The organism is uncultured Nostoc sp., assembly GCF_937863485.1.
In the GTDB taxonomy this organism is placed as follows: Bacteria; Cyanobacteriota; Cyanobacteriia; order Cyanobacteriales; family Nostocaceae; genus Nostoc.
This window is the reverse complement of sequence record NZ_CALMFY010000164.1, coordinates 1-53,513: the sequence shown is the minus strand read 5'-3', so window position 1 is coordinate 53,513 and position 53,513 is coordinate 1. Positions and strand designations below refer to the sequence as shown.

The following is a 53,513-nucleotide window of genomic DNA, read 5'->3' as shown; positions in this document are numbered from 1 at the left end:
GAGGGATTTAGGGTGAGGGCAAAAACTACGGTTCTCAACATAGATGAGGTTTATTTATATTTTTAGTGAGATATTTTTGCAGTATACATAAGTATGTTGTAAGGAAGTTTAAGCCAAAATTAAGGGCCTTACAAAATTAAAAGATGATTCAGCAATGCCCTTAATTTAATTTATTAAGCCTCGACAATCCAAAGTTTAGCTACACAATTATGGTTGAGATTAGATCAGTAAATAAGGCAAAAGGTATGAAATTAGATGGGGCTTTGACTACTGAACAAATCACTAATTAAGTAAAGGCAAAAATTTGCGAATTAATCCAATTGTCACTGCTGGCAATTCTAACTGCGGTGTTAACCCCACATCTTCCAACTGTTGAAAAAATCGGATCGCTTGGGGATTAATTTCGGCAAGGCGGCGACCAATTGAGGGGCGTGTAAATTCCGATCTTTGTCCCCAAATAATGGCGGTGGGAGTGATTAACTGTTGAATGTAAAGGGATAAATCAAAGCATAAATCGCCACGGACAAAGGACAGTGCTGCATACTCAGCATTAGGCTGTTGGGCGGATTGTAAATAAGCATCTACAATTTCTTGGTACACTCGATTAGACTGAGCAAATTGCCGTTGCTCTAAGAAGCTGCGAATACCCCCACTGGTGGCTATTCCAGTGCTGTAAAGTAAACGGTCAACAAGGGGAACGCTGACTAACTGGGCAAAAAAACTATTGGAGTAGTCTTCGCCAAAGTCGGAAAGTCCTGAGGGGGTAGTGAGAATTAAAGACTTGAATAAATCCGGATGAACTGCTGCTACTCGAATTGTAAATCCTGCGGTCAAAGAAGAAGCGATCGCTGTTACTGGGCCAGTACAAGTCTGCTCGAAAAACTCCCGAATTGTGGTCAAATAATCCTCAATATTATAACTCCGTGCCGGATGCTCAGACCTACCCCAACCGATTAAATCTGGCGCAATGATCCGATATTCAGTGGCAAAAGCCGGATAAACTTTCGACCACTCATAAGCAGAAGATCCACCACCAAAGCCGTGCAGGAACACCAAAGTTTCCCGATCATCTTTGGCAGTTACATTGTCCTGCCAAGGTGACCCAGCGGCAGTATAATATACCATTCTACCTAGTGAGGTATTTATGGAGCGTTGTTCAAATCCTAGTGGTTGAAACATAAGTATTTTTTGTTTAATGTAGTGATTATTGGCATAAGTAACATATATAATATCTGTAGGTTGGGTTAAGGAACGAAACCCAACATTAACAAGAAGTAAATGTTGGGTTTCACTGGCGTTCAACCCAACCTACATTGATAGATTTTATTATAAGTAATCACCCGAACTTGATATTACAACCTATTCAGGGCTAACAGTCTTAATGGGAGCGCCTAAAAGCGGATTTTTAGAAGCTACTTTCTTGCGTCCGCTTAAGGACTTCTAGTTAAAAAAACATCCCATCTCCGGGGCGCAAGACCAAGATCCCCTACAAATGTACAAATAATTTTGGATAATTTATTTTTTGTCAGTCCCTTAACTCGGTTAACGCTGTCACTAGTTCGCAACGGCTAGTGCTTTTTGCCGACGATCGCGATCGCCAACTCTTCGATCAAACTCCACTACCAAGCGCTAATCTTGCCAAGTCAGACTCGGTAATTTCCCCCAATACCTGATTATCCATAACTGTGAATAACATTTGTAGCGTTACCTTCTGTGCTTTTGATGGTCAATTCACCCTTGATAACTTTCGTTTTTGTCTTTAAATTAGTAAAATTCACGCATTCAAAATTTAAAAAGCCTTTACGCCCTTGCTCTAAGGCATTTAAAATGTTATCTTGATTTCCGCCGTCCTGTACTAGTCTACTATCCGTCCATGAAAACCGGGCATCTTGTGGTTTGGGGCTTCACCCTTTCTTCATCCTTAGTAAAACTTATACAATAGGTAATTTTGTAATCAAGTAGGTAAACACTGTGGCACAGGCTTCGTCTTCTTGGCAGCAATTGATCAACCAGATCCCCATCTGGAACTGGTCGCTGACAAAGTTCAAGACAAAAGGAGCTAGAAAGCAGCAAACATTTAAGCGCTTCTCTGGGCCTGGGGGCTTTCTTGGGTTTCTGACAATCGTCGTTGCGATGTTGTTATGGAACTGGAAACTGCTATTGGCTCTCTTAATCGGCGTTGGGGTAATGGTATTGGTTTACTCAATGCAGAATTGGGACTGGCAATTGCACTGGTCTAAGATCCGTAAGTTCTTAAACAGTTCAAATCGTCGGTTAGCCTTAGCAGTCGTCAGTGGTGGTCTTGCTACTGTCAGCACTTACATGGCAGCTGCAATTTGGGTTGACTCTCACAGTCCCTGGATTGCCGCTGGTGCTATTGTACAAGGCGTGGGAACCCTGTTAACTTTAATTTTATTGGTATGGCAAATTGTCAACTTCTATGAAAATCGAGAAGAAGACCACCTTGATCAGTTGTTGGTGAATTTAACAGAAAAAGATCCATTGAAGCGGTTGATTGCCCTACGTCAACTAACTAAAATCATCAGCCGTAAGCGAGTTGATCCTTCAGTGCAGCAAGATGTTGTCGAATGCTTGCAACTCCTACTCAGTCGAGAGGAGGAAGTTGTGATCCGAGAGGCAGCTTTTAAGAGTTTACAAGCCTGCGATGACCTCCGGTCGGTCGGAGACCATCGCCTACAAGTCCTAGCACCCAAAACAGCAACAACTTTCGTACCCGTATCAGCAAAAGTCAAGCACCACGTTTATTAGTTATTTGCCCAATTTCCCATACCCAATGCTTATTTTCGAGACAGCCGTCCATTGCGAACTTGCACTATCCGATGATTGCATCGCCGCACCAACTGTTCATCGTGGGTGGTAACAATTACTGTAGCCCCAAAGGAATTTAACTTCTGAAGAATCTGGATCACTTGCCAAGAATTATCTGGATCGAGATTTCCAGTAGGCTCATCCGCCAACAGCAGCGGTGGTGTACCAACGATCGCACGGGCAATACTCACCCGCTGTTGCTCTCCCCCAGACAGTTGATCTGGAAAGCAGTCAGCTTTACTCAGTAAACCCACCAGCTTCAAGGTTGGTTCTAGGCGTCGTTGAATTTCTTTACGGGTATACCCTTGAGCTTGCAGCACAAAAGTTACATTTTCCGCTACTGTTCGTTGGCTAATCAATTTGTAGTCTTGAAACACAATGCCAATCCGTCGCCGCAATAATGACAAGCGATCGCCCCGTAAACCTGCTACATTACATTCGTCAACAATTACTTCTCCCTGTGTGGGTAACTCCTGGCCATACAGCAGTTTCAAGAGCGTTGATTTACCTGAACCACTTGGCCCGGTGATAAACAGAAATTCTCCCTTTTTTACCTCAAGGTTCGCATTCAACAAGGCGTGAGTGCCGTTAGTATAAGTTTTGGTTACAGATTGCAATTGCCACCTTTGCAGTAGTATTACTACCGTGCTGTTGAGTTTCACTGTCCTTTCTATGAAAAGATTTGTCTTTCTTAACTTGAGTTGTTAATACTGGCATTGTTAAATTTTCCTCATACCCACAACCAAATAGTTTGCCGGCTTAGATGTGACATTCCTCTCAAAATAAGGATTCCCAGGTTTCGCCTGGGAATTTAAAATTCAACAAAGAAAATTTAAAATTTTTTAAAGACTTTAATACTAACTAAGTAATAACACTCAGTACAGATGCGATTAATCGCGTCTCTCCCCTCTTAACTAATTGCACCCCTTGCTGTCAAACGATAAACAAACGCTTTCACAGCAAACGCTGGCAAAGCCAACATCCGCCGCCAGCGCCAAGGTTCTTGATAAAGCCGATACAACCATTCCAAATTATTATTTCCTAACCAGGCAGGAGCACGAGTTTTAGTTCCCGACCAAATATCAAAACTGCCACCGACGCCAATCCAAATTGCTTGAGGACACAAATGGCGGTTTTCGGCAATCCATAACTCTTGACGTGGCACTCCCAAACCGACAAAAATCACTTGTGGCTGCAATTGAGCAAGAGTTTGTTGCAATTGTGCTTCTTCTTCTGAGGAATGGTAGCCTGAGTAAGTGCCTACTATACGCAAATCTGGAATTTGCTGCTGCCAAAAATCTGCCGCAATTGAGGCCACTCCAGGCGCTGCTCCATAGAAAAATACCTTTGCCCCTGTCTTCTGTTGCCCAAGTTCTTGCAAAAGTTTTTCTGCTAGTTCAATCCCTGGAAAACGCTGCACTTTTTGCCATAACAGCCACCGCAAATACAGAACAACCCCGGCTCCATCTGGAATCACTAATTCAGCATTTTTAATCACCTGAGCTAAGAAATGATTTCGCTCTGCCTGCATAATCATTTCTGCATTGAGCGTTACTATATGAGTTCCTCTGCCTGCGTGCAGGCATTCTAACAACCAGCCTAGATAGTTAGCCATCACATGAACTGGTATTCCCAACACTGAAAATGCTTGATTGCCGTTAGACATAGCCTATTCTTGAGTAATTCTCACACCAGATTTCCTTGAATGTTAAGTTTATCAAATTTTTTATATTAGAACTTAGGCAGGAGAGATTCCCCCTTGCCCTGCAACAATAGAAAGCATAATTAAACTAATTAGTCTTGGGCGCTTGTAGTTGGGCTGAACCAGTCCAAATTTTCTTGTTAAGGTGTAATATTCACTCAGTATAAAACGCTCAACTCTCAACTCTGGTTCTGGGAACAGAAGCCCCCACTATACTGCTAGCAGTTAGTGTGGGAGTATGTCACGAAACTCGACTTTATGGTTAAGGTAGTGTAACGGGCTGAAGTTGGCTATGAGTAAAATTCGTATCGCTCTGATTGAAGATCATGATCTAACTCGTGTAGGTATTCGGACAGCATTACTGCAAAAGGATGAAATTGAAGTTGTAGGTGAAGCTGCCAATGCTGCTGAGGGACTAAAAATGTTAAAAATGGTACAACCAGATATTGCCATTGTAGATATTGGTTTACCAGATAAGGATGGCATTGAGCTGACACGGGAGGTAAAATCTACTGCTAATGGGCAGCAGCTAGTCACAAAGGTGTTAATTTTGACGCTGCGGGATAACAAAGAAGCTGTGTTGGCAGCTTTTGCTGCTGGTGCAGACTCTTATTGTATGAAAGATATCAAATTCGATAATTTGCTGGAAGCAATACGAGTAACTTACAATGGCAACGCCTGGATCGATCCAGCGATCGCTCGGATTGTATTACAACAAGCGCAACAAAATCCTCAAAAGTTGGAATCGGCTTTTGTAGATATCAAAACTATTGCCTCTAACCCTGATGATGTCGAGAATCTGGAAGGAATTCAACCTTACAGCCTGACAGAAAGGGAATTAGAAGTGTTACAGTTGATAGTCGAAGGTTGTAGTAATGCTGTAATTGCGGAAAGACTTTACATCACTGTTGGGACTGTTAAAACTCACGTTCGCAATATTTTGAATAAGCTATGTGCCGATGACCGTACCCAAGCAGCAGTCCGCGCCTTGCGTTCTGGGTTAGTTGGATAAAGTTAATTTTGGTGTGGAACAATTGAGGATGATCAAGGGAAACTCACAACTTTGAGAAAGTTATTTCAAAGTGAATGGCTTCTCTGATTTTCTATTATTTATCAGGTGGGATAAACATCACACTATCTCGCTATTCAAATATGTGAAAACTAAAGTCAAATATGGCTGAGATCGGGTTGGAGAAACTTAAACTCATGGTGGTAGATGATGAGCCAGATAACTTAGATTTACTCTACCGCACTTTTAGGCGAGATTATCAAGTATATAAAGCCAATCATGCCTTTGGTGCTTTGGAAATCTTGGATCAATTTGGCGAAATGGCGGTGATTATTTCTGACCAAAGAATGCCAGAAATGAGTGGTACGGAATTTTTTAGTCGCACTGTAGAGCACTTTCCGGACACGATTCGGATTTTATTAACTGGTTTTACTGATGTCGAAGATTTGGTGGATGCGATTAACTCTGGTCAAGTCTTCAAGTACATTACCAAACCCTGGAATCCAGATAAACTCAGGGCATTAGTTGAGCAAGCCGCTGATACATATCGCCTAGTTAAGAAGCGCACGCAAGAGTTGCGTCGGTCCCTACGGCGAGAATCTTTGTTTAATGCGGTAACAACAGCAATTCGGGAATCTTTAGACTACGACAGTATGCTGCAAAAGATTGTAGCAACTATTGGACAAAGATTTGAAGCTACCAGTTGCTTGCTCAGACCAGTAGAGGGCGATCGCCTGACACAAGACCAGTTCTTATACCGCGATCCTCAATCCCGTGTATCAGATTTCTTCTTCGATTCGAGTGTTTTAATTGAAAAAGTGCTGGAAACCCGTCATTATCAACTTGCTCAAGAAATATACGACGGCAACCCTTGTCACCACCTGGTTGTACCACTTAGCTACCAGCAGCATTTGTTGGCTGTGCTAGCCCTCCACCAATGGGGAAGCGATCGCCCCTGGCAAGACGAAGACATCCAACTGATTGCAGGTGTTGCCGAACAAGCAGCCTTAGCCCTCTCTCAAGCAAAACTCTACCAACGTCTCCAAGAAAAGCAACAGCAGATTCATAATGAGTTGGAAGTAGCTCGCCAAATTCAATACAACTTGCTACGCCAAAGTTTACCTGACATCAAAGGTGTAAAGGTGCAAGCCTGCTGTTACCCAGCGCGAGAAGTAGGAGGCGATTTTTTTGAAGTTTTTGTTCATCCCAAAGGTGATTTGTGGTTAGCAGTGGGTGATGTCTCTGGCAAGGGCGTCCCAGCTGCTTTATTTATGGCTAGTATTATTTCAGTTTTGCGCCGGGAATTATCTCAAGAAGCACCAGCCGAGCCGAATGTGGTCATGCAAAACCTCAACCACGCTCTCAGTGAAGATTTAGTTAGCAACAATTATTTCATCACTCTTGTGTTAGCATGTTATACCCCTACCACTAAGGAACTCGTCTACACTAATGCTGGTCATATATATCCACTGTTATGGTCACGCCAAGGCGTTTTAGCCGACAATCCCAATTACCTCAAAGTCCGTAGCGTTCCTTTAGGGATCTTACCCAAGTGGCAGGCACAGTCTGGTCGCTTGGTTCTAGCTGCTGGAGACACATTGTTACTAGCCAGCGATGGAATTACAGAAGCAATGGTATCAACTAATTGTGATCCATCAGTAGAAACTGGGTCTAGCGTTGAGTCAGTTAATCGTTCTATGCTGAATCAAGATGGTCTTTGGCAACTGTTACAACAAGAGCAACAACCACTTTCTCTTAACCATTTACTAGCTCGCATCCAGGCAGATAACCACATTCAAGAAGACGATCAAACTATACTTTCGCTGGAGATTTTGTAAGTAATGAAAAGTGAGCTTCATGTACCAAGTGACTTGAATTTTCTGAATATTGTCGAAAACTGGTTGCTGGGATGTTTGAAAATCCAGTTAGGAGATTCTGTGGATTGGTCGCGGCAATCAAGTCGTTTGAGACTGGCTTTGGTGGAAGCCTACTCAAATGCAGTCCGTCACGCCCACAAGGACAAACCAAATTTACCGATTTTATTGCGTTTGGAAGTCAAAGATCGGGATCTTGCCCTAGAAATTTGGGACTACGGCGAAGGCTTTGATATGTCTACCTACTACGCTCCAAACCCTATGGAAAAACAAGAAGGTGGTTATGGTTGGCTAATTATGAATCGTCTCATGGATAAAGTAGATTATCAGTTGCAGATTAATGGTGCCAACTGTCTCAAGTTAGAAGCTACTTTACCCGAATTAGTCCAATAGACAAAACTTACTATTTTTCAAGTAATCTGATTTATACGAATTTTCAATGCCGAGATTTTGTTTTGGGTATAAGCACACCTTTTAAGTAATTATATTTACTTATTAATTTTCCCGACGTAAAGAAAGTAACTCTTGGGGAGAAGCTAAAAGTTTGATTCTAGTATAGAAAATTTGCCCTTGTTGATTGAGGATAAATAGCCACAAGACATTTACACTACACCATGAGGTTTGTGCTTTGCCTGTTATTTGAACTTGGATATCACCATTTTCTAAAGTCTCAGCTATTCCTGTGTTGGGATAAGCTTTAATGTTTTGGCCTTCTTGTTTTAAGTAGGCTGCGATCGCATCTGTCCCCACAATATCAGATTCAAATGGTGGACGCATCACACCATCTACCGCAAATAAGGCAGCAGTTGCCTCAAATTCTCCAGCATTTAAGGTTTCAAAATAACGTAGTACACTTGTTTCTGTAATTCCCTCAATCTGGAATTCTTCTTTCAACTGCGCTGACGATATAGATTCAGCAGAGGTCATAGAATTACCTGTATTATCCTAGCTAAATATTAATTTCAATACAAAAATCGGTAAAAAGAAAGCTGCTATTGAGATAGATTGCCATACATATACAAATCTTTCTCACGATAGAAGTTTTGATCAGACAAATCTCAAATAATATCTTCTGAATAATTAGTTACCAGGATATAATAAAATTATGTAGATAAAGCAACAAATCTTAATAAAAGGTATTGACTACGTAATGTATGATTTACATGCCTTTGGTTAGGCAAAATCCAAATAAAAAAATGAATCAGTATTCCGTAACAAGCAGCAGTGTAGTAAAAGAGAAAGCCAGCGAGTTGGGCTTTCATAAAGTTGGAATTGCTGCTGTCGATAGGGTAGATGCCACAGAAGCGCAGAGGTTACAAGCATGGATTGAACTGGGTTATCACGCCGATATGAAATGGATGGCTAACCCAAAACGTCAAAATATCAGCTTAGTGATGCCAGAAGCGCGATCGCTAGTGTGTGTGACGCTGAATTACTATACACCACATCAACGTCCCAAAGGCGAGGAATACGCCAAAATTTCCCGTTATGGCTGGGGAAGGGATTATCACAAGGTGATGCATAAAAAACTCAAGCAGCTATCTACATGGCTAGAATCACTTGATCAAGGTGTACGAACTCGTTATTATGCAGATACTGGCCCGGTGCAAGAAAAAGTGTTGGCTCAACTTGCCGGAATTGGTTGGATTGCCAAAAATGGTAATGTGATTACACCGGAATTTGGCTCTTGGGTATTTTTGGGAGAAGTGTTGACAAATTTGGAATTAGAGAGCGATCGCCCTCATACAGAACACTGCGGTAGCTGTACTCGTTGTCTTCAGGCTTGTCCTACGGGTGCAATTACTCAGCCTTTTGTCGTGGATGCTAATCGCTGCATTGCTTATCATACGATTGAAAATCGGGCAGAGGAATTGCCACAGACACTCACACCTCATTTGCAAGGCTGGGTTGCTGGTTGTGATATTTGCCAAGATGTTTGTCCTTGGAATCAACGTTTTGCCAGCACAACTGATATTGAAGACTTTCAGCCTTATCCTGGGAATATAGCTCCCCAACTGCTAGAATTAGCCCAAATCTCAGATCAGGAGTGGGATAAACGATTTCCAGCATCTGCCTTGCGGCGGATTAAGCCAGAAATGTTACGACGCAACGCCCTAGCTAATCTTGACGCATCCAGGCGAAAGAATGACCCCGAAAGTAATTATTTTTGATTTTGATGGCACAATTGCTGATACAGTAGATGCCCTTGTAAGTATTGCTAATCGTCTAGCTGTAGACTTTGGTTATAGACACATAAGTCCAGAGCAATTAGCCCTCCTTAAAAACTTAACATCTAGGGAAATTATTAAGTACTCAGGAGTTTCTCTATTTAAGATCCCTTTTCTAGTTAAAAAAGTTAAAGGGGAATTAAAAAACAAAATCCCAGAATTAAAGCCCATTCCGGGAATTAAAGAAGCATTAATGGAACTCCAAAATCAAGGATATAAACTGGGCATTATCACTTCTAATTCTAAAGAAAATGTTACGCAATTCCTGACAATTAATGATTTAAATCACTTATTTGATTTTATCTACTCAGGAATTACAATTTTTGGCAAAACAACCATAATCAATAATGTATTGAGGCAAAATCAACTCAAACCTCAAGAAGTTATTTATGTCGGAGATGAAACCAGAGATATAGAAGCATCAAGAAAAGCAAATATCCAAGTGATTGCAGTGACTTGGGGCTTTAATTCACCAGAAATACTAGCCAAGCAAAATCCAGATTATTTAATTCAGCGACCTAGCGAACTACTCGAAGTGATGAATAGTCGCTAATTGATCAATAATCAAAAGTCGATAGTAAAAATCTTAACTGTTGGCGATTGACCAAAACAGTAAAGAGGGCAATATCTACCAATGCCAAAAACTTCAATTTTAATATTTGTGACATTGCCCACCCAACAAAATAGCAAGATATCAGAAAAACTTAATTTTTCCGTTCACCCTTTTCCAAAGCTTGTTCTACTAGATCATCACTAACATTGCTTACACTCTCAGTCGGTGAATTCCCAACTTCCTTCGCTAACTCTAGAAAATCATCAGGATTACCAGTTGACTGCGCCTGAGTTTTTGTCTCTTGTGGCTGAGAGGTTTTCTGGTTAGGTGCAGTGGCTGCTTCGGCTGCTGCTGCACCTTTGCCTGTGCGGTCAACTTCACTCACGCTGAATTGTTGTGCAGCTGCATAATCAGCATCAAAATCCACCGTTGGCGCTTTTTCTTCACCACTAGCTATGCTATCGGCAGCTAATTGTGCATCCTGGGTGGAAGCTTCTAAATTGGGCTTCACTTCTTCATCAGGCATAATTAAAACCTTTAGGTAAATTTTTTATTGCTGTAGCGATTATAGCAAAGTAAGGTGCTGCTTTCTTGCTTCTTGCGGGAGACTTTTACCTCTATTAAAAGGTAGATTAAAGCTGCAATTTTAAATTTTTTTAAATCTTTCTATAGGTAGTAGAATTTGACGCTCAAACTTTGGTAAGCCTTAATTTGGCGGGTAAAATTTCTTTGGAAACAAATTTATGACTGCAAGTTACGATAAAAATATTTCTCAAGCCCAGAGTAATGAAACTCAAAACTTGGTGGATGCGTTTAATGCCTTAGATACCGATGCAAAATTAGCTTGGTTCTATTTGGTTTATAAAAAAATGGGTGACTCGATCACCCCAGCTGCTCCTGCTGCTGCTGAACCAGACTTAGCACCACTTCTGCTAGGAGACTATTTTGAGTTATCAGATGAGCAGCAACTAGATATCATGCGGGATATAGTTAACCGCAAAGATACAGAATATTCTCGTGCTTATGGGGCAATCAAAGAAAACAACCAACTGTTAGTTTGGTATGCTTGGGCGGTAGCTATGGGGGATACGGTAGTTGATTTGCCAAGCAGCTACCAGCCAGCTAAAGAAATTAATGATTTGGTTTCGCAAATTGAAGGATTAGAATTTGAAGAACAAATGTCGGTGTTTCGGACAATAGCTGGTGAAGTGGGTTACACGGATGTTAAGCCGATCGCAACGCAAGCAGAAACTGGCAAAACGTCAAGTTTGTAATTAGACTAAATCCATATCCATAACCGTGAAAACAAGATCCCCGACTTATTAAAGAAGTCGGGGATCTGGGGCTTTCAATTATTAAAAATTAAATAGGCTTGCTATTTAGCTATCTGTTAATGATGTATTCACTAACCATTTACCGATTATCTGCTCCAGACAAGTTTCTCTTTCGGTAAAGCCAAGTTTTTTGTAAAATTGGATAGAATCATCTGTAAACAAACAGACATACTGACCTTGCAATTTGTCTAATAAGGTTCGCATCATTGTGCTAGCAATTCCTTGGTGACGATAAGGTGTAAATGTCCAAATATCAACTATGTAAGCATTACAAATACCATCAGATAGTCCGCGAGCAGTGCCGATAATATGATCGCCTGCATAAGCAATACAAGTGGCATAACTGTTGGTAAACGATGCTTTGAGTTGTTCAGCACTTCTACCGTTGTCGAATTTATCTTGACTGAGTGTAGCTTTCATCTCCTCCCAATCAACATTTTCGAGATCGTGTTTGTATGTCACCATTGCAGCACAGAATTTGATAGATGTTACAGTCAGCAAACTAAGAATTTATAACACAGCAAGCTGACTCAAGTCAGATGGTGTGAGATTAGAGTGTACTACTTGACCATCACGGAACCAAACGATGCGCTGGGTTTGACGAGCAACTTCTGGTTCATGAGTTACCATGACAACGGTGATTCCACTGGCATTGAGTTCGCTAAAGATATCTAATACTTCTTCGGTTGTGCGCGAATCAAGTGCGCCTGTGGGTTCATCGGCTAGGAGTACTACGGGACGATTGACAATGGCCCGAGCGATCGCTACTCGTTGTTGTTGCCCACCAGATAGCTGAGTTGGTTTGTTGTTGAGGCGATTTGCTAAACCGACTCTTGTCAGTGCAACTGTTGCGCGATCGCTTCTTTCTTTTGGGTTGATATTAGCATACACCATCGGCAACATCACATTTTCTAAAGCTGTTAGTTGGGGCAATAGGTGGAATTGTTGGAACACAAACCCCAGTTTTTTATTACGGATGTGTGCCAATGAGCGATCGTCCATTTGAGCTACATCGAGGTTATCTAAGTAATAACGTCCGCCTGTGGGACGGTCTAAACAACCGATAATATTCATGGCTGTGGATTTACCAGAACCTGAAGGTCCCATGATTGCACAATATTCGCCCTGTTCCACAATTAGGTTGACATCATTCAGCGCTCGTACTTCTGTTTCGCCACTACCATAAATCTTGAAAATATTTTCTAGTCGAATGATTGCTGGTTTCGGTACAGGATTAGGAACCAGGGAATCGGTAATTGAAATAGTGTTTCTCATAAGGAAATAGGTAATCTTGGACTGGAAAGAGAGTAGCTTACCAGTTGTCACTATAGTAACCACTGTCGCTCTGAATATAAACGCTTACCATTTTCTGACGACTACCCTATCAGAGAAATTGCTCATGAAAGTTGCTGGAGAGAATCAGGTATTGACGACGATGCAGATACTTTTCTCTTATGGTGAAAGTCGCACGCACGGTTTCGGATGGGACGGGGAGATTAGCAATAACTTCTCTCGACCCTACCAATCCCCCTAATTTAATTGGGGGGAGTATGTCAAAATACTTTATAGTCTAAATCCTAAGAAGGGATCTTAAACAAACACGACTTACGCAAAATCATGAAAAAACGAACCGCAAAGTACGCATAGACGCGGAGCGGCTTCCCGCAGGGTAGGACACGAAGGAATAAGGTTTCAGAGAGTTATTGCGTAAGTCCTAACAAAGAATATCTGCATAGACTAAGAGTTAGGCCGCTCATGCTTGAGGGGATGACCGAAAGACAAGGAGGATAAACCAGTGTCCGAGTTTGTAGACAAAGTAGCCATAGTCACCGGCGCGGCGACCGGTCTTGGTGAAGCCATTGCCGTCAAGCTGTACGAAAATGGTGCGAAAATTATCCTTGCGGACATTGACGTCGCCCGGGCGCATGAAGTCGCCGGGCGGCTGGATTCGTCTGGCAAGCGTGCATACGTCATCGAAACAGACGTATCCGATCATCGTGCCGTCGAAGCAATGGTGGCCGGGACGGTGGAGCGCTTCGGTGGGCTGCACATGGCAGTCAATAATGCCGGCTTCACTGGACCACACGAGATCAGCACCGCCGACTATGAAATCGAATGGTGGCATCGCGTGATTGCGGCCAATCTCAGCGGCATCTTCTTCGGACTGAAATACGAGATTCCGGCAATGATCCAAAGCGGCGGCGGGGCAATCGTTAACATGTCGTCGGTCGCTGGCGCAGTCGGGGTCGCTGGTATCAGTCCCTACATCGCCGCGAAGCACGGCATCATCGGACTGACGAAGGCGGCAGCACTGGAATATGCCAGCCAAGGTATCCGGGTGATCGCAATCGGGCCGGGCTATGTTGACACGCCCAATATGCGCGAATTGCCAGAGGAAGTACGGGCGCAGATGGCCGCCTCGCACCCTTTAGGTCGCCTCGCACGGACTGAGGAGGTCGCGGATATGGTCAGCTTCTTCTTGTCGGAGCGTGCCTCCTTTGTCACCGGCAGTTTCCACCTGATGGATGGCGGCTACACGGCGCAGTAGCGATCGCAGATTCTTTCTTGTTGGGCTGAGTCTGCAAAACCAGCGGAAAAATTATGTAATTTGCTTTGACACCAAACATATTTTGGAACAAATTTCCCAATCCCAAGTCTCCAAGTTCAACGCAAACAACGAATCGCCTCTAATAGACCTCTAGCTTTATTCAGCGTCTCTTCGTATTCTTTCTCTGGCTCAGAATCAGCCACCAAACCTGCACCTGCTTGTACGCTCACTGTCTGATCATGCACTACCATTGTGCGAATTGCGATCGCAGTATTTAATTGTCCTTCAAAATCGTAATATCCATACACACCGGAATAAACACCCCGACGACTAGACTCTAACTCGTGGATAATTTCCATCGCCTTAATCTTGGGTGCGCCGCTTACCGTACCTGCTGGGAAGGAAGCTTTCAGTAAATCCCATGCTGTTTTATCAAGTGCTAATTTACCCACAACATTGCTAACAATGTGCATCACATGGGAGTAGCGCTCAACTACCATTAATTCGTCAACTTTGACGCTACCACTTTCACAAACACGCCCCAAATCATTCCGCCCTAAATCAACAAGCATTACATGTTCGGCAATTTCTTTAGGATCTTCGAGTAAATCCTTAGCGAAGGCTGCATCTTCATTGATGGTTTTACCTCGTGGACGCGTTCCTGCAATCGGACGTACCGTTGCTATCACTCCACCATGTGGATCAGTTTCAGCTTTTACCATCACTTCGGGACTGGAACCGATGATTTGCCAATCTTGGAAGTTAAAGTAAGCCATGTAAGGCGAAGGATTTATCTGACGTAGGGAGCGGTAAAGGGCAAAGGGGTCGCCTGTGTATGGTGTTGATAGTCGCTGGGAAATTACTACTTGGAAGATATCGCCTGCTTTAATATGTTCTTTTGCTTTTTGGACACTAGCACAAAAATCAGGGCGGGTGAAGTTGCTGGTGTATTCCTCTGCTCCTCCAGATACGCGACTTCCAGGCGGTTTCCATTCCAATCTGGTTTTTTGCGGCGATAAGGGTAAAGATAGCTTTTCGAGCATTTGGGTGACGCGATCGCCAGCTTGTTGATATGCTGCTTTTAAATCTACTTTGGGGTCACGTAAATCAGCATAAGCGATCGCCCAAATTTTCCGCTTTACCTGGTCAAAAATCAATAGGTGGTCTACCTGCATCCACAACCCATCAGGGATATTTCGCTCATCTGGTGGATAAATTGGCACGCGCGGCTCAATCCAGCGAATTAATTCATAGCCCCAAAACCCAAATAACCCGCCAATTCCTGGCGGTAGCTGTGGTAACTTAACTGGGTTATAAGGTGCTAAACATTCGGCTAAAGCTGTAAAAGGGTCGCCTGCAAAAATGATCTGTGAACCATCGCGGTTTGTCTGTGTCGTGCGATCGCCCCTTGCTTCCAAAACCCAAACCGGATCGCAGCCCACTAAACTATAGCGTCCTAGTTTTTCTCCGCCTTCTATCGATTCCAACAAAAAGCTATAGGGCTGACCTGCACAGACTTTATACCAAGCAGATACTGGCGTATCTAGGTCTGCTACCCATTCTTGATATACCGGGACGAAGTTGCCTTGTTGCGCTAGGGTGCAAAACTGGGAGAAATCCGGAAACATCATTATTTTTCAAAGGTTATTGGTAATTGGTAATGGGTAATAGGTAATTCTTTTTCTTACCAATTATCCATTACTAATTACCCATTAGCTACTAAAGCTAGTTATGGAGCGTCGTAAGTATAAACACCGCTAAACTTAAGTTTAGCTGGACTGGGGTTTTCGCCGATCCGACGGTCTACATAACGCACTATGTCACGACCTTGCGTCACCTTTTCGGGGAATTCACCATCAGCTGGGTGAATTAAAGTGCTTTCTCCATTGGGTAAAATACGGTAAATTTTGTAATCTGTAATTTTGAGTTTCCGGAGTCTCTGACCGCCCAAAGCGATGCCATATTCTTTACGAGCTAAATACAGCAGGTTTTCACCTTTCCGCATAATAGCGGCACCACCTGTAGGCAATTCAAATACTTGCTCTTTCGGGCTAGTCCAAGTGATAGCGTACTTTTCTTCCACTTCTGCTTTTCTAAGCAAGCCACCAGTGCTGCCAGCAAATAGCGGGGTTTGTCCAGAGAGTGTTTCTGCCATATAAATATTCTCTCAACGTTTTTAGGGAATCCTAACACCGCAACCAGGATCATATTGCGATCGCGTCATAGACTGTAACAGTTTTTAGTCTTTTAGTCATTTGTGATTAGTCAAAAACCAATGCCCCATACTTCGGCTACGCTCAGTACAAGTGCCCAATACTATTTACTCTTGACTTTAGTCCGCTTTTCCTAATGGCTACTCTGAACAATTGGTATGGTGAAGTGAAACTGACTACCCTGGTCTTTGCCAGTTGACTCTGCCCAAATTTCCCCACCCCAGCCATTAACAATTTGACGGCAAATTGCTAAACCAAGTCCAGTTCCGCCAGTGGTGCGGCGTAGCGCTCCCTCTTCTTGATAGAAGCGGTCAAAAACTACTTCTAAACGATTCGGTTCAATGCCGCGTCCAGTGTCAGCTACAGTCACCTCGACCATTTGATGGCTATTCTGAACTGCTTTAATAGTGATTTCTCCTTGGGGTGGTGTAAATTTACAAGCATTGTCTATGAGTTTTGCCAGTACCTCTACCAGCCAATCACCATCAGCTCTAACCAAAGGTAAGTTTTGGGCAATTTGAGTTTTGATTTTGGGCGGCTTTTCCGTTGAGGAACGCGTGCGATTGCGGCTAAGTGATAAGTCCACACACTCTTGTAAACTGAGGGATTCTGGATGCCATTCCACGCGACCGCTTTCTAAGTTGGAAAGTGTGAGGAAATCTTGTACCAGTTTTCGCATCCGCTCTGAGTCGGAAAGAGCAGTATTGAGCATGACCTGCTGCAACTCCAAGGGCATATCCGGCTCACTAGCGAGACTTTCCAGGCACACTTGAATTGTGGATAGGGGGGTACGCAGTTCGTGCCCAGTTATGGCTATGAGGTTGCTGCGGGTGCGGTCTAGGGCTTCTAGCTGCTGGTTAAGTTCTTCTAGGTTGGCGTAAGCTTCGGCTTGGATGAGAGCTGCTCCCACTTGGGTAGCGATCGCTTTTACCAAATCTAATTCCCCAGGTTGGCACTCGTGCGGTGGCATTCGGCAGTAGTGCAACTCCACGATGCCCAATAATCGCCCCTGATAAAATACTGGTTCCATCAGCCAAGAACGAATGGCAAACTTTTTGGCAATCAAGGAAAGTCCCGGCGAATCGGTAACGCGAGGGTCAATCAGCGTATCGCTTACACAAACACCTTCGCCTTGTTCCACTATGTCCTGAAAGAGAGAATTTTTCTCTAACTCCCAGGTTTGCCCACGAACAGATAAAACACCTGGAGTCAAAAACTCGTGTTCCATTATGGCTTGGCTATCTGTGGCTTGAGCGCGGTAAATTAGACAGCGACAAGCTTCTAAGTGTTGTCCTAATTCTTGTGCCGCCACCTGGAGAACTTCGTGAGGATCGAGCGATCGCCGAATGGCAGTGCTAATCGTATTGACTAATCGTTCTTTACGTGCTTGAGCAGCAATTGAACGGTAGGCTTTGTGCAATTTGTACTGGCTAGCTTGCAGATAAGTTAGTAAACGCTGCACAAAGGGATCAGTATCGATGTCACAAGCATATTCGTTGATCTGTTCTGCTCCAGAGTAGCTTCGCGGCTCTTTGATGCCAAACCTTTGACATCCCTCCTCAATTTTGCTTGCCAATTCTGGTCTGTAAACCAAAATCCTGTCTAAAAGCAATTCGGCTGCTTTGAGGCTAACTCCCCTTTCCGATGTCCAAATTCCCTCAAATCTTCGCGCTGCGTCTATATCCAGATTCGGGCTTAGTTCCGGTAGTTGCTTGTTTTTGGCAATAGAACCAAGGCTTTCCCGGCAAACCAGACAAGTCGCGTAATTGTCGGCAATCACTATCAAATGCCACTCTTGACTTAAGCCATCATTTGGCTCAAAAGCTACCCTTTCGTAGTGTTCTGAACTATTGGTAAAATTGGTAAAATCAGTTTCTGGAGCAGATAATACGTATACTTGATTACTTCGTAAAGCTAGTCGCTGGTAGCGATGAGCTTCTTGGCGGTAGAATCGCTCTCGCTGGAAACTAGCAATTACAAGGGGTTGGGCTAAAGTTCCAGCCAAAACTTGATCTTCCATCGCGTGGGAGAGCGCCGTTAGTGAAGCCTTAAAATATAGCTGGGACCGCAAGTAGGGTAGGGACTTTAGCAGATCACTCAGCACAGAAGTTGAAATGCTCATGAATTATCGTTTAACGCCCAATCTCAACAAGATCCACGTCACAGCTGCATTGTACAAATTACAAGGGACTTTCAAGTTAAATAGACTAGTTGCAATATGTAAAGAACGCTAAAAAGCACTTTTCAGCAACGTAAACGCAACACTTTGTTACTAACTAGCAGGAGCGTGTACAGCTTCATTTACAGGAAGTCGGCTTGTAGTCCATCTCTTCAAGGGGTGGAATCAATCGCTCGACTTGGAGCATGGTTTTTTTTCAATGTCCAATCATCCAATGACCCTGAAATCCCACACCTTCAGGCAGTAGGATCAGGTTAAAAAGATATTTTAAATCATCGGCTACTACGCCCAATATACATTCTCGACTAGCTTTGCATATGCTTGTACAGGTAAAATCTTTCAGCACTAAGTACCAAATAATTAATTACTACTAACCACTGATCATTGATTGATAGTCCATGCGACTATTACCTACATTGTATTTATGCTCACTAAAGAAATTTTCTTACCCAAAAATCATTACTGCTACATTCACATAATTTAATCCATAATTAGTGATTAAATTTAATCAATTAATTATTTATCATAAATTTGTTTAATCAAATACCAAAGAGATTTAAGACAAAATCGTATAATGGTAGGGAACAAATGCTCTCTACATCCAACAAAAACTGTAAATTTCGCCTTTTTGCTGAGTATACTATATGTCTTGTGTCTTGAGAAAGTTGAATGACTAATGAATTATCTCAAAATCCTCAGTTTTCACTCTTGACTTTAGACTTATAAAATAGAAATTTCTCAAGATTTTTATATGGATTTGAGCGCTGCTATTTTGTCAACAGTATGTAAGGATTACTTTGGCTAGAATAGCTCAAACGAGTTTTAGAGAGCGGATTTTTTCGGAAGTTGTGAGTGTCAGCGACCTCTACTCGGAAGACCACGAAAATCTAGACCTGTACACGGAACTTTGACTAATGACACCGGATACGCTAATGACCCCGGAAAAAATTTTCCTGGATGGAAAAACTTTTATTCCTGCCGAACAATTACCAATCCCGGAGTGGCCTTGTGTTGTGAGTCAAAGGCCACAACCGACACTGACGGTAAAAGATGATGATTTATTTTTTGTAACAGATACTATCGGGAACATTTCTGGCTGTTCCCTCAACGATGGCAATCCCAGCATGGGACTGTTTTGTTGTGATACAAGATTTATCAATCGCTTGGAGTTGCAAATTGAAGGGCGATCGCCTGTACTCCTCAGTAGTACTGCTGAAAAAGGGTTTTCACTCTCAGTTTTATGTACCAACCCCAGAATCGACGAACGCCTGAAAGCCGACACTGTAGGAATTCGCCGGGAAATCGTGCTGAATGGGGCACTATTTGAAGAAATAGAGATATCTAACTACAGCACAACTACCGTCAGTTTTGAACTAAGCATCAGCTTTGATGCAGATTTTCTTGATTTATTTGAAGTCCGGGGCTATGACAGAGAAAAACGAGGTAGGCTTTTACGTCTAGCGGAACCGACGGCTGAAGAAGGAACATTTTCTCTGGTCGATGGCGTTTTGCCTATACCTAAAGAGCCACCATCTTTTAGGGAAGAATCTTTAACACTCGCCTATCAAGGTCTGGATGGGTCGGTGATGGAATCCCGTATTCTATTTCAGCAGCGGCAACCAAACTATTTCAAGGGTTACACTGCGGTTTGGCAGCTAGAGTTGGCTTCTCACGAAACTCAAAAGCTGGGCTACCGAGTGAATATGTTGAAAAACAACCAGTCCAGTTCAACTGTAAGCGCAGCTTTCACCTTAGGACAGGCGAAAGCTGCTGAGTTTATGGAGAAGCAAAACTGGGTACAGCAAATTACACGCATTAGCTCAGATAAGAATACCTTCAATCGAGTGATTGAGCGGGCTGAACAAGATATGTATTTGTTGCGCCAGTCTTTTGGTAAGCATAAGACTGTTTCTGCTGGAGTGCCGTGGTTTTCTACACTATTTGGACGGGATTCGCTGATTACAGCTTCCCAAGCCCTGATGTTAAACTCGCAAATCGCCAAGGAAACCCTGATATTACTGGCGACATACCAAGGTCAAATCGACGACGAATGGCGCGAAGAAGAACCGGGTAAGATTTTGCACGAGTTACGTTTGGGAGAAATGGCTCGTTGTCAAGAAATTCCCCATACACCTTACTACGGTACAGTTGATGCCACTCCGCTATGGCTGATGCTGTATGCCGAACATTATGCTTGGACTCATGATCAAGAACTCTTAGAGCAACTTTGGCCGAATGCTCTAGCCGCAATGGAGTGGATCGATCGCAATACCAAACAAACCAGCTACCTCAGTTACTTCCGTAAATCCAAACGCGGTCTTGTTAACCAAGGTTGGAAAGATTCTGGCGACTGTATTGTAGACCACAAGGGAGAATTAGCCAATGGCCCAATTGCCCTTTGTGAGGTGCAAGCTTATGTATATGCTGCAAAAATGCGCCTAGCAGAAATAGCTAGGATGAAGAAGCGGCTTGATTTGGCAGATCGTTGGCAAGAAGAAGCTAGAAGTCTTAAGGTTCGTTTTAATCGAGATTTTTGGGTAGAAGACCAAGATTTCTGCGCTTTAGCTTTGGATGGAGATGGCAAGCCAGTAGACAGTATTACCTCAAATCCTGGTCATTGTCTACATTTGGGCCTCTTCACACCCGAAAAAGCCTATAGTGTAGCAGAACGCTTGCGGGCACCAGATATGTTTAATGGTTGGGGCATTCGTACCCTGAGTAGTTTGTCACCTGCCTACAATCCAATGGGCTATCACATTGGTTCAGTTTGGCCCCATGATAACGCTCTGATTGCAATGGGATTGCGATCGCTTGGTCTTATCGATCAAGCCCTAGAACTTTTCCAAGGTTTATTCGACATGACTAGTCGGCAGCCTTACCAACGTCCTCCAGAACTTTTCTGCGGCTACGAACGGAACGGTGATAATGCCCCTGTGCAGTATCCAGTTGCCTGTACTCCCCAAGCTTGGGCTACTGGGAGTATCTTCCAACTGCTGCAAATGATGGTCAACTTGGTGCCTGACGCTCAAAATAACTGCTTGCGAATAATCGACCCCGCTTTGCCAGAATCGATTAATCGCCTGTCCTTTCATAATTTGCGAGTCGGCCCCACCATCCTCGATTTGGAATTCGAGCGTTCTGGTACTACGACTGCTTGTCGCGTTGCCAGAAAACGGGGCAATCTTCGGGTAGTTATTGAAGCTTAGAAAGAGTAGGGAGTGGTGAATTACCCACTCCCTATTTTATTCTGCCGGGCGATCGCACTAAGCATGACCTGAAATTCAGCACCAGGGCTGTCCTACCATCCACTCCAACCAACCCAGTGTTAGTCTGCTTCATCACCAGTGTGTAGAGTTCTCAAAAGCTGCTCTGTAAGCTCGATCAATTCATATAGAACCCATTTGATATCTCTAAGAAGCTGCGAGTCTCTTAAGCATGAGCCTAACAAAACAAAGATTGAGCTTGGTCGTGGCATTCGATAGTGTTCACTCAAAGTTCTTGACCAGGATCTTACAGCGCCCCATCCAAGCATTCGACCGCTCAATTACCGAAGAAAGGCTTTAGCGCGGAGGCAGAAGGCAGAAGGGAATACTGCTTCCAGCCCTCTGCCCGTGACCAAAGCGAACTTGCGGTTTAAAGCCCCGCCGTCTACACGGCGCCGACAATTGGTTGGGGTCTGAATCCCCATTCAATTGTTCCTTCTGCCCTCTGCCCTCAGCATAGCTGCCTTCTTCAAAAATTCTCGCGTGACCCCTAGTTGTACTCTCCAGGAAGATCAGTTTTTCTAACAGTAATGCTGCCAATTTTCTTACCTGACATTCTCAATAATTCATCACCTGAAAATTCAAAACCAAGCTTTAGTGCTATTCGCGCAATATCATCTGCGGTTGGTGCTGCGAGCACCTCGTTTTTAAGTTCAGGTTCAGACTGCATTTTCTTTAAAAATGCTTCGATTTGCTCAAAAGCCATATTTAAAATTTGATCCTCGCTAGCTACTCGTAATATAAAGAAAAACAGCAGTATATTCTTTAAGACTAGCAGCACAAGGGTATCAAGATTCGGGGGAAAGATGATTATCGCGACGCGCTGCTCTTCATTTATCAGAATCTTGCTTATAGAACCCATTTGGGATCTTGGGAGAGAGGGTAAGATGAGAAATAAATGCCATACTCTAGCAGTTTAAGCGACAAAGAGTGGGAAATCATTGAACCACTGTTGCCCCATAAGAAGCAAACTAGACATCCATTGTGGACAAAGCGACAAATTTTAGATGGTATCTTTTATCAACTTAAGAATGGGTGTAACTGGTGCGATTTACCCTGCATATTTACCGCCCTACTCAACAGTGTTTTGGCATCTCCTTGCAGTGGCGAGAGACGGAGGTGCTAGAGCGGATGATGACGACGTTGCTTAGGGATTGTGCGCGAACGCGCAAAAAAAAACTAAAGTGGACAACCCTGCTGATCATCGACTTCGGTTGCAGTCAAGAATACCTGCAATGCAGGTGTAGAGTCCAAAGGGTTCTGTCATTACAAATGTACCAATGGCATCAAACGACACTTGGCAGTAGATACTCTTGGTCTACCATTCTTCACTCACTGCACCAAAGCCAGTATGAGTGATGACGGTGGCTTGATTGAACTATTGACCCAAAATTTGGAGTACTTTCGTGCCAAGCCTGTAAACATACCAAAAATTACGATTCTGCACGGGCGACGGCTACCACCCAGACAAAATCACAACTGCTCTGCAAATACTCTACCCTCGGATAATGACCAAGATCCGATTCCAACTGGCACCCAAACCCACAAAAGCAGAAATTGCAACCCAAGGCATTGCAGGCTTTGTTCCGATCGCCTACGGCGGGCGGGTACGCCATCGCAACTCGTTGGGGGAAGAGAACGCTCGAATGCTTGGATGGAACGATGTAAGAGTTTGGTTAAAAACTTTGAGCGAACTCTGGCTCATGCGACTGCCAAGCTCAATCTCTGTTTTATCCGGCTCATGCTCAAGCGTTTAGCTCAGGCATAGATATCAAATGGGTTCTATATCTATTTGAATAGAATCATAGAAATAGGTTATCTGGAGCATAACCAACCCAGTAGCTGTTTTTTGTTCCAAAGACCAATATTTTTCAGCCTCTTGTCGCACTGTCTTTTTCCAATCTTGAAGCCGATTGCCCTTACCGCGTTTACGAGCTTGTTGTGATACTGGTGGCCCATCTACTATGAACTCAAATCTGGTCAATGCACTTCTAAATAATAGATGACAGGTTATTTTATGCTAGTAACCTCGAACACAACCAGATAATTCCCGCTACTCAGCTGGATTTAGCTTCTCTCTTACTGCTGTTACTAAATGTTAACTTACCAGCTTACCGACGCGATCGCCTCAAATTCAAAGATGGTTATAATAGACCTCTTGCACGAATGCAAAACTACCCTCAACCCCCAACCCCTTCTCCCAAAATTGGGAGAAGGGGAGGCAATTTCAAAGTCCCTCTCCCAAGGATGGGAGAGGGATTTAGGGTGAGGGCTTTTGATTTATGCAAGAGGTCTAATATTTCTGCTTAAAGTTGGGTTAAGGATGTAAAAACAACAATTATTTACACCCAAACTGCTAATTCCTAACTCTTAGAGGATGTTTGAAAAGTATTGTTATTAACATCAAAACCTCAGAAATTTAACCCCCGATCAAGCCTTCTCTACAAGGAAATGGGGGTTTCAAAGCCTTTTTTCCTATAAAGGAGAGGAATAAAAGCGGGGTTTTAAGTATACTTTATAACTTTTCAAACAACCTCTTAAGCTTCCTCTGAATTTTCTCTCTTATGTCCTGGGGATGCTTCATAAAGTGCATCGAGATGTTGACGCGCATCTTCAACGTTAATCGAACGCATTACCAAAAGTGGCTCTTTAATTAAGTTGCCCGCGCTATCTAATAACTCTGGATGGGGTACAAACTGTTTTTTTGATGAATAATAACCATAGTTACCTTGATTATTCATTGCCGAGGAATTCGTCGGGTAAGTTCGATCCCGATCAAAACTGAACATGATCAGGTTACGAATTAAGTTGCCAACAGCTATAAATGCAAGGATTGTAAAAGCAAGAATGTAAAGCAGGTGTAACATTAGATTTTCCTCCAAAACAACAATTTTTAAAACTTTATTTTGTAACGCTTTACTTCGCCGATACTGTGACTCACAGTTAGGACAAGTATTTAACGCGCTCTTTTACGTGCGTTTACATTTATATGGAGCTATTTGTCAACCGTTATTCAACTTACGGTAACATAGGATACATTATTTTGTTAATCAAAATAATGTTAATAAATTGTTAAGATTTTTGTACTATCTCTTTAACGACTGATCTAGCATTTTGTCGTTAGACATCGCTAAGTAGTCTGCCAAAATTTAGCAAATGCTCCCATCTGCTGCTTAGACTTCACGCCCTTGACGGAAGCGCATTGCCACATTCCAGCATTCTGTTACTAGTTGATGCCAAGGCATTATCGTTGCCATATCAATCCCGACTTGTTTATCAGTTGCAGTAAATAGCATCTTCGCCGTATTTAGTTCATCTTGCGCTTGCTTAATCCGCAAGAGCAAGTCAGATTGCTCTTGGTCACTCATAAATGATAGTTGCTCAGTTTCGAGTAAATGGCGCGATCGCGTAAACCAATGTTGAAAATCTTCTAGCAGAGGTTCTAAAACCGTTTTCAGCAACTCAGGCCCTGGTACATTTGAGTTTGACATAAATGAGAACTATATTTCCAACTTGCTTACTAATATTAACGTTCTTTATGTTTCTTAACACTTTTATTATTTCTCTCATAATTCAAAAGAGGTGAAAAGATGTAACAAAGAACACATAATTTATTATATAGTCTTGATATCGGGTTTGTACACTTCCTTTGGAGAGGCATCTATAGGTATAGCTGACACCGAGTTGTAATCCATAAGATAAATTAGCGATGTCTACGACGGGCTACGCCTACGCCTGGAATTCTGAGTTTGACACTCAGCTAACCAATCAAAAATTTATCTTCATCCCCGCTCATAAATTAATTCAGTAGTTGGAAGAGAAAGCCGAACTGGCAAAAATCAAAGTCGTTATAGTTGAATAAGCCTACAGATTCAGATAAATCACCTTTTGTAATCACTTCGCCAATGGTTCAGCAGCCAATGTCGCCAAATTCATCAAATCAGTCAGAACAAGTTGAAAAAATTTATTTACCGCGTACCAGCGAATCGGAGAACTTAAAAAAGATTCGCCACACTGCTTCCCATGTAATGGCAATGGCAGTACAAAAGCTGTTTCCCAAGGCACAAGTTACAATCGGCCCTTGGATTGAAAACGGTTTTTACTATGACTTCGACAATCCACAACCATTTAGCGAAAATGATCTCAAAGCCATCAAGAAAGAGATGGTGAAAATTATCAATCGCAAACTCCCAGTCATTCGGGAAGAAGTCAGCCGCGAAGAAGCCGAACGCCGGATTCAGGAAATTAAGGAGCCTTACAAGCTAGAAATCCTGGGAGATATCAAAGAGGAACCAATCACGATTTACCACGTGGGGAATGAATGGTGGGATTTGTGTGGAGGGCCTCATCTGGAAAATACCAGTGAATTAAACCCGAAAGCAGTTGAATTAGAAAGCGTTGCTGGTGCTTATTGGCGTGGGGATGAAACTAAAGCTCAACTACAACGCATCTACGCCACCGCCTGGGAAAGCCCAGAACAACTCACTGAATATAAGCGACGCAAAGAAGAAGCGCTGCGGCGAGATCACCGGAAGCTGGGTAAGGAACTAGGATTATTTATATTTTCTGACCAAGTGGGGCCGGGTTTACCTTTGTGGACGCCCAAAGGCACTCTGTTGCGGAGTACTTTAGAAGATTTCCTCAAGCAAGAACAGATAAAACGGGGTTATTTACCTGTAGTAACACCTCACATTGCCAGAGTAGATTTATTTAAAACCTCTGGACATTGGCAGAAATATAAAGAAGATATGTTCCCCTTAATGGCGGATGATCAGGAGTCTGCTGCTAATGAACAGGGCTTTGTCTTGAAGCCGATGAATTGCCCTTTTCACATCCAAATATATAAGAGTGAGTTACGCTCCTATCGGGAACTACCTTTGCGATTTGCAGAATTTGGTACTGTTTACCGCTACGAACAATCAGGGGAATTGGGCGGCTTAACGCGGGTGCGCGGTTTTACTGTGGATGATTCTCACCTGTTCGTCACCCCAGAACAGCTAGACAGCGAATTCCTCAGTGTAGTGGATTTGATTTTGTCGGTGTTCAATAGTCTGCAACTAAAGAACTTTAAAGCTAGACTTAGTTTCCGCGATCCAGCTAGTGATAAGTACATCGGTGACGATGAAGTTTGGGACAAAGCCGAAGGGGCGATTCGCCGTGCAGTTGAAACCTTGGGGATGGAACACTTTGAGGGAGTTGGGGAAGCGGCATTTTATGGGCCAAAACTTGACTTTATCTTTAGTGATGCCCTAGATCGGGAGTGGCAATTAGGAACTGTGCAGGTAGATTACATTTTGCCAGAACGCTTTGATTTAGAGTATGTCGCCGAAGATGGTGTTCGCAAACGCCCAGTAATGATTCACCGTGCGCCTTTTGGTTCACTAGAACGGCTAATTGGGATCTTAATTGAAGAATATGCGGGTGATTTCCCTTTATGGTTAGCGCCAGTGCAAGCTAGATTACTGCCAGTGGGTGATATACAGGTAGACTTTGCTAAAGATGTGGTAACGAAAATGAGAGCGTTGGGCATCCGTGCAGAAGTTGATACCAGTGGCGATCGCTTGGGTAAACAGATTCGCAATGCAGAGAAAGAAAAAATACCCGTGATGGCTGTGGTGGGAGCTAAGGAAGTGGAAACTAATACTTTGAGTATCCGTACTCGCGCTTCTGGGGAATTGGGAGTCATCCCTGTAGATGAGGTGGTGGATAAGATGAAGGATGCGATCGCTAAGTTCGAGAATTTCTAAAATCTAACCGCAGACGCACACTAATCACAATTGGTGTGCGTTTTGTTTAGTAGGGTACAGAGGCTAGTACCGCAAGGCGGAAGTCAAAAATCAAAAGTCAAAAGTCAAAAGTAATATGGAATAAGCTCTTTAGGGATTTTAAATGGTTGCTCTATTTCCGCCGTAGCGTACTAGCTGGTAGGTTTTGGTAAAGGTGCGATCGTAATGTATTTACAGCTATTTTCAGGTAAATAAACCACGCGGTAGGGGCACAGCATTGCTGTGCCCTTACGACAGATGCGGTTCAAATACATGAAAACTGCTGTAATATGACGTCAGTTCCACGAACCTCTCCCTGGCTTGAACTAATTTCAAGTCTGTGCCTTTGGAAGTTGGAGAGGGACGGTTTTGCATAATAAAACCTCTTATATCATGTCCGCTTAATTACTTATTAAACCCCAAGAACCCCACCCCATTAAAGCGTAGCTGTCTCCCCAAGGCTCATTAATGGAGTTCAAAGACTCGTTAATGAGTATTAAAGACTCGTTAACGGAGTTCAGAGGTGGATTCATCCAGTTCAAAGACTCGTTAACGGAGTTCAGAGGTGGATTCATCCAGTTCAAAGACTCGTTAACAGAGTTCAAAGACTCATTCACGAGTATCAAAGACTCGTTAACGGAGTTTAGAGGTGGATTCATCCAGTTCAAAGACTCGTTAACGGAGTTCAAAGACTCATTCACGAGTATCAAAGACTCGTTGACGGAGTTCAGAGGTGGATTCATCCAGTTCAAAGACTCATTTTAATTTTAACTTTTCACTGCATCTGGAAAGTCAGAAAGTATCACAGACAACAAAACCTTTCTCAATCACCGCACTCAAGAAAACTTTTTGAGTTATTCAAGATTGATAGGATTGATTCAAACACTTGTGGAATCTGCTCTTCCTAAACAGACTGGACTTGAACAGACTGGACTTGCATAAATTACTATCAACAATTTTTGACTGACATCATGAACCGCTTTACCTCTATTTTGCTCGCAGGCTTGATAGCATCTGCATCAGCTTTGGGTATTTCTCCAAAAGCTGATGCTAATACACGAGTGGATTATCTTGCTGGGTTAGATAACTACGGCTATCAACACAACGATGATGGTTACTACGAACGTCAGAGTCGTCACCACAGAAATGATGATTATGAACGTGAGAACTATCTTCTCAACATTCGTGACAATAACTATCGCTATGAGCGCGAAAATTATCGCCGCCATGACCGCGATTATAACCGTCGCTATGAGCGCGAAAATAACTATCGCTATGAGCGCGAAAATAACCGCCGCCATGACCGCGATTATAATCGCCGCCATGACCGCGATTATAACCGTCGCTATGAGCGCGAAAATAACCGCCACTATGAGCGCTATAATAACATTCGCAACAATCGTGATAATAACAACCGCTATGAACACGAGCGCGACTGGGGTCGTGGTTAATCCCTCCACCTTCATTTATTAAGCTTGGTTCCAGGTGAACTGAGCATTGATTCTAATTGGCGGTAGGACAGACACAATCTCTTTTTCCACTCATTCCAATATCTGACTTTTCACTCTTATCTAGAAAACCTCGCTTCCATTCCCTAGTAACAAAGCTTGCTCAGGGATTAGGTTTAGCGTGAGTTTTTCTATATAGCAGTCCTAAATCATTCGTCAAAAGTTAGATCCCCGACTTCTTGGAGAAGTCGGGGATCTAGACACCGCGAATGACGTGAAAAGTCAGATTTTTATTAAATAAACAATTTACCCTCAGCCTAGAAGTCTCTTTCTTACTTACAAATTACGAACTTGTATTGAGCGTAGCCGAAATATTACGAATTACACCCTTGGGCGCAACAATTGCACGAAGGTATCACTCACAGTATGGTCTTTGGTATCGGCGGCGTATTGAACTAATTTTTCCTTCAGTTCTTTTGCAGCATCTAAAGGCAGTAAGTTTACTAACAAAAAGTACACACCCCGAAAACGAGAGTCGCCCATGTGGTCAATCAGGCGATTTTTAGCTTCATCCTTCTCGCCAAGAAAGTTGTGCACCAAAAAGAATTCCATAATCTTGTCGTGGCGGAAATACCATTCTCTCCTGGCTGCACCTTCTTCGTTTTGCCACTGACGGCTGACGACCATTTTATATTTCTCATCTTCTAAAGACTGGACTACCTGCTGAAATTTATCTCCAGGTAGCGCTTGTTCATCGTTCAGCCGCATTTGATAAACAGCATCGGAGAATTTTTTTAAGGGAAAGTTCGCGTAGCGTCTCCAAGAGTTGGGGCTGACTTCGTTGAGTCTGTCAATGCAGATATCTAAGGCACCACTGTAAATTAAATTCTTGAGAAAATCAGCATCTTGTGCTTGTCCGTGCAACTTTGCCTGAATTGCTTTAATTACCCCCTTGTCACACTTGCGGTTCCCAAGAGACTTTTTTCGCAACTACAGCAATTTGCTTTGCTAAGTCTTCCCGTAATCGTGCAAAATCTCGACTAGGTTCCCTGACTTGGGCAAATATTTTGAGAGTTTTAACACCTTGATCATGGCTTAATGAAGCAGGAATCGTTTTAGTCTCAGGAAAGCCCAGCTATGTAAGCAGTCTTTTCACATCATCACTGCCACCAGCCAGTAAATATGTCAAAGCAATAATCAAAGTGCGATCGCTTGTTTTATAATTGGATAGTTAGCTATTCAATCAAGCCGAGCCTTCGAGACAAAGCGATCGCTTCACTAATGAAGAAGAATTTTTCATAAAGCTAAGACTTTGCTTGTTTTAATATGTATCGATATCGAAGATAATAAAATTAAGCATCCCTGGCAGGCACGCAAATGACCGAGCTTTACGGAGGAACCGATCCTAGAGACATTCCCGCCTACTCCATTAGCGATGCCGCTCGTTATTTACGCATTCCAGCAGGCACAATTCGTTCTTGGACAGTTGGGCGACACTACCGGATTTCAAAAGGTTCCAACTTCTTCAAACCCCTTATCCCAATTCGTGATCTGAAACCACGACTCCTCTCATTTAACAACCTAGTTGAAGTTCATGTTTTAAGAGCAATTCGCAAAAATCACAAAATTGATCTAGGCAATGTACGAACTGCTCTTGATTTCATTGATGAGCGGTTTCAAACATCCCACCCGCTTGCTCGTGAGCGTTTTCTTACCGATGGTGTTGACCTGTTCATTGAGCGCTATGGCTCTCTCATTAATGCATCGAGAAGCGTGCAAACGCAGATGAAAGACGCTTTTAATGCTCATCTTGAGCGAATTGAACCCGACGACACAGGGCTTGCAATTAAACTGTATCCCTTTACTCGCTCTCACGAGGAAGATAGCCCTCGTGTTGTCGTCATTGATTCCCGAATCGCCTTTGGTCGCCTTGTTATTGCTGGAACAGGAATTACCACCAGCGTGTTAGCAGAACGCTATAAAGCAGGTGATTCAATTGACGATCTCGCTTATGATTATGACAGCGATCGCTTCAAGATCGAAGAAGCTATCCGGTGTGAACTACCTGCTATTGCATGATTCAACCCCAGTCCATTACTTTTTATAGATAGATGTCTAGGTAACAGACGCATTGTAGAAACGCTTCGGTCCGCAGGTGTCACTATAAAAATCCATGACGAACACTTTGACAAAGGCGCTCAAGATGTAGACTGGTTGCCACAGGTCGGCAAAATGGGCTGGGTTGTTTTGACCAAAGATGGCAAGATTAGCAACAACTTATTAGAAAGGATTGCCGTTGCACGCGCTCAGGTCAAGATGTTTATATTTGTTTCCCAAAGTTTATCAGGGGCAGATATGGCCGCAATTTTTCTCAAAGCAATTGTGCCGATGCAAGAATTTGTTCGGAAACATCCTGCTCCATTCATTGCGAAAATCTATCGTGATGCAAGTATTGCCCTATGGAAAGACAGCCAGGCGCTGTAGAAGAATTAGAACGGTTCTTTTAGATTGCGCGATCGCCTTTTTTGGATACTTAAGCGTCCAATCAAGTAGGCAGATAAGGGCGATCGCTTTTTAATTTGGTGTAGATGCTTAGGCATGGTTGAAGCCAATTCGTAATGGGCTACCTCCCGGCGAGTTGAACTGATCAACTCGCCACCCACATTAAAGTTCAATTAACTTGAAGCCCCAAGGTTTGAGAGCCGCTTCAGCTATTTCTGAATTTACACCTTCATAAGCCTCCCATTCCAACGGATGCTCTTTAGGATGTCCGTCGCCGACATTACCTGCAACTTTGATGATCGGACAGTTGGCGATGCGATCGCGCTCTAACCCTTTTGGCACTACTAATTCGATTTTGTGACCGACAAACTTCGCCGTACTTTCATTAGCTACAGATTCACGGATTAAACAAATATCACCAGCAGTCCCCCAAGTCGTTTGGTAGATGTGGAGGAACGATATATAAGTTTGTGGTTTGATGGATCTTTTTAGAACTTGCATTATCTGTAATCCTTACACTATGAGCGAAAAATCATATGAGTATTTTCTATCACCTTCGTAGGCAAGAATGTTTTTAACTCACATTTTGCACCTAGCCCAGGCGATTAGAAACCGCCTGGTGGAATAGATGTGAAGCTCAACAGGGCTATTTCATTCTCCGAAAAGCCCGCTTTAGAATGAATTCACCAGTTTAATAGCGAAAGTAGTCTTTAGACAACTGAGAAAAGGTTATATTCTGTTAAAACAGACTTTCCTCGTTCCTAGTTAGAGACTAGGCCTAAAATAGGGCTGTTGCCTCCCACACAAGCCGCAGCAGCCCAATGAGGTGCATTTCCTTCTTAGACCTAGAAACGAGATAACAAGCGATGCCTACGGTGGGCTATGCCTACGCTAGATGTGAAACTCAAAACACAATAATCGCCCACATACTAACTCCCAAAGCGATCGCTGCTAAGTGTTGCAAAAGGAGCGATCGCACTGGTTGCTTGGCAATCTTTTGCGTTAATAACATAGTCATCAACACTGAGAAAATTATCGTTGCACCTTGCAAAAAGGCAATTACAGCCGGGTGAGCAACCAATATTGGCAATTGTTCACCACTCAAACCAAGAGTAGCAAAAGTAACGGGTAAAATCCGCCCACCTTCACCTAAGCCCAAACGCAGATAGTGAGCCAAGTTTCCCCCCAAAACTAATGGTAGATAGCCATAGGCAAGTTCTACAAATGATCGAGGCTTCATCCAATTTTGGATTTTGGATTTTGGATTTTGGATGTTAGATTTTGCCGCTTCGATATAGTTCGCTAACCAGTAAGACATTTGTATCAGTTTGTAGGCCGCAAAGGTAAAAATCGCTGGGATAATTAACACTAGCAGCGATAATCCGAAGTGCTGCCAAAACTGAGTTAAATCCAGTTGTAACCCCAACCAAGATTGCAATTCTGGCAAGCGATGCAGATATATCCCACCCAACAACAAATACAATAATGCTACTTCATAGGTGCGGGGTACATGAGTTGTCCACAGTTCAATTCCAGGGGGACGCAAGTTGAACTCAACGGAACGATGAGGACAGGCTTTCAGGCAAGTCATGCACAGGACGCAATCTCTGTTATCTTCTAACTGCGCTGGGTGTGAGTATAAAGGACATCCATTGGTTTCCATCCCTTCGCCCTTTTGCGGGCCACCTTTATAGCACTGATACGTGGTACAACTGGCAGAACAAATACCTTGCTGTGCCCGGAGTTCCGTCATTGAAAGTTTGGCAAATAAACCATTCATCCCGCCAATGGGACAGAGATACCGACACCAAAACCGCCGCTCAAAAAGAGCAGAGAAAATCATTGCCCCAGCGGTAATTAACAGCAGCAAACAAGCGCTAAGATAGGCGGTATTTTCTAAATGCCAGAGTTCTTCCCATAAGAAAATTAGGGAGAACAAACCAAACATAAACCATCCGCCCCATTTCTCAGCTTCCTGTCTGGGCCAACGCTTGAGTTTTCGAGGCCACAGCCATAGAGATAACTTTTGGGTAATTTCTCCGTAAATCATGAAGGGACAAACAGAACACCAGATACGTCCCAAAAAGGGAAAGAGAAATAAGAAGAAAGGCCACCACCAAGCCCAAAAGAAATTTAATACGAAATTGCGATCGCGGGTTTGCGGGCCAATAAATAACACTGCAACAATAATCGCAAAAGCGGTTGCAGTGAAACCATAGTTAACCCGATCGGGCCACCAGGGACTACGTAAAAACCGCCGTAAACGCGGATAGGCATTTAAAAGATTCACCCGAAATCGTTTTTTCTTAGTTTCGGCTGGCCAGAAAATTTCTTCTGTTAATTCATTCGCACCCTCCGCTTGCACGATCGCCCTTTCTACCAGATTTTTCAATTCCTTGAGGTTACCAGGAAAATCATAGGACTGGAGGCGACGCAAAGCTTCTGGGGTAATATGCGGTTTCGGAACGCCTCTAGCTCGAATGTAGAGACTAGTATAATATTCAACCTGTGCCTGAACATCGGTTTTCCGCACCCGGAGCGGTGGTACTTTAATAACGTGACCAACAGAACGTTCAATTGTCGGCTGAGTTTTTTCTGAAACAATCAGAATTCTGGCTGTACTGGGGCGAGGTTCAGGTGCTGGTTCTCCCGAACGAGCCACGGGGGTATATGTGCCAGTTTTGAGCAACTGCGTCACCGGAGGTAATAATTCTTCGGGCAATTCTTGGATGTTGTTGAGAACTAGAGTCCCTTCTCCCAACCATTCCAACAGTCCTGGTTTACCGCCTGCGCGACCGAATAAATCTGCACCGCTCGTTTGGAGAATACCACAATTTACTTTAATAATTGGTTCTCGCCGTTTTGGAGAACCAAAGTGGATGAGAGCTGCTATATTGTCTTTTTCTAACCCCGGTTCTCCAAAAATATCCACTGATTTGCGGTCAGCAGCCGATAAACGAATTTGCTCCCGCAGCCGCACAGCATAACGACTTGTACCGATAATTCCGCGTTGTGCTTTGGTGACTAAATATGGTCGCAAAGCTACTGATCGTTCTTGTTCATAACCAAGTGCAGATGTCACTTGAGCTAATTCTTGAGCCAATTGGCGGGAAAAAGCCAGAGCAATTTCGGGGTATTGGGTGACTAATTCCCGAAATTTAGCAGCAGGTACAACCCACAAACGACATTCAGTTACCGTAGTAATTGTGAATGGAGTTACTTCATCCAACAGCAATTCTTGGAGTTCAATCACTGCTCCGGGGAGGAATCCACAGGCTAAGGCTGGGTTGGTTTGATTGGTGCTATTGCTTTCGAGTTGACCTTCTACAAGAATATAAAGGGCTTCTGAAGGAGTGCCTTCGCTAACTAAGTCAGTTTCGGCACTTACTACTTGTTCTTCAATTACTTGAGCGATCGCATTTAACACTTCAGGCGAGAGAATTCCTAAACTCGTCCGTTCTTGTAGCCATGTAACCGTTTCTGGAGATGTCATATTAATTTCTCCGTGTAGGCTGCTGTATAAGAAGAATTATCTCTTGAAAGCTGGGTCAAATTATCTGTGTGTGGCGATGCATGACAAGTTATCTCATTTCCGTCCATATACCCATGATTCCGTGTTGGAGTATGGCACCGCCACCGCCTTAGTGAAGTTGTTATGTGAGAATGTGTTTGTGATTCGTATTAAATATCTGATTCTTGCAGCCATCAAGCGACCCTACCCGTCAAAACTTCACCTAAAATTGGAAACTCAATTGATTTTTTTATAGCTATTTTTGACTTTTTTTTCTTTTGTGCTTGCTTGTTGAAAGAGTGTGGATATTCTCAAACTACTATAGACAAAGAATTTTTCTATTTATATACAAAGGCTAGAAATGAAAATACGGTTATAAAAGCGACATTTTGATACTAACTATAAGGTTTTCGTACATTAAAGAAAGCTGTATATTTGCGCTGTAAGAATAAACAAAAAATAAAAAATGATTGACTTTAGCCTCACTCAAGAACAGCAGATGTTGCAGTCACTTGCGCGTGACTTTGCTCAAAACAAAATTGGCCCTATTGTTCAGATAATTGAAGAGTCTAACAATCTAGAGATGGAACCTTGGGATTTCTGCAAACAGGTGTTTTATAAAGGAGCTGAATTGGGATTCACATCCTTGATGGTTCCAAAAGAGCTAGGAGGTGTGGGTGGAAACTGCATAGACTTGGCTGTAGTGTTAGAAGAAATAGGCGCTGTTGATGTCAGCATTGCTTGTAGTTACTTTAATCTCACCGCAGCGATGTCGCTGTTTGTCAGCAGAGTTGCAACCCAAGAACAGCAAGAACGAATACTATCTTTTGTCAAATCAGGAAAACCACATCTATTCAGTGCCGCAGAGAGTGAATCTAATGTCGCCACCTCCGATTTGTTCTGCCCACTCCCAGATCCCAATATTGGGATGAAGACCTTTGCAGCACGCGAGGGCAATGGATACATCCTCAATGGAACAAAATCCTCGTTAGTCACAAATGCTGGAATTGCGGATGCCTACTTCATCATTGCCCGTACAGCGATGGATAAACCATTGCGCGAAAGTTTGTCTATCTTTTATGTTCCAACAGATACACCTGGGATTAAGTTTGGCAAAAAGACACAGATGATTGGTTGGAAAGCCTCGCATCATGCTGAGATTTGCCTGGATAACGTCCTAGTCCCTGCACAAAATCTGATTGGACAAGAAGGGGAAGCAGGAAAACTACTGATGTTGGTTCCAGAAGTAGCTATTGGGCTGGCAGCTTCTTATGTTGGTTTGGCTCGTGCTGCTTATGAGTATGCTTTGAATTATGCTAAGCAAAGAGTTAGTTGGGGTCGTCCGATTATCGAACATCAGGCAGTGGCTTTAAAATTAGCAGATATGATGATTAACACCCAGGCTGCACGACTGGTAGTATGGGATGCTGCCCGTACAGCAGAAACTTCTCCCCAACTTGCCGCCACAGTCAAAGCACCAGCCGCCAAGACTTTTGCAGTGGATGTTGCAATCAAAAACGCACAAACAGCAGTTGAAATTCTTGGGGGCTATGGAGTGACAAAAGAGTGTTTGGCTGGCAAGTTTCTTGCTGATGCAACTATCGGGTATTCCTGTGACTTTACGCGAGAAGTCTTGCGTCTGGGGATTGTGAATTTTTTGTAATGGATTGAGGAGTAGCTAGTTAGGGACTTCCAAATAAAAAAATGTCCCAAAACTGACGCAAAAACCCTCTCTATTTCTCCTCTCTCTGTGTTCTCCGTGTCTCTGTGGTTCGTTTATTTGGATAATTTATTTCTTGGAAGTCCCTTACTTCCAATAGCGGGCGTGCCAGGACGATATCTCATACCAAGTTGCCCCTTCTGTTTAATCCTGACTGATTTTTCCCCTCTTGGCAAAAAACTGGGATGCTCCCACCTGTGTTCTATCCAATTAAAAACTGTTGTAACTTGGCACTAATCACGTGCAGCTATTGCATACTAATATCGGGGAATTGATCGGGAGAAATTATGGCAATTTATCTAGACTCGGCGATCGCATCTGAAGCTGAAGTTGTTAAGCTTTGGGGATGGGTGAAAGGCATTACAACAAATCCCACGTTGTTGGCTCAAAGCGATATCCCACCAGAAACTACACTCAAAAAATTGGTTGCCTTGACGAATGGCCCATTATACTATCAACTTGTGGCATCTGATAAAGTTGGGATGCTAGCTGAAGGTAGAAAAGCTTTCGAGATTATTGGTTCGCAAACAATTTTAAAGATTCCTGCAACACCGTTAGGTTTTGAAGTGGTGGCGAGTCTATCACCAGAGATTACCTGTTCAGTGACAGCGATTTACAGTGCAGCACAGGCAGCAGTAGCACGGGAAGCAGGTGCTAAAATTGCCATAGCTTATGTAAATCGCGCTACGCGGTTGTTAGGTGATGGTATTGCCTTAATACGGGATATGGCTAGCGTCCTCAAAGGTAGTGATACGGAAATCTTGGCAGCTAGTATCAAATCTCCCGAAGAAGCAGCCGCCTCATTGCAAGCTGGGGCGGATCATTTGACTTTACCATTGGCAATGTTGCAGGCGATCGCTACTCATGAATTTTCACAAAAAACTGTTGAAGAATTTGCTAAAGGAGGTATCGGATTAACGATTTAAATATTGTGTAGTAACGACAATTTGGGCATTAACAGCCAGCTATGTTTATAAATTTAGTCCTACTTTCTTGAATCTTGAATCACTGAATTTACGATGTTTAAATTTTGGATAATGGAATTAAAGATTCTTTTATTCCATTATTTAATGCATGTTTGAGACTTGCGAATTTAAACGCGAGAATAATTCTATTATCCAAAATTAATTGAATTTTCAAGTGACTTGATTGCTGGGGTCAATCCAAAATCTAAAATCTAAAATCCAAAATGGTATGAGTCTGTCAGATATCCCGAATCTCTGGGTTCCTTTAGCACTTTTAGGTTTAATTGTCCTAGCTGCTATATTTTTTAGTCGCAGTTAATCTGTGACAACTCCAAGATTGAATTACTACCTTCGCAGTGCAAAATTAGCTAATTCCTCTACTTCTCTTTCTCTATGTTCTTTGTCTTGAAAAGTTGCGATCGCTTTCCCTTGAGTCCTCTTAAAAATCTCACCGTTCGTGTTTTGTAAAAAAAAGAGAGAAACGGCGTTTGTGTCGGGCTTGCAGACTCATACTGAGCAACACACAGGCAAATATGGCGGTTGAAAGCAGCACTACACTGGCTCCAGAGGCGATATCGAGGTAGTAGCTGAGGTAAATCCCCACAAAGGAAATTGCGGCTCCTAGAATGCCAGAAATAATCATCAGATAACCAAAGCGATCGCTCACTAATCGGGCAATTGATGCTGGAATTACCACTGCTGAAATAATTAGTGTTACTCCCAACACATTCAGTGTTGCCACCAGTAAAGTTGCCAACATCAAAGCAAATAAAGTATCCATTGCAAAAACGGGTACACCGTGAACCTGAGCAACTTCTCGGTCAAAACACCAAAACAGCAATGGGCGATAAAACAAGAAAACAAGACTCAGTAAGACTATCGTCACACCAGTCACCACCCACAAATCATTAGGGGAAACCCCCAATACATTGCCAAACAAAGCGGCTTCAAAGTTTTGACTAAACTTCCGATAGCTACTGATCACAGCTACTCCCAAAGCAAAGCTAGCAGTTGTCACAATCCCAATCGCTGCATCCGAGTAGACTTTGCGTCCAGTCAAATATTGAATCAACAGGGCAGCTGCAAAACCCCAAATACCAGAGCCAATGTAAAAATTCAAGCCCAGTACATAACTCAGCACAGCTCCACCCAAAATCGCATGAGATAAACCGTGGGCAATGTAACTCATCCTGCGAGTTGTAATATAAACTCCCATAATGCCGCATAATAGCCCCGCCATCATGCCTACTAAAATCGCACGGCTAAAAAATTCATAATGAAAGGGTGTAAGTAAAAAATCCATATAAACTATTTAGAATTGCTGAATTTGAGAATGAATTAGTTTTTTTCTTTGGCTCCTGGAGCCTGAGATTTTGATCCTGTCAATCAGCAACGCTAAGTATTTATCTTAAGCAGACTTCGAGTCAGATCGCCGTAGTGCGTGGGGTAAATTATCTTGCATTTGATGGCGTAGAGAAGTACCGCCACTAGCGATTAAGATTCGGTCTTGTTGGTAGAAAACCACCATTTCTCCACCAAAAGTCTGCTCAAGGTTGGCGGGAGTGAAGACATCAATCGGTTGACCTTGGCTGATTAAACCGTGGTTGAAACAAACTACCCAAGGCAAATGAGTAGCTACTGAGTTGAGGTCATGGGTGGAGAGGATAATTGTCAAACCTTGCTGATTCAAATCAGCTAATAGGTGCAAAAGTTCGTGTTGAACGTGCAAGTCTGAACTACTGGTAGGTTCATCTAAAAGAACGATTTCCGGCTCTCCTACTAAAGCACGGGCAATGAAAACCCTTTGCTGTTGACCACCGGATAGATTACCGATAGGTTGATGGGCAACATGGGCAACGCCGACGCGTTCTAGGAGTTCGCTGGCTACTTGGCGATCGCGTTTTGAAGACCAAGGCAGCATTTTCTGTTTTTGGTAACGCCCCATCATTACCACTTCCAAAGCCGTGACTGGAAAAGTCCAATCTACTGTTTCCACTTGTGGCACATAGCCCACCAAAGGCGGTGCTAATCCAGGCTTTAAGCGCTTTCCTCGAAACCAAATCTCTCCAGTCCAAGGAATCACCAACCCTAAAATCGCTCTAATTAAAGTACTTTTACCACTGCCAGAAGGCCCTACTAAGCCGGTCAGTTGACCAGGGTAAAGCGTCAAATTAACACCCGTAAAAACTGGCTGGGTTTGGTAGCCACAAGTCAAATTTCTAACTTCAAGTATCGGTTCCATGCACTTATTTTCTCAATGCTACTTAGTTGCTGTTGGACCGACGACATTTGCAGTATTCAAGTTTTTCACCAAATCAGAATTTCCTCCCAAGCTAGAGCCGATAATCCGCATATTGTTAGCCATCATGCCAATATAAGTATGCTCAGGATTAGTATTTTCAATTGCATTGGCTGACCCCTTACCTGGTAACTCGTCATCGGCGGTATTAGCGGTTTTTACATTTGCTTCGCGGGCAATTTGTTCTTCTACTTTGCTAGGGTAAACCTCAGAACCAAAAATTGCTGGGACACCTACTTTCCGAACTTGGTCAATAAGCTTTGCTACATCTTTAGCAGAAGGTTCTTTGAAATCTGAAGGTTGGATTGCACCAATCACTTGAAAACCATACTCTCTAGCCCAATAGGCCCAAGAATCGTGGTAGGTCAAAAGTTTACGGTTTTTAGCGGGAATACTGGCGACGATTTCCCGTGTTGCTTTGTCTAGGGCTTCAAGGCGTTGTAAATAATTTTTCAGATTGGTAGCGTAGTAATCTTTGCCAGCAGGGTCTAAAGTGGTTAATTGTTCGGCGGCTAGTTTGGCATAAGCCTCAGCATACTTAGGGTTTACCCACAGATGAGGATTGGGATCACCTTTTTCTTTCGGAAAGCTGAAGTCGAAAAGCCATTGGTCTTGGGTAATAGTTTTACTGCCTAGTTCAAAGATTTTAGTTTCTTTGGGCTTGGAGGCGATCGCTAGTTTTTCGGTTGGGGATTCTAAATGCAACCCATTGGCGATGATCAGATTAGCTTTGGATAGTAGATCGGCATCGCTAGGACGAGGCTCAAAGGTGTGAGAGTCGGTTCCTTCTGGAATAATGCCTTTAACTTCTAGGCGATCGCCTGCAATGTTGCTGACAATATTTGTTAAAGGAGCAACTGTCGTTACAACTAAAAGCTTACTTTGTGTCTTTTGCTCTCCTACTGGAACTGGAGTGGTTGTTACTTTAGGGCTGGGAGACACCGCCGTATTCTGAGGCGGACTGCAAGCTACTACCATAAAGCTGAGTGCCAATAGCAATCCAGAGAGGGTCTTCATTACACTCAAGCCTTCTAAAATTCAAGGGTCAGCCTTTTATTAAAACTCTACCCAGTATAAAGATGCAATGCCCCCATAGAGTATTTTCGCAGTAAAATATTTAAATTTTTTTTACCAACTGATATCATCTCCGGCAAATTACTTATAATAGATGATTGCGAATGCTACGTTAACGCTGAAAGTGGCTTCCTGTTGGGGAGCATCCCAAATGTGCAAAAACCTTGATCGCCCTCATCCCCTAACCCCTTCTCCCAAACATGGGAGAAGGGGAACTAAAGTCATTTTCCCCCTCTCCCATGTTTGGGAGAGGGGCTGGGGGTGAGGGAAAAGAGTTAAGCAAAATTGGGATGCTCCCGCTTCCCATAGGGTAGTAGAATGTTCGCAAAGCCGCTACTTGATACGATAAAGTTCAGAGTGTCACAACTTACTCTCAAGTAAACAGAAAAGGAGTGCGGACATGGGAAAAGGGAGGTTAGAAGCATTCAGCGATGGGGTGATTGCCATCATCATCACTATTATGGTGCTGGAAATCAAAGTGCCGCATGGGTTCGATTTAGCCGCGCTGCGTCCGCTGATCCCAGTATTTCTCAGTTATGTACTGAGTTTTATTTATATCGGCATTTACTGGAACAATCACCATCATCTATTACAGGCAGTCCGGCACGTTAATGGGCGTATCCTTTGGGCTAACCTGCATTTGCTGTTTTGGTTGTCGTTAATCCCTTTCGTTACTGGCTGGATGGGCGAGAATAACTTTGCCGCCATGCCAGTTGCCCTTTATGGTACGGTATTATTCTTGGCTGCGATCGCTTACTTCATCCTTACCCGCACCCTCATTTTGCACCACGGTAGGGATTCTGCTCTAGCGATCGCAGTCGGTGGAGACTTCAAGGGAAAAATATCGGTGGTGTTCTATGCTTTGGCAATTCCACTTGCTTTTGTGAATTCATGGTTTGCTTGTGCATTGTACGTTTTAGTTGCGATCATATGGTTTATCCCCGACCGACGTATTGAGAAGACTCTCACTTCCTAGAGGAGGATATTATTTTATCTTTCCTTTATAGGACTTACGCAATAACTCTCTGAAACCTTATTCCTTTGTGTCCTTTGCGTCCTTTGCGGTTCGTTTTTTCATGATTTTGCGTAAGTCCTGCTTTAGTTAGCTGATTTGAGCAAATCTGCATCTGTTGTTGTGGATGTCCCTAATTCTGCTCGTTACCGTTTAGGAGAAACTTATAATCTGTCTATCTATATAGCCTTTTGTACAAAGCTTCAGGTTTAACACTACAGGTGGCGAGATGCTCTCAAAGCCCTTCCGACAACTAGCGATCGCTTATTAAGCTGGGGCAATGATATCACAGTTGATATCATTTCTCACTCAAGGAAGGCGATCGCTTAATTTGGCTGTAATCTAGCCAATACCCAATTCTTTCAACTTAGTCTGCTCGTCGGAAATCTCCCAAGCAACCCACTTAGACGAATTTTCATAAATGCTTGAACCTGATTGAAAATTCTGCGATCGGGAAAATGCTCACCAGATTTATTCCTATATTTTGCCCCAATTGGCACGTTTACTCCTAAATATGTATGGGGTTAACTAATCACATACAAGTGCAATACCGAAATACAAAAAATATCAAAACTGCAAAACCAGTCGCCGCATAAAACACGCTACTAATTCCGCCAAAACCAAAGGCATAGCCCATCAACAATGGCCCTAATGTTTGCCCTAATCCATAAAATGTCCCGTTTACTGATATAATCGTCGCCAAATATTCTCTTGGTGCTAAATCTGCTAACAGGGTTTGGATACTAGGAAAACCAATGCCAAGTCCAATGCCAAAAATTGTACTAGGAATTAATAATAACCAGATATTTGACACAGAGGGAACTATTAACATAGCTAAAGCATAAAAAATATAAGATGCACTAATTAAATTTGTGGCGGGAAATCTTCTAGCTAATCTACCTAATTGGGAAGCTGTAATAGTAATTGCTATAGAAACACTAGAAAGTAGTAATCCAATAATGGTAGACGGCGCTTTGAAGGTATCGTTAATTAGCTGTGGTAAATAAGTAACGTAAGCGCCATAAAGGAAAACGAAGTTAGCAGCACTGGCAATAAAAAGTCCAAATAGCCGACGATTTTTCAGAACTTTTACTGCATTGCTCAAATACTCTTTGAGGTTGCGATCGCCTTTTGGTTCTAGATTTTTAAGTGCAAATAATACCAAAAACCCAAGAGGAATCGCTAAGATGGGTAGCATGAAGGGATAATACCAGCCCATTGTTGCTAATGCGCCACCTATTATTGGATAACTTGATGTGCCAACGCTGCTGATACTGGCATTGTAACCCATTGCAGTACTACGTCTGTCTCCTGTGTAAAAATCGCCGATTAAGGTGATACTGAGAGAAAGCAAAGAAGCAGCACCAATTCCTTGCAGCAAACGCAACCATAGCAATAAATTAAAATCACGAGCAAAGGCGCAAGCTGTACCAGCTATGCCAAATATAAACAGTGAAGGAACGATAATTATCTTTCTGCCCCATCTATCAGCAAGGACACCAATAATCGGCCCTAAAATCAGAGATGGTAATGTAAATGCTGTAATCAATAAACCCAAATTTTTCGGGTTGATATTTAAGTCTTTTGCTAACTTTGGAAAAGCCGGAGTTACGCTAGAAACTCCGATAACAGCAATTAGTACAACTGCACAAATAATCTGAAAGTTTATCTCTAGATAAACTGGCCTGTGTCGTTCAAATTGGCTGTTATCTTCTGGTGAATTCATGATACTACCCTGTGTATAAATAATCGAGAACATGAAGCGTCTATAACGCAATACGCTTGGGTTAGCGCCAAAAAGCTTTCAGGACTTACGGAAAAACTCTCTGAAACTCTTATTCCTACCCTGCGGGAAGCCGCTGCTGCGTCTATGTGTCCTTTGCGCCCTTTGTGGTTCGTTTTTCTTAATTTTTGGGTAAATCCTGCTCTTAACCCAAGCGTATCGGTCTATAACGCACCATCCTAATACTTTCGGTGCGTACTCTCTGGAGTAAAACACCCTACGAAATTTGCTCTTTATTAAATCCGTGTTCCTGTGCAGCGTTTATTCTTTGTAAACCAGTGTAAATATTGAACCGTTCTCCACGCAGGAATCCAATTAAGGTAATCCCAAATTCCTTGGCGACAGACACCGCTAAACTACTGGGAGCAGAAACAGAACAGACAATGGGAACTCCAGCAGTTGTAGACTTTTGTAAAATCTCAAAACTAGAGCGGCCGCTGACAAGGACAATACAATTATTTAAAGGCAAATCGTCACTGAGCAAAGCTGTACCGATCAATTTATCCAAAGCATTGTGTCGCCCAACGTCCTCCCGCAGGTTTAACAGTTGTCCTTGAAGATCGAAGGTAGCCGCAGCGTGTAAACCCCCTGTAGCAGTGAAGATACCTTGAGCAGCCCGCAGCTTGTCTGGTAGGCTGTAGATGATCTCAGGTGTTACCGTTGGGCCAGGAGGAATCACTGGACATCCGCGCAGACGCAAAGCCTCAAGGCTAGCTTTACCACACACCCCACAGGCGCTACTAGTGTAGAAATGACGCTCCAAAGGCTGTAAGTCTGGAATCAATCCATCCCGCAATTCGACATTTACGATGTTATGCCGCTGCTCACCATCTACTAATTCATCTACGCAGTAGCTAATTCGTCGAATATCTTCCCTGCGGCTAACGACTCCTTCACTGTAGAGAAAACCAGCAGCTAGTTCAAAATCTGCCCCTGGTGTCCGCATGGTTACAGCTACTGTCTTCTGGAAAGGGGCAAGACGAATTTCTAAAGGTTCCTCAGTAGTGAGATGATCTAAACGAGACCGTACTTGACCTTTTTCCATTACCCAAACAGTGGCTTTAGTTTTGCTTTTAGTTGACGTCATATTTATCAGAGTTGGTGAATTGAAATTTTGATACTAATCTGGAAACAGAGTAATGCTATTTGTATATCAGATGTCAGGTTGATGCTCATCAACTACTTTGTGCCGTTGAGCTAGATCAGCTAGGTTTCTGTTTAGGAAGTAAAATGAACCTAAAATTTTTGGCTTTCAGCAAAATTTTATTTGCAATAGTCTTTGTAATTTCCCTTAGTTTTACAGGATACCTAGTAGGGAATAACATTAATCAGAGAGTAATTGGAAAATCTCTTGCTAAACATGTCATATCTACCTCCACCGTAGGAAAAAGTTCTCAACTACAGACACTTTTAAATGAGATAGTTGTAGAACAGAAAATCCCTGGTGCAGTAATGTATATTACTACACCTAAAGGTTCTTGGTTGGGAGCATCTGGTGTCAATAACTTGTCAACTAAAACTCGGATGAAACCCACAGATGGTTTTGCCATTGCCAGTATGAGTAAAACTTTTCTGGCAGTGGTTGTGCTGAAATTAGTGGAGCAAGGGAAGATACAATTAAATCGGGCGATCGCAACCTACCTACCAAGAGATATCACTCCTCATATTATCAACAGCGACAAAATTACAGTTCGTCAACTGCTCAACCACACCAGTGGTGTTGCTGAATACCTAGACACAAAAAAGTTTATTCAAGCTACTGCGAAAAGAAGCCGCTCACAGCCTTGGACAGCTAGAGAAGCTATTCAATATATGTACCAAGAACAACCGCAGGCAAATCCGGGAGAAAAATTTATTTATACTGATTGTAACTACATTCTTTTGGAACTGATTGTTGAAAATATAACTAGGGGAACTCTTGCACAAGCAATCCGCAGTCAGATTTTAAAACCATTAGGATTGAAACATACCTTCACGGAATTGCGCGAACCGACAATTGGAGAAGTAGCTACAGGTTATGGCGATCGCAATAAGGATGGTAAGCTAGATAGCTACGCCAAAGTTAATGATGGGAATGGTTTAGGAGATGGTGGGTTGGTTTCAACAGCAGAGGATTTAGCCAAGTTCGCTAAAGCGTTATTTGTCAAAAAAACCTTACTTTCCTCGAACATGATCAAAGAAATGCTGAAATTTAAAGATAATGGCGAAGGCTATAGCTATGGGTTAGGTGTAGAACGGTTTTCATCTCCTTTAGCAAAAGCAATTGGGCATAGTGGTACAGCCTATGGCTTCGTAACATTGCTTGCATATCTCCCCAATCAAAATACCACCATAATAGTGCTACTAAACAATCAGAATGTTGATATTAAATCAGTAGCTAGGACAGGTCTAGAGGTTGTCGAGAATAAATGATTCTAATTTATAATTATGCTTGTAGGACTGGCATTATAAATTTTCTGGGTCAATGTTCAGTTCTCGCAATTTGGCTGCTAGGCGTTCAGCCCGTTGTCGTTCTTGTTCGGCGCGTTGTTTTTCTTGTTCAGCCCGTTGTTTTTCTTGTTCGGCGCGTTGTTTTTCTTGTTCAGCCCGTTGTCGTTCTTGTTGGGCGACTTCTTCAGGTGTGGGAATTAGATTTCCTTCCGCAGTGAAATAGCGCAATTTATGTTCATAAACACCCAAGTACAAATTTAACTGCTGACTCCACAGCCATCCTTGAGGATTAGGTTCTATCGGTTCATAAGTACCGCCAATCAAGATAAAGCCAGCAAATTCTAAATTATTGGGATCGAACCAAAAATATTCTGGTGTGCGAAAGATATCTTGAAAAATTTGTTTTTTCAAACCCTTGTCAGTTGCCGCTGTAGAATCCGAGAGAAACTCTACAATTATGTTGGGATATTTCCCGTCTTCTTCCCAAACAACCCAACTTTTACGAACTTTGCGTTCACATCCCAGCACTACAAAAAAATCTGGCCCCCGGAATTCTTCTGACCTCCGCTGGCGTTGACTGTAGTAAATTGTGAGATTACCCGCAGCGTAAAAGTCATTGCGGTTTCGCCACCACAATTCCAAAGATTGTAATAGCAGAATTATTTGGCGTAGATGTAATTCACTTATCCATTGGTGGTTCGTCACTATATAAATCCCCTAGAGGAAATATTACATCATTTGGGAATTCAAAATCTTTGGCGGCGGACATGGCTGCAAGTTTTAGGGTGATATGGATGATATAAACTTACCGTAGCAGTAGTTTAAGTTTTAATATCTAGGTTTGTTTTTCCAGACGCACGATCGCATTATAATCAGCAACTCCTTCAACTGATCGGCTAAAAGAGATGAAAACTTTTCCCTGCACAGACACACTATTGACAGTTTTTCCAGAGGCGCGATCGCATTATAATCAGGAACCCCTTCAAGCGATCGCTCACTTTTAAATTCTAAGTATTATCACTGCTATTTGCTCATTTGAAAAGTAGCTTCTCAAATTGGGGTCATGTCTGGATATAACCAAAACCCTTACAGTCACAAACATTACGTTACTTACAGCTATTTTTAGGTAAATAGACTACGCCCTACGCGCACAGCAATGCTGTGCCCTTAGACAGATGTGGTTTAAATACATGAAACCTGTTGTAAAGTATTAGCTTTTATCTTTGCTTTTGTATACATTGAAGCAGGCATTTTTGTAACTAGCAATTTGAGTTATCTTTATCTGTCTTATGTAGTGAGTCCTATTCATACCCTAAGTAGGATTATCCATCTTCATTCGTTTGTTAAGTTATATAAAGGTACTGAAAGCAAGTTTTTTCAGTAAGTAACTCAGGAAATTCAGAATAGTTTAATTTAGTTGGAGTTGATTATGACTTACACAGCTGATGAAAAAACAAAACCCGCTTTAGAAAGTTTTAAACACTTTGATGTAGATACTCAGCTAGGCCTACTTTGGTTCGGTTACCTGGATATTAAAGAGCAGCTACAGCCGGCACCTCCTGAAAGGATAGAAGTTCCTGCTAAAACAGTGTTTGACCTATTTCTGGACTTGTCTCCTGAAGAGCAACTGCAAGCGCAACGCGACATTATTAAAGGTGCAGCTAACAATATCAGCCAATCCTATAATGCTCTAAGTGCCAATTCCAGATTAGACGTTTGGTTGCTGCTGGCACAAGGAATAGAGAATGGAACCATCATTCCAGTGCCATCTGACTATCAACCACCTGCTGAAACGGATGAATTTGTCGCATTGATCAAAAATCTAGAGTTTGAGGAGCGGATTAATTTCCTGCTGACTCTGGTGCAAGAATTGGGTTAGTCAAGTCCAAGAACTCTCAATAGCTTTCTAGAATTGAGGATAACTGAAAGTAGCAAATTAAGCTAGACTTAGCTGTTTTTACTCTACTTTTATAGTCGTTAACTTAAAACTACCGCAGAGATGCTCATCTTTGCGGTAGGCTTTATGCAAGTTAATGGATATACTGTTGGGAGTGTTAAAGCTGAAAAAATGAGACTTAATTCAAATTTTTTCTAACTGCACGATCGCATTATAATCAGGAACTCCTTCAAGCGATCGCTTACTTTTATCTAGTAGCACATTCCCTTCTGGCCAATGGACTTGCAAGTTTCCTGACTGAATTGGCGCAATATAGACTTGACAGAACAACTCGCCTAAATCATTCTTAAGAATGACGCGATCGCTATCTTTTAAACCCAACTGGGCCGCATCAGCAGCATTCATTAGCACCGCCTCTCGCATTGCCCCAGTAATTGCATCTTTGCGTTCCTGCACCATACTATTAAATTGTTTGCCTCGGCGCGTTGCTAATAAGAAATAACCTTCTGGTAATTCTCTTTGGCGTGGCAATAATACCCCAAAGTGTGCCTTCCCATCTGCTGTAGGGAAATTCCAACCAAAGCACAAATGTGACCCGCCATACTGAAACTGGTCACCAGCCTGCTGTAAATGTTGAATACCAGCATATAGTGGGACAACTTGAGCAATTTCTTGACGGATAGCAGCTGTGTCAGCAAAAGCCAGCTTATCTGCCAAATCTGGTTTTACCCGCCTTGCCAATTCTAAAAACACTTCCCACTCTGGACGCGCTTCCCCGATGCGCGGCCCCGGAATTTCTGGACTGAAAATTACCCGGCGTTCGGTGTTAGTTTCTGTTACTCCCCCTGGTATTTCGTAGCGAGTCGTCGCAGGTAGAAGCACCACAGTATCAGCAGGTTCCACCAACATTTGGCTGGAGAGAATAATATCCATATGTACCCGCAACGGTATTTGCTTCAACGCCGCTTCCACATAATCCGGTTCTGGCAGCACTTCTAGGAAATTTCCGCCCACGGAAAACAACACATCTAATTGCCCTTGATGTGCGGCGTTAATCATTTCTGGAGCAATTAAACCTTTACTTGCTGGCACTTCAAAGCCCCAATGCTGACTCAATTGGGCAGCATTTTCTAGGGTAATAGGTTTACCACCAGGAAATACTGTGGCGTAACATCCCATCTCTGCACCACCCTGTACCCCAGAGTGACCCCGAATTGGCATTAAACCGCAGCCTTCCCGACCGACAAAACCTTTGGTGAGGGCTAAGTTGATGATACTTCGCACATTATCTTCGCCGCATTCATGCTGGGTAATGCCCATACTCCAAACGAATACGGCTTTATTCGCTTCTTTGACCATTTTGGCAAAGGCGTACATTTCTTCGCGGGATGTGCCAGAAAGCCGCTCTAATTCTTCCCAAGATTGGCTTTCTAACGATGCTTTGAGTTCGGCAAAGCCATCTGTGTACAAATCAATAAATGACTCGTCTACCCAGTTGTTAGCAATTATATGTTTGATTGTACCATTTAAAAATGCTATATCCCCGCCCATGTTGATTAAGAAGAAGTCTTCGGCAAACTTTGTACCGAAAACGGCACTTTCCACAATTGAGGGCACCCAGTAGCGCTCCATTCCTGGCTCACGGTAAGTGTTAATGACTACAATTTTTGTGCCAGCTTTCTTGGCGTTATGGAGATATTTGACGGTAACAGGCTGATTATTGGCAACGTTGGAGCCAATGAAGACTAATAAATCAGTACCAATCCAGTCTTTATAAGAACAGGTGGTAGCCCCTGCACCCAGAGCAGCTTTCAGTCCCGCCGTGCTGGGAGAATGACAAATCCGGGCAGCGTTATCAACATTATTACTTCCCATTGCCCGCACAGCTTTTTGGGTGGCATAATAAGTTTCGTTGACAGTACCGCGACTGGTAATATAGAAACTGAGACGGTCTGGTGTAGTAGCGCGGATGCGATCGCTAATTACCCCTAAAGCTTCATCCCAGCTAACACGGCGAAAGCCTTTTTCTCCTCGTTGACGAATCATCGGGTAAGGAAGCCGTCCCAAGTCTCGTAATTGGGCACTTTTTTGCTTTTGTAACTCCGAGACATCTGCCACTAGCATAGGGTCAAAAGCTGGCATAGTATTCATTCGCAACAGCCGCAACCGGACATTGCAGAGATGGATGCCATCTAAAGTCCAATCTTTCATCCCGGTTGTTCCGAGAGCGCAACCATCGCAGACACCTTTATCGAGAATATTCCACGCATAGGGTAGTTTGTCACGAGATAGCCAGATTGCCCGAAAAACCTCCCAATAGTTGTTGGGGTATTGTTCGCCAATCCCGAAAGGCTTCCAACTTGCCCAGTGCTGGGGTGTCCAATATTTCTTGGGTTTCGGCAACATGACGCAAAGAGAGTGAGTGAGGAAAGTGACTCTTCTAGGCTAGCGTTTTAAGTAGCATTTAAGTAGCATGACTTTAAAAATCTGGGTACTTGCCGCCAAGGGAAAAGACTACACTGCTCACCGTGCTGGCTCCTTCTGACTCCTTTCCATCCAGAATTTGAGTTGTATTAAAATCTCTTGACAAATAACGATTATTTTCTATAATATACATTGCACACGTGTGCAATACTTTATAAGCTCAGATAAAAAATGAATAAACGAAGAATTTCAATTGAAGATATTGCTCGTAGAGCAGGCGTTTCTCATTCCACAGTTTCACGCGCTTTGCGAGATAACGCTCTAATTAGCCCTAAGGTGCGAGAGGAAATTAAGCAACTGGCGCAGGAAATGAACTATGTGCCGAATGCTATTGCTCAAAGCTTGCAAAATAAACGCACTAATACCATTGGTGTAGTAGTAACTTCAATCGCAGATCCCTTTTTCGCGGAGGTAGTAGAGGGAATCGAGAAGATAGCCAGACCAGCAGGCTTAAGTGTTTTGTTAAGTGCTTCACACCGAGATTTTGAGCAGGAAATAGCAGCTATTGATAGTTTTCATCGCCGCCGAGTGGATGGGATATTAGTAGCCGACTCACGAATTAGTAAACAGCATACCAAACAATTAACACAAATTGCTGTGCCAACAGTTCTGATTAATAGCCAGACGGAAGATCAATCTGAAATATTTCACTCAGTGGCAATAGACGATCGCTTAGGTGCTAGATTAGCCACAGAGCATCTAATAAGTCTTGGACATACCGCTATTGGTTATCTGGGTGTAAGCGATCGCAGCAGGTCGAACCAGCAGCGCCTGGAAGGATATCGAATGGCTCTTGCTGAAGCGGGTCTACCACAAAATACTGATTGGGTTGCAATTAGTGATGAATATGATCAAAGAACAAGCGATGTTACTACTGGACAACAGATGCTATCTAAACTATTGACTGCTGAGGTAACAGGCATCTTTTGTTACAACGATATGGTGGCGGTTGGCGCTTTGTTAACCTGCCAAGAACTAGGTATTTTAGTACCGCGAAGTTTAAGCCTGGTCGGATTTGATGGTATTGCTCTGGGGCGTTACGTTACGCCGACACTCACAACAGTTAGTCAGCCAATGTTAGAAATTGGTGGCATAGCCATGCAAATGTTACTCGATTTATTAGAAGAAAAAACTGTGGAAAACCGCGTTTTATCTCCTTTTCTAGTACAGCGTGGTAGTAGTGCGCTATTGATAAAGTAATCTTAAACCGTGTTTATCTGGAAAACTGTAGTTTTTTTGTAATTCAGAGGAAAGCTGATCTTCAAGCCACAACCGAAAATATCCTCTTCTTAAAAACTCTAGGTTTCAAAATGGACAGAGTTTAATTTGAAAAAATTGGCAACTCTTACTCTCTGCGTCTGGGCGGGAAGCAAATTTATATTTTCACTCAGCAATACTAAAAATTTTAACCAAACAAAAATTATGTTACAGCTATTTTCAAGTAAATAGACCACGCAGTAGGGGCGCAAGGCCTTGCGCCCCTACGACAGATGTGGTTCAAATACTTGAATTCTGCTGTAAGCAACAGATACTTCGAAGTCATGTTGAAGTACTTCGAAGTCATGTTGAAGTACTTCAAAGTCGTGTTGAGGTACTTCAAAGTCGTGTTGAGGTACTTCAAAGTCGTGTTGGAGTACTTCAAACTTTGTCGCACCGCGAATCAAGTATACAGGTTGACTTTTAAAACAGTCGCTACAATTATCCTTAACCCAAGCGTATTGGCCTTTAAGCTGTTCCAAAAATGAATTATCTAAAGGTTCGATATCATCCTCGAAAGCCAAGTCGCAGGTGAAAATTTCACGAGAGGGTCTGCACTCATCTAAAAAAACCAAGTATCTATTGTTTAAACCGCGTCCACCTTGAAAACTGTAGTTCTTTCCGTATGAAAAGAAAAAACCCTCATCCCCCAGCCCCTTCTCCCAAATTTGGGAGAAGGGGAGCCGGAAAGAAGTCCCTCTCCCTACTGGGAGAGGGATTTAGGGTGAGGGCAAAAACTACGGTTCTCAACATAGATGAGGTTTAAATTAAATTTATTCTTATATTTTCACTTTTAATTTTAATTAGTTTAACTATTAATAATCTGTTCCACCGTAACAGAAATATCTGGAAATGCCAGCGGTTGAATTGTTCCCGCAGTTAATGTTAGTTTTGTTGCATACTCTCCGTCTAATATTTCTCGAAACACCACTAAATGTAGCTTTTTAAGATTAACAACCCAATACTCTAAAATACCTGCTTCTGCATAGATTTTGCTTTTTCTCTCTAAATCTTTTTCTAAACTGGAGTTAGCATACTCAATTAACCAAAAAATATTTTCTGGATAGGGATGATGCTCTCGATACTCGCGTCCTAAACGTTGGACAATGGCAATATCTGGTTCTGGTTCCGAGTCGTTGGGTAAGGTGATAGGCTTGGCTTGACGTATTTTGGCGCGTTCAGCCAATAACTTTGCTAGATACTCACCAGATTCATCACTACAATAAGCATGGGGTTCCCCTTCCGGCGACATTTCAACAATTTCTCCCTTAAGTAGTTCAACTTTGCGATCGCTCAAAATGCCAGCATCAATCATCCGGTGATATTCGTCAATCGTCCACTTAGCAACAATAACAGTCATGACGATTGATTCCTCCCAATAATTATTGATATTTTCCTATCTTAAACGTACTTCAAAGGAAGCCACGCCGCTAGCGCGTCTGTGCCCATGTAGCCCAGACTTACCTGATCAAAGCTAAATTGTTGCAATCATGGCGATGCCTGCGGCGGGCTACGCCTACACATTTGTTATTTCGACGAACTCATTTGTTATTTCGGCGAACTCATTTGTTATTTCGGCGAACTCATTTGTTATTTCGGTGAACTCATTTGTTATTTCGGCGAACTCATTTGTT

Annotated in this window: 47 protein-coding genes and 4 pseudogenes; 25 read left to right on the top strand and 26 right to left on the bottom strand. The window is 42.9% G+C overall.

The window, feature by feature from the left end:
• Nucleotides 1-282: 282 nt before the first annotated feature.
• Nucleotides 283-1,179, bottom strand: coding sequence for an alpha/beta hydrolase (locus Q0541_RS21475; protein ID WP_298914958.1), 897 nt, complete (start codon nt 1,177-1,179; stop codon nt 283-285).
• Between the two features lie 362 nt (nt 1,180-1,541).
• On the opposite strand from Q0541_RS21475, the pseudogene Q0541_RS21470 reads away from it, so the two are divergent.
• Nucleotides 1,542-1,763 (top strand): annotated as a pseudogene (locus Q0541_RS21470) (hypothetical protein); the annotation flags it as partial.
• Nucleotides 1,764-1,971: 208 nt separating this feature from the next.
• Nucleotides 1,972-2,769, top strand: coding sequence for an armadillo-type fold-containing protein (locus Q0541_RS21465; RefSeq protein WP_298914955.1), 798 nt, complete (start codon nt 1,972-1,974; stop codon nt 2,767-2,769).
• A gap of 29 nt (nt 2,770-2,798) precedes the next feature.
• Here Q0541_RS21465 and ftsE read toward each other — a convergent pair.
• Both ftsE and Q0541_RS21455 read right to left on the bottom strand, forming a co-directional pair.
• Nucleotides 2,799-3,546: pseudogene (gene ftsE, locus Q0541_RS21460) on the bottom strand (cell division ATP-binding protein FtsE).
• A gap of 193 nt (nt 3,547-3,739) precedes the next feature.
• On the bottom strand, nt 3,740-4,495 hold the full coding sequence (locus Q0541_RS21455; protein ID WP_298914949.1) for a WecB/TagA/CpsF family glycosyltransferase: 756 nt from the start codon (nt 4,493-4,495) through the stop codon (nt 3,740-3,742).
• Between the two features lie 328 nt (nt 4,496-4,823).
• Here Q0541_RS21455 and Q0541_RS21450 point away from each other — a divergent pair, with 328 nt between their 5' ends.
• From Q0541_RS21450 to Q0541_RS21440, 3 genes are all read left to right on the top strand, one after another.
• Nucleotides 4,824-5,543 (top strand): response regulator transcription factor, encoded by a 720-nt coding sequence (locus tag Q0541_RS21450; protein ID WP_298914944.1) that lies wholly within the window; start codon nt 4,824-4,826, stop codon nt 5,541-5,543.
• Nucleotides 5,544-5,704: 161 nt separating this feature from the next.
• On the top strand, nt 5,705-7,378 hold the full coding sequence (locus Q0541_RS21445; RefSeq protein ID WP_298914941.1) for a SpoIIE family protein phosphatase: 1,674 nt from the start codon (nt 5,705-5,707) through the stop codon (nt 7,376-7,378).
• Nucleotides 7,379-7,381: 3 nt separating this feature from the next.
• Nucleotides 7,382-7,807, top strand: coding sequence for an anti-sigma regulatory factor (locus Q0541_RS21440; RefSeq protein WP_273763103.1), 426 nt, complete (start codon nt 7,382-7,384; stop codon nt 7,805-7,807).
• Between the two features lie 102 nt (nt 7,808-7,909).
• Here Q0541_RS21440 and Q0541_RS21435 read toward each other — a convergent pair whose 3' ends face one another.
• Nucleotides 7,910-8,341: a ketosteroid isomerase family protein gene (locus tag Q0541_RS21435; RefSeq protein ID WP_298914934.1), complete on the bottom strand. Its 432-nt coding sequence runs from the start codon at nt 8,339-8,341 to the stop codon at nt 7,910-7,912.
• Between the two features lie 269 nt (nt 8,342-8,610).
• On the opposite strand from Q0541_RS21435, the gene queG reads away from it, so the two are divergent.
• Both queG and Q0541_RS21425 read left to right on the top strand, forming a co-directional pair.
• Nucleotides 8,611-9,585 (top strand): tRNA epoxyqueuosine(34) reductase QueG, encoded by a 975-nt coding sequence (queG, locus tag Q0541_RS21430; protein ID WP_298914931.1) that lies wholly within the window; start codon nt 8,611-8,613, stop codon nt 9,583-9,585.
• A complete protein-coding gene (locus Q0541_RS21425) occupies nt 9,560-10,195 on the top strand; it encodes an HAD-IA family hydrolase (RefSeq protein WP_298914928.1) in 636 nt (211 codons plus the stop codon). The genes queG and Q0541_RS21425 overlap by 26 nt, the downstream gene beginning before the upstream one ends.
• Before the next feature lie 151 nt (nt 10,196-10,346).
• Here the strand turns inward: Q0541_RS21425 and Q0541_RS21420 are convergent, their stop codons facing one another.
• Entirely contained in the window at nt 10,347-10,721 is a 375-nt protein-coding gene (locus Q0541_RS21420) for a hypothetical protein (protein WP_298914925.1), read from the bottom strand.
• A gap of 217 nt (nt 10,722-10,938) precedes the next feature.
• Between Q0541_RS21420 and Q0541_RS21415 the strand changes: the two genes are divergently transcribed.
• Nucleotides 10,939-11,469, top strand: a complete 531-nt coding sequence (locus Q0541_RS21415) for an orange carotenoid protein N-terminal domain-containing protein (protein WP_298914922.1) — start codon at nt 10,939-10,941, stop codon at nt 11,467-11,469.
• Between the two features lie 105 nt (nt 11,470-11,574).
• On the opposite strand, the gene Q0541_RS21410 is transcribed toward Q0541_RS21415, so the two are convergent.
• Together Q0541_RS21410 and Q0541_RS21405 are read right to left on the bottom strand one after the other, a co-directional pair.
• Nucleotides 11,575-11,949, bottom strand: coding sequence for a GNAT family N-acetyltransferase (locus Q0541_RS21410; protein ID WP_298914919.1), 375 nt, complete (start codon nt 11,947-11,949; stop codon nt 11,575-11,577).
• Nucleotides 11,950-12,039: 90 nt separating this feature from the next.
• On the bottom strand, nt 12,040-12,804 hold the full coding sequence (locus Q0541_RS21405; RefSeq protein WP_298914915.1) for an ABC transporter ATP-binding protein: 765 nt from the start codon (nt 12,802-12,804) through the stop codon (nt 12,040-12,042).
• 16 nt (nt 12,805-12,820) lie between these two features.
• On the opposite strand from Q0541_RS21405, the gene Q0541_RS21400 reads away from it, so the two are divergent.
• Both Q0541_RS21400 and Q0541_RS21395 read left to right on the top strand, forming a co-directional pair.
• A complete protein-coding gene (locus Q0541_RS21400) occupies nt 12,821-13,063 on the top strand; it encodes a hypothetical protein (RefSeq protein WP_298914912.1) in 243 nt (80 codons plus the stop codon).
• Between the two features lie 261 nt (nt 13,064-13,324).
• On the top strand, nt 13,325-14,077 hold the full coding sequence (locus tag Q0541_RS21395; protein ID WP_298914909.1) for an SDR family NAD(P)-dependent oxidoreductase: 753 nt from the start codon (nt 13,325-13,327) through the stop codon (nt 14,075-14,077).
• Nucleotides 14,078-14,193: 116 nt separating this feature from the next.
• Here Q0541_RS21395 and trpE read toward each other — a convergent pair whose 3' ends face one another.
• From trpE to Q0541_RS21380, 3 genes are all read right to left on the bottom strand, one after another.
• Nucleotides 14,194-15,708 carry an anthranilate synthase component I gene (trpE, locus tag Q0541_RS21390; protein ID WP_298914905.1) on the bottom strand — a complete coding sequence of 505 codons (1,515 nt, stop codon included), beginning with the start codon at nt 15,706-15,708 and terminating at the stop codon, nt 14,194-14,196.
• Between the two features lie 98 nt (nt 15,709-15,806).
• Nucleotides 15,807-16,232 carry a photosystem I reaction center subunit II PsaD gene (locus Q0541_RS21385; protein ID WP_298914902.1) on the bottom strand — a complete coding sequence of 142 codons (426 nt, stop codon included), beginning with the start codon at nt 16,230-16,232 and terminating at the stop codon, nt 15,807-15,809.
• 191 nt (nt 16,233-16,423) lie between these two features.
• Entirely contained in the window at nt 16,424-18,412 is a 1,989-nt protein-coding gene (locus Q0541_RS21380; RefSeq protein ID WP_298914899.1) for a DICT sensory domain-containing protein, read from the bottom strand.
• A gap of 971 nt (nt 18,413-19,383) precedes the next feature.
• On the opposite strand from Q0541_RS21380, the gene Q0541_RS21375 reads away from it, so the two are divergent.
• Nucleotides 19,384-21,675, top strand: a complete 2,292-nt coding sequence (locus Q0541_RS21375; protein WP_298914896.1) for an amylo-alpha-1,6-glucosidase — start codon at nt 19,384-19,386, stop codon at nt 21,673-21,675.
• Between the two features lie 547 nt (nt 21,676-22,222).
• On the opposite strand, the gene Q0541_RS21370 is transcribed toward Q0541_RS21375, so the two are convergent.
• Nucleotides 22,223-22,594, bottom strand: coding sequence for a Nif11-like leader peptide family natural product precursor (locus Q0541_RS21370; RefSeq protein WP_298914893.1), 372 nt, complete (start codon nt 22,592-22,594; stop codon nt 22,223-22,225).
• 36 nt (nt 22,595-22,630) lie between these two features.
• On the opposite strand from Q0541_RS21370, the pseudogene Q0541_RS34560 reads away from it, so the two are divergent.
• The 3 genes and pseudogenes from Q0541_RS34560 to Q0541_RS21360 form a co-directional block, all read left to right on the top strand.
• Nucleotides 22,631-22,735 (top strand): annotated as a pseudogene (locus Q0541_RS34560) (IS5/IS1182 family transposase); the annotation flags it as partial.
• Between the two features lie 4 nt (nt 22,736-22,739).
• Entirely contained in the window at nt 22,740-22,883 is a 144-nt protein-coding gene (locus Q0541_RS21365; RefSeq protein WP_298914890.1) for a hypothetical protein, read from the top strand.
• Nucleotides 22,884-23,029: 146 nt separating this feature from the next.
• On the top strand, nt 23,030-23,500 hold the full coding sequence (locus tag Q0541_RS21360) for a transposase (protein ID WP_298914887.1): 471 nt from the start codon (nt 23,030-23,032) through the stop codon (nt 23,498-23,500).
• A 3-nt stretch (nt 23,501-23,503) separates the two neighbouring features.
• Here the strand turns inward: Q0541_RS21360 and Q0541_RS21355 are convergent, their stop codons facing one another.
• From Q0541_RS21355 to Q0541_RS21345, 3 genes are all read right to left on the bottom strand, one after another.
• Nucleotides 23,504-23,716 carry a hypothetical protein gene (locus Q0541_RS21355; protein WP_298914884.1) on the bottom strand — a complete coding sequence of 71 codons (213 nt, stop codon included), beginning with the start codon at nt 23,714-23,716 and terminating at the stop codon, nt 23,504-23,506.
• 553 nt (nt 23,717-24,269) lie between these two features.
• Nucleotides 24,270-24,599 (bottom strand): DUF2973 domain-containing protein, encoded by a 330-nt coding sequence (locus Q0541_RS21350; RefSeq protein ID WP_298914881.1) that lies wholly within the window; start codon nt 24,597-24,599, stop codon nt 24,270-24,272.
• A 306-nt stretch (nt 24,600-24,905) separates the two neighbouring features.
• Complete coding sequence (locus tag Q0541_RS21345; RefSeq protein WP_298914878.1) at nt 24,906-25,223, bottom strand: DUF2605 domain-containing protein; 318 nt, start codon at nt 25,221-25,223, stop codon at nt 24,906-24,908.
• Nucleotides 25,224-25,637: 414 nt separating this feature from the next.
• Between Q0541_RS21345 and thrS the strand changes: the two genes are divergently transcribed.
• Nucleotides 25,638-27,479: a threonine--tRNA ligase gene (thrS, locus tag Q0541_RS21340; RefSeq protein WP_298914963.1), complete on the top strand. Its 1,842-nt coding sequence runs from the start codon at nt 25,638-25,640 to the stop codon at nt 27,477-27,479.
• A 989-nt stretch (nt 27,480-28,468) separates the two neighbouring features.
• Nucleotides 28,469-28,948, top strand: a complete 480-nt coding sequence (locus Q0541_RS21335) for a hypothetical protein (protein WP_298914875.1) — start codon at nt 28,469-28,471, stop codon at nt 28,946-28,948.
• 378 nt (nt 28,949-29,326) lie between these two features.
• On the opposite strand, the gene Q0541_RS21330 is transcribed toward Q0541_RS21335, so the two are convergent.
• A complete protein-coding gene (locus tag Q0541_RS21330) occupies nt 29,327-29,935 on the bottom strand; it encodes a hypothetical protein (protein ID WP_366941909.1) in 609 nt (202 codons plus the stop codon).
• Nucleotides 29,936-30,322: 387 nt separating this feature from the next.
• Between Q0541_RS21330 and Q0541_RS21325 the strand changes: the two genes are divergently transcribed.
• Together Q0541_RS21325 and Q0541_RS21320 are read left to right on the top strand one after the other, a co-directional pair.
• The gene (locus Q0541_RS21325; RefSeq protein ID WP_298914871.1) at nt 30,323-31,024 is read left to right on the top strand and encodes a DUF433 domain-containing protein; all 702 of its coding nucleotides are present in this window, start codon (nt 30,323-30,325) and stop codon (nt 31,022-31,024) included.
• A 24-nt stretch (nt 31,025-31,048) separates the two neighbouring features.
• Nucleotides 31,049-31,429 carry a hypothetical protein gene (locus tag Q0541_RS21320; protein ID WP_366941910.1) on the top strand — a complete coding sequence of 127 codons (381 nt, stop codon included), beginning with the start codon at nt 31,049-31,051 and terminating at the stop codon, nt 31,427-31,429.
• Nucleotides 31,430-31,434: 5 nt separating this feature from the next.
• Here the strand turns inward: Q0541_RS21320 and Q0541_RS21315 are convergent, their stop codons facing one another.
• The 3 genes from Q0541_RS21315 to Q0541_RS21305 form a co-directional block, all read right to left on the bottom strand.
• Nucleotides 31,435-31,620, bottom strand: a complete 186-nt coding sequence (locus Q0541_RS21315; protein ID WP_298914868.1) for a hypothetical protein — start codon at nt 31,618-31,620, stop codon at nt 31,435-31,437.
• Complete coding sequence (locus Q0541_RS21310; protein ID WP_298914865.1) at nt 31,610-31,948, bottom strand: hypothetical protein; 339 nt, start codon at nt 31,946-31,948, stop codon at nt 31,610-31,612. The genes Q0541_RS21315 and Q0541_RS21310 overlap by 11 nt, the downstream gene beginning before the upstream one ends.
• A 403-nt stretch (nt 31,949-32,351) precedes the next feature.
• Nucleotides 32,352-34,940 carry a cyclic nucleotide-binding domain-containing protein gene (locus Q0541_RS21305; protein ID WP_298914861.1) on the bottom strand — a complete coding sequence of 863 codons (2,589 nt, stop codon included), beginning with the start codon at nt 34,938-34,940 and terminating at the stop codon, nt 32,352-32,354.
• 43 nt (nt 34,941-34,983) lie between these two features.
• Here Q0541_RS21305 and Q0541_RS21300 point away from each other — a divergent pair, with 43 nt between their 5' ends.
• The 3 genes from Q0541_RS21300 (at nt 34,984) to Q0541_RS21290 (ending at nt 37,604) form a co-directional block, all read left to right on the top strand.
• Nucleotides 34,984-35,214, top strand: a complete 231-nt coding sequence (locus Q0541_RS21300) for a hypothetical protein (protein ID WP_298914858.1) — start codon at nt 34,984-34,986, stop codon at nt 35,212-35,214.
• Nucleotides 35,215-35,424: 210 nt separating this feature from the next.
• Nucleotides 35,425-36,621: an acyl-CoA dehydrogenase family protein gene (locus Q0541_RS21295; protein WP_298914854.1), complete on the top strand. Its 1,197-nt coding sequence runs from the start codon at nt 35,425-35,427 to the stop codon at nt 36,619-36,621.
• A gap of 344 nt (nt 36,622-36,965) precedes the next feature.
• Nucleotides 36,966-37,604, top strand: a complete 639-nt coding sequence (locus Q0541_RS21290; RefSeq protein ID WP_298914851.1) for a transaldolase family protein — start codon at nt 36,966-36,968, stop codon at nt 37,602-37,604.
• Between the two features lie 487 nt (nt 37,605-38,091).
• On the opposite strand, the gene Q0541_RS21285 is transcribed toward Q0541_RS21290, so the two are convergent.
• The 3 genes from Q0541_RS21285 to Q0541_RS21275 all read right to left on the bottom strand — a co-directional run bounded on the left by Q0541_RS21285 (nt 38,092) and on the right by Q0541_RS21275 (nt 40,959).
• Nucleotides 38,092-38,946, bottom strand: coding sequence for a metal ABC transporter permease (locus Q0541_RS21285; RefSeq protein WP_298914848.1), 855 nt, complete (start codon nt 38,944-38,946; stop codon nt 38,092-38,094).
• Nucleotides 38,947-39,051: 105 nt separating this feature from the next.
• Entirely contained in the window at nt 39,052-39,885 is an 834-nt protein-coding gene (locus Q0541_RS21280) for a metal ABC transporter ATP-binding protein (RefSeq protein WP_298914845.1), read from the bottom strand.
• 18 nt (nt 39,886-39,903) lie between these two features.
• Nucleotides 39,904-40,959 (bottom strand): metal ABC transporter substrate-binding protein, encoded by a 1,056-nt coding sequence (locus Q0541_RS21275; RefSeq protein WP_298914842.1) that lies wholly within the window; start codon nt 40,957-40,959, stop codon nt 39,904-39,906.
• 457 nt (nt 40,960-41,416) lie between these two features.
• Between Q0541_RS21275 and Q0541_RS21270 the strand changes: the two genes are divergently transcribed.
• Nucleotides 41,417-41,992 (top strand): TMEM175 family protein, encoded by a 576-nt coding sequence (locus Q0541_RS21270; protein ID WP_298914838.1) that lies wholly within the window; start codon nt 41,417-41,419, stop codon nt 41,990-41,992.
• Nucleotides 41,993-42,560: 568 nt separating this feature from the next.
• Here the strand turns inward: Q0541_RS21270 and Q0541_RS21265 are convergent.
• Both Q0541_RS21265 and fdhD read right to left on the bottom strand, forming a co-directional pair.
• Nucleotides 42,561-43,754, bottom strand: coding sequence for an MFS transporter (locus tag Q0541_RS21265; RefSeq protein WP_298914835.1), 1,194 nt, complete (start codon nt 43,752-43,754; stop codon nt 42,561-42,563).
• Between the two features lie 274 nt (nt 43,755-44,028).
• Nucleotides 44,029-44,898, bottom strand: coding sequence for a formate dehydrogenase accessory sulfurtransferase FdhD (gene fdhD / locus Q0541_RS21260; protein ID WP_298914833.1), 870 nt, complete (start codon nt 44,896-44,898; stop codon nt 44,029-44,031).
• 143 nt (nt 44,899-45,041) lie between these two features.
• On the opposite strand from fdhD, the gene Q0541_RS21255 reads away from it, so the two are divergent.
• Entirely contained in the window at nt 45,042-46,223 is a 1,182-nt protein-coding gene (locus tag Q0541_RS21255; protein WP_298914830.1) for a serine hydrolase, read from the top strand.
• Nucleotides 46,224-46,256: 33 nt separating this feature from the next.
• Here the strand turns inward: Q0541_RS21255 and Q0541_RS21250 are convergent.
• Nucleotides 46,257-47,010 (bottom strand): annotated as a pseudogene (locus tag Q0541_RS21250) (Uma2 family endonuclease).
• Between the two features lie 660 nt (nt 47,011-47,670).
• Here Q0541_RS21250 and Q0541_RS21245 point away from each other — a divergent pair.
• Nucleotides 47,671-48,120 (top strand): orange carotenoid protein N-terminal domain-containing protein, encoded by a 450-nt coding sequence (locus Q0541_RS21245; protein WP_298914827.1) that lies wholly within the window; start codon nt 47,671-47,673, stop codon nt 48,118-48,120.
• Between the two features lie 201 nt (nt 48,121-48,321).
• On the opposite strand, the gene Q0541_RS21240 is transcribed toward Q0541_RS21245, so the two are convergent.
• Nucleotides 48,322-50,544, bottom strand: coding sequence for an FdhF/YdeP family oxidoreductase (locus Q0541_RS21240; protein WP_298914825.1), 2,223 nt, complete (start codon nt 50,542-50,544; stop codon nt 48,322-48,324).
• 249 nt (nt 50,545-50,793) lie between these two features.
• Between Q0541_RS21240 and Q0541_RS21235 the strand changes: the two genes are divergently transcribed.
• Nucleotides 50,794-51,822 carry a LacI family DNA-binding transcriptional regulator gene (locus Q0541_RS21235; RefSeq protein WP_298914822.1) on the top strand — a complete coding sequence of 343 codons (1,029 nt, stop codon included), beginning with the start codon at nt 50,794-50,796 and terminating at the stop codon, nt 51,820-51,822.
• Between the two features lie 865 nt (nt 51,823-52,687).
• Here Q0541_RS21235 and Q0541_RS21230 read toward each other — a convergent pair.
• Complete coding sequence (locus Q0541_RS21230) at nt 52,688-53,239, bottom strand: Uma2 family endonuclease (protein ID WP_298914819.1); 552 nt, start codon at nt 53,237-53,239, stop codon at nt 52,688-52,690.
• Nucleotides 53,240-53,513: the final 274 nt, after the last annotated feature.

Coding starts and splice junctions, on each gene's coding strand:
- Q0541_RS21475 (WP_298914958.1), bottom strand. CDS start 1,179: ATGTTTCAACCACTAGGATTTGAACAACGCTCCATAAATACCTCACTA.
- Q0541_RS21455 (WP_298914949.1), bottom strand. CDS start 4,495: ATGTCTAACGGCAATCAAGCATTTTCAGTGTTGGGAATACCAGTTCAT.
- Q0541_RS21450 (WP_298914944.1), top strand. CDS start 4,824: ATGAGTAAAATTCGTATCGCTCTGATTGAAGATCATGATCTAACTCGT.
- Q0541_RS21445 (WP_298914941.1), top strand. CDS start 5,705: ATGGCTGAGATCGGGTTGGAGAAACTTAAACTCATGGTGGTAGATGAT.
- Q0541_RS21440 (WP_273763103.1), top strand. CDS start 7,382: ATGAAAAGTGAGCTTCATGTACCAAGTGACTTGAATTTTCTGAATATT.
- Q0541_RS21435 (WP_298914934.1), bottom strand. CDS start 8,341: ATGACCTCTGCTGAATCTATATCGTCAGCGCAGTTGAAAGAAGAATTC.
- queG (WP_298914931.1), top strand. CDS start 8,611: ATGAATCAGTATTCCGTAACAAGCAGCAGTGTAGTAAAAGAGAAAGCC.
- Q0541_RS21425 (WP_298914928.1), top strand. CDS start 9,560: ATGACCCCGAAAGTAATTATTTTTGATTTTGATGGCACAATTGCTGAT.
- Q0541_RS21420 (WP_298914925.1), bottom strand. CDS start 10,721: ATGCCTGATGAAGAAGTGAAGCCCAATTTAGAAGCTTCCACCCAGGAT.
- Q0541_RS21415 (WP_298914922.1), top strand. CDS start 10,939: ATGACTGCAAGTTACGATAAAAATATTTCTCAAGCCCAGAGTAATGAA.
- Q0541_RS21410 (WP_298914919.1), bottom strand. CDS start 11,949: ATGAAAGCTACACTCAGTCAAGATAAATTCGACAACGGTAGAAGTGCT.
- Q0541_RS21405 (WP_298914915.1), bottom strand. CDS start 12,804: ATGAGAAACACTATTTCAATTACCGATTCCCTGGTTCCTAATCCTGTA.
- trpE (WP_298914905.1), bottom strand. CDS start 15,708: ATGATGTTTCCGGATTTCTCCCAGTTTTGCACCCTAGCGCAACAAGGC.
- Q0541_RS21385 (WP_298914902.1), bottom strand. CDS start 16,232: ATGGCAGAAACACTCTCTGGACAAACCCCGCTATTTGCTGGCAGCACT.
- Q0541_RS21380 (WP_298914899.1), bottom strand. CDS start 18,412: ATGAGCATTTCAACTTCTGTGCTGAGTGATCTGCTAAAGTCCCTACCC.
- Q0541_RS21375 (WP_298914896.1), top strand. CDS start 19,384: ATGACACCGGATACGCTAATGACCCCGGAAAAAATTTTCCTGGATGGA.
- Q0541_RS21370 (WP_298914893.1), bottom strand. CDS start 22,594: ATGGGTTCTATAAGCAAGATTCTGATAAATGAAGAGCAGCGCGTCGCG.
- Q0541_RS21365 (WP_298914890.1), top strand. CDS start 22,740: ATGGTATCTTTTATCAACTTAAGAATGGGTGTAACTGGTGCGATTTAC.
- Q0541_RS21350 (WP_298914881.1), bottom strand. CDS start 24,599: ATGTTACACCTGCTTTACATTCTTGCTTTTACAATCCTTGCATTTATA.
- Q0541_RS21345 (WP_298914878.1), bottom strand. CDS start 25,223: ATGTCAAACTCAAATGTACCAGGGCCTGAGTTGCTGAAAACGGTTTTA.
- thrS (WP_298914963.1), top strand. CDS start 25,638: ATGGTTCAGCAGCCAATGTCGCCAAATTCATCAAATCAGTCAGAACAA.
- Q0541_RS21335 (WP_298914875.1), top strand. CDS start 28,469: ATGAACCGCTTTACCTCTATTTTGCTCGCAGGCTTGATAGCATCTGCA.
- Q0541_RS21325 (WP_298914871.1), top strand. CDS start 30,323: ATGACCGAGCTTTACGGAGGAACCGATCCTAGAGACATTCCCGCCTAC.
- Q0541_RS21310 (WP_298914865.1), bottom strand. CDS start 31,948: ATGCAAGTTCTAAAAAGATCCATCAAACCACAAACTTATATATCGTTC.
- Q0541_RS21305 (WP_298914861.1), bottom strand. CDS start 34,940: ATGACATCTCCAGAAACGGTTACATGGCTACAAGAACGGACGAGTTTA.
- Q0541_RS21295 (WP_298914854.1), top strand. CDS start 35,425: ATGATTGACTTTAGCCTCACTCAAGAACAGCAGATGTTGCAGTCACTT.
- Q0541_RS21290 (WP_298914851.1), top strand. CDS start 36,966: ATGGCAATTTATCTAGACTCGGCGATCGCATCTGAAGCTGAAGTTGTT.
- Q0541_RS21285 (WP_298914848.1), bottom strand. CDS start 38,946: ATGGATTTTTTACTTACACCCTTTCATTATGAATTTTTTAGCCGTGCG.
- Q0541_RS21280 (WP_298914845.1), bottom strand. CDS start 39,885: ATGGAACCGATACTTGAAGTTAGAAATTTGACTTGTGGCTACCAAACC.
- Q0541_RS21275 (WP_298914842.1), bottom strand. CDS start 40,959: ATGAAGACCCTCTCTGGATTGCTATTGGCACTCAGCTTTATGGTAGTA.
- Q0541_RS21270 (WP_298914838.1), top strand. CDS start 41,417: ATGGGAAAAGGGAGGTTAGAAGCATTCAGCGATGGGGTGATTGCCATC.
- Q0541_RS21265 (WP_298914835.1), bottom strand. CDS start 43,754: ATGAATTCACCAGAAGATAACAGCCAATTTGAACGACACAGGCCAGTT.
- fdhD (WP_298914833.1), bottom strand. CDS start 44,898: ATGACGTCAACTAAAAGCAAAACTAAAGCCACTGTTTGGGTAATGGAA.
- Q0541_RS21255 (WP_298914830.1), top strand. CDS start 45,042: ATGAACCTAAAATTTTTGGCTTTCAGCAAAATTTTATTTGCAATAGTC.
- Q0541_RS21245 (WP_298914827.1), top strand. CDS start 47,671: ATGACTTACACAGCTGATGAAAAAACAAAACCCGCTTTAGAAAGTTTT.
- Q0541_RS21240 (WP_298914825.1), bottom strand. CDS start 50,544: ATGTTGCCGAAACCCAAGAAATATTGGACACCCCAGCACTGGGCAAGT.
- Q0541_RS21235 (WP_298914822.1), top strand. CDS start 50,794: ATGAATAAACGAAGAATTTCAATTGAAGATATTGCTCGTAGAGCAGGC.
- Q0541_RS21230 (WP_298914819.1), bottom strand. CDS start 53,239: ATGACTGTTATTGTTGCTAAGTGGACGATTGACGAATATCACCGGATG.